This window comes from Novosphingobium terrae, from assembly GCF_017163935.1.
Lineage (GTDB): Bacteria > Pseudomonadota > Alphaproteobacteria > Sphingomonadales > Sphingomonadaceae > Novosphingobium > Novosphingobium terrae.
Map to the genome: position 1 here is coordinate 566,502 of NZ_JABVZR010000001.1, position 57,671 is coordinate 624,172.

Below are 57,671 nucleotides of genomic sequence, written 5' to 3' on the forward strand. Positions count from 1 at the left end.
GATCAGATCAGCGCCTTGAACTCTTCCAGCACCGATCGATAGACGCGCTTCTTGAAGGGCACGATCAGGTCGGGCAGAGCCTCCGGGTTCACCCATTTCCAGTCGCAGAATTCTGCCGGATCATGGGCTTCCAGATCGATGTCATTGTCCTGTCCGGTAAAGCGGATCAGGAACCAGTGCTGGCGCTGGCCGCGGTACTTGCCCTTCCACAGCTTGCCGATCAGCTCGTCGGGCAGGTCATAGAGCAGTTCGTCGCGGGTCTGGGCCAGGATCACGCCCTGCTCCTCGCGCACGCCGGTTTCCTCGGCCAGTTCGCGCCAGACGGCGGCGCGCAGATCCTCGCCATCGTCAACGCCGCCCTGCGGCATCTGCCAGAAATCGCCTTCATGGCCACCGCTGTTCTCGCGCTGGTCGATCCGCTGGCCGACGAACACCTGACCGGCGGCGTTGACCAGCATCACCCCGACGCAAGGGCGGTAGGGAAGGTGGGTAAAATCATTCATGCTTTCGCTGCCTTGGGGCCCCTTGTGTGGAGCCTTTGATAGTCCGGAAAACGCGGTTTTGTCTTGCTGAAAAATCGCGAAAGGCGGCCCTTAAAGGGTGGATTGGCGCTTGACTAGGTGGGCCTGAGGGTTTTTGATTCGCGGGCGGTTTGGCGGCTGACAGAAAACTGGATGGCTCCGCGTTTGGCACGGGCGTGCAAGAGCAGCCCGGCATGGGAAGAGGCGGATCGGCCAGAGTTAAGGCGCGGACCTCATGGGCGTGGATACTCCATGCCCTGCGATGAGGGATGGATCACGATGAATGTGATTACGCGCTCGATCGAAGATGTTTCCGAAGCTGTGCCCGAGGCGGTTGTCGTGCGTTTCGCGGGCGATTCGGGCGATGGGATGCAATTAACCGGCGGGCAGTTCACGCTTTCCACCGCGCTGTCGGGCAATGATCTGGCGACCTTCCCGGATTTCCCTGCCGAGATTCGCGCGCCTCAGGGGACGCTGTTCGGTGTCTCGGCCTTCCAGATCAACTTTGGCAGCAGCGAGATTTCCACGGCGGGCGACCAGCCCGATGTGCTGGTGGCGATGAACCCCGCCGCGCTGAAAACCAATGTGGCGCATCTCAAGCTGGGCGGGCTGATCATCGCCGATTCGGGTGAGTTCACCCGCCGCAATCTCGACAAGGCCCATTATGACGCCAACCCGCTGGAGGATGGCAGCCTTGCGACATGGACCCTGCTGGCCTTCGACATCAGCGCGCTGACTCTGGAGGCGGTCAAGCCCTTCGGTCTCGGCAACAAGGAGGCGCTGCGCTGCAAGAACATGTGGACGCTGGGGCTGGCGCTGTGGATGTTCGACCGGGACCGCGCGCCGCTGATCCAGTGGCTGAAGGACAAATTCGCCAAAGCCCCGGTGCTGGCCGAGGCGAACATCGCCGCGTTGAACGCCGGGCATGCCTATGGCGAAACCGCCGAAATCGGCGGTCAGGTCCGCAAGCTGCATATTGATCCGGTGCCCGCCGCGCCCGGCCTCTATCGCACCATCACCGGCGCCGAGGCGATCAGTCTGGGGTTGGTGACGGGGGCGCAGCTGGCCGATCTGCCGATGTTTTTCGGCGGCTATCCGATCACGCCGGCCTCGGCGATCCTGCACCATCTCACGAAGATGAAGGAGTTCGGCGTCACCACCTTTCAGGCCGAGGATGAGATTGCGGCCATCGCCTCGGCGCTGGGGGCGGCCTATGCCGGGTCTTTGGGGGTGACCTCTTCCTCGGGGCCGGGCATTGCCTTGAAGGGCGAGGCCATGGGGCTGGCGGTGATGACCGAACTGCCGCTGGTGATCGTCAATTCGCAGCGCGGCGGGCCTTCCACGGGTCTGCCCACCAAGACCGAGCAGAGCGACCTCTATCAGGCGATCTATGGCCGCAATGGCGATACGCCGATGCCGGTGATCGCGGCCCGCTCGCCCGCCGATGCCTTTGAGTGCGCCATCGAGGCCTGCCGCATCGCCACCCAATTCATGACCCCGGTGATGCTGCTGACCGACGGCTATATCGCCAATGCCGCCGAGCCATGGGCTGTGCCCGACCCGGACAGCTTCCAACCCTTCCCGGCCCATTTCCTCACCGAAACCAACGGCGAGGAGGGCAAGGTGCTGCCCTACAAGCGCGACGAAAACGGCGTGCGCCCATGGATCAAGCCCGGCACCCCCGGCCTGATGCATCGCATCGGCGGCATTGAGAAGGCGGTGGATACTGGTGACCTCGATTACGCCCCCGCCACGCATCAGCTCCAGACCGATGCCCGCAAGGAGAAGGTGGATGGCATCGCTCACCATATCCCCGCGCAGGAGGTCGATCAGGGTGCGGCGGGCGGCAGGCTGGTGGTGGTCGGCTGGGGCAGCACCTATGGGCCGATCCGGCAGGCGGTGCGGCGGGCGCGGGGCAGGGGGCTGGATGTGTCGCACATCCATGTCCGCCATCTCTGGCCGCTGCCCGCCAATCTGGGGGACTTGCTGCGCGGCTATGCCAAGGTGCTGGTGCCCGAGATGAACACCGGCCAGTTCAAGACCGTGCTGCGTGATCAATATCTGGTCGATGCGCGGCCGCTGAGCAAGGTGTCGGGCCAGCCCTTCACCATCGCCGAGATCGAAGCCGCCATCGAAGCGGCACTGGCCTGAGAGGGACAAGCGATGAACCAGATGACCACCACCCTCAAGGACTGGGAATCGGATCAGGAGGTGCGCTGGTGCCCCGGTTGCGGCGATTATGCGATCCTCAAGGCCATGCAGCGGGTGCTGCCCGAATTGGGCGTCGATCCGGCCAGCACCGTGTTTGTCAGCGGGATCGGGTGCTCCAGCCGGTTTCCCTATTATATGGCCTCTTATGGCTTCCATACGATCCATGGCCGCGCGCCCGCGGTGGCCACGGGGATCAAGCTGGCCAATCCCGCGCTGGACCTCTGGCTGGTGACGGGCGATGGCGATGGTATGTCGATCGGCGGCAATCACACGATGCATTTCCTGCGCCGCAACATCGATGCGCAGATCCTGTTGTTCAACAATGAGATCTATGGCCTGACCAAGGGGCAATATTCCCCCACCAGCCGCCCCGGCACGCAGAGCCCGACAACGCCTCTGGGATCGGTGGACCGGCCTGCGCTGCCTTGCGCCTTTGCGCTGGGGGCGGGGGCGCGGTTTGTGGCGCGGGGTTACGATACGTCGAAGGAATTGGGGGCGGTTCTGAAGGCGGCGCATGCCCATCGCGGCGCGGCTTTCGTGGAGATTTTCCAGAACTGCATCGTCTATAACAAGGACCGTTTCGCCGATTTCACCGAGAAGGCGGTGGCCCATGAAAAGCAGCTCTGGCTCAAGAACGGCGAGCCGATGCTGTTCAACAAGGGCACGCAGGGCATTGCTCTGGATGCGCAGCGGCTGACGCTGAAGATCGTCGACGTACCCGATGGCGACTGGCAGGCGGTGGGGGTGATCACCCATGATGTGACCAACCGCAGCCTTGCCCATATGCTGGTCGAGCTGCCGATGGACAGCTTCCCCGTGGCGCTGGGCGTGATCTATGACGACCCCCGCCCCACCTATGAGGATGAGATGCTGGCGCAGGATGCACGGGCACGATCAGGCAAAAGCACCGATCTGCGCAAGCTGCTGAGCAAGGGCCAGACATGGCGGGTGGAAGCCTGACATATCTTGCTGCCATGTGTATTGGTGATATAGTTCACCATATCAATGAGTCGGCAAGGACAGGCTTATGGCAGCAATCATTGGCGGTGATCACACCTTCGAAGGCGACAGCGATTTCAGCGGCATGATCAAGGGCGATGCCATCATCGCGGCGGGCGCCAAGCTGCGTCTGCAAGGCATGGTGAATGGCGATGTGACCGTGAGCGAAGGCGCGCGGCTGGATCTGCTGGGGATGGTCAAGGGTGACCTCATCATGCAGCAGGGCGCCCATGCCACAGTGGCCGGCGCGGTCGGCGGCGATATCGTCAATCATGGTGGCACGGTGGAGCTGAACTGATCGCTCACCTGCCCCAAAGGGCATCTGTCATCCTCCGTTCTTGCCCCTAGCTCGAAAGGATGAGCAAACCCGTTCTCCTCTGGCTGCGCCGCGATCTGCGGCTGGCCGACCAGCCAGCCCTGCGCGCCGCCGTGGACAGCGGATCGCCGGTGATTCCCGTCTATGTGCTGGATGACGAAACGCCGCGCCACCGCAAGATGGGCGGGGCCAGCCGCTGGTGGCTGCATTTCTCGCTGGAGAGCCTGTCGCGGGATTTGCTGCAGCATGGCAGCCGCCTGATCCTGCGGCGCGGGCGCAGCGACGCGGTGCTGGCCGCTCTGGCGGAAGAGAGCGGCGCGCAGACCGTCCACGCCCTGCATCACCACGAACCATGGTGGCTGAACGCGGAAAAGGCGGTGGCCAAGGCCGGGCTGGATCTGCAGCTGCACCACGGCAATTATCTTGCGCCTCCGGGCAGCGTGACCAGCGGGGCAGGGACGCCCTATCGCATCTACACGCCCTTCTGGCGGGCCTTGCAGCAGCATATGCCTCCCCCGCCGCCCGTGGCCAAGCCGCGCCATATTCCCGCGCCCGCCCATTGGCCCAGGAGTGACGATCTGGCCGACTGGCATCTGCTGCCCACCAAACCCGACTGGGCGGCCGGCTTCCGCGCCGAATGGACGCCCGGCGAAAAGGGCGCCCACACCCGCCTGCATGACTTCATCGAAGAGGCCCGCCATTATGGCGAGACGCGCAACCTGCCCTCGCGGGAAGGCACCAGCCGCCTCTCGCCCCATCTGGCCTTTGGCGAGATCAGCCCCGCCCAATGCTGGCACGCGCTGGAGGATGACGACAGCGAGGGCGCGCAGATCTTCCGCTCGGAACTGGGCTGGCGCGACTACGCCCAGAACCAGATCACAACCATGCCCGATTACGGCGCCCGCCCGGCCAACTCCGCTTTCGAGCATTTCCCCTGGCGCGACGATCTCGATGATCTGCACGCATGGGAAAAGGGCCGCACCGGCTACCCCATTGTAGACGCCGGCATGCGCCAGCTGTGGCACACCGGCTGGATGCACAACCGCGTGCGGATGATCGTCGCCAGCCTGCTGATCAAACATCTGGGCATCGACTGGCGCGCGGGTGAATGCTGGTTCTGGGACACGCTGGTCGACGCCGATTACGCGCAGAACAGCGTCAATTGGCAGTGGTCGGCGGGGTCAGGCGTGGACGCCAACCAGTTCACCCGCATCATGGCTCCGCTGACGCAATCGGAGAAGTTCAACGCCGGGGACTATATCCGCCAATGGGTGCCCGAGCTGGCGGGTGTTGACGGTGACGAAATCCACGATCCCTCGCCCCTGATCCGCCACAAGACCGGCTATCCCGAGATGATCGTCGCCCATGTCGAGGGGCGGGAGCGGGCTTTGGGGGCTTACCGGGTGATGAAGACAGCGGCAGGATAGAAAAGGGAGACATGCGAGGGGCGCTATGGTTGGCCGCCGCTCCGGCCCCTCGCGCGCCCGTTATTGGGTGCGCTCGTTCCGGACCAGAAACAGGATCGAGAGATTCTGCGTCGGGCGCCAGTTGGTGTGCGTCACCTCAAAGCGCGTGGGGCTGATCTTGCGCACGCCGTCACCGCAGAAGCTGACCAGATCGCCGGGCTGTTCCTTGTCCACCGTCAGCTTGAACTGGCCGATCGGCGCCTTCCAGTTGCCGCCGGTGACCAGAATGTAATCGAGCCAGTTTTCGGAATAGACCACACGCCCCGCTTTCGCCGTCCGCCGCAGCCCCGCCAGCAGTGACGGCTCGACGCAATAGCGCTTCTCGGTTTCCGGGTCTTTTTCCTCGCCCAGCATGGTCATCACCGTGCCCCCCACAGAGGGCTTGTAACGATGCTCCACCACCACCGGCACGCCGGCAGGAAAGCGCTGAACCCAGTGATAGGTGGTGTGCAGCGACCAGCTTGGATCACCATTCTCCTCGATCAGTTTCAGGCGCACCGCTTCGGCATGTCTGGCAGCCGAAAGACGGTCCAGCGCGCCCCCCGCAACCTCGCTCTCCGGCGTGAGCGGTATGCCATTGCTGCGCAGCCAGGCGGTGCGATCCACCGTGCCGGTCATCGCTTTCTGCTCCATCTCCATCGTCACCGGCTTGCCGTCGACCCTGGTGGTGAAGCCAAGGAAATTGTCAGAATCGCTGACCGGGATCGAAACATCGCTCTCGAAGAAATAAGGCCCGCCGATCGGGGGCAGGGGGAAGGCCACGCGGCTGGTCACATCCTTGCCGCTGGTGTTGAGGAAGGTGTAGCGCACCACCACCTCGGAACGGGAAATGCGCAGATCCTCGCTGCGCATCTCGATGGCATCGCTGCGGGTGAGGACCAGCCCCCCAGCAGCCAGTTGAGCCGAGGAATCATTGGCGGATGCAACGCCGGGCAAGCCTGCCAGCAAGGTTGCGGCGATCAGGAGCGCATGAGCTTTCATGGCGTCTGAGTAGCGTTGATTGGCCAGAGAAAAAAGGTCGGAAAAGGAAGATGCGAGGGGATTATCCCCTCGCGCTCCCATGACGTCTTCCGGCGATAGGGCAGTGGTGCCGAAGTGTAGTGTCCCGCCGCTCCACCTGCTTAAGGTAAAGCGCCGCAGGCATTTATGCATTTGATGCATAGGCTATGCCAGAAATTCAAAGCCTGCGACGCAGCAATCTTGGCTCTTCGGCCGAACCCTGGGCGCAACGCAGACATTTATGGGAGCGCGAGGGGGTAACCCCCTCGCATCTTCACGTCTTGCCTGAACCTGAAACGCAAAAAGGCGCGACCGGCATATGGGGCTGCGTAAAAGCCGGTCGCGCCAGATTGGCTGGCGTGCCTTTGCGCGCCGTGGCCGTCACGGGCGGAGGTCTCTTGAACCCTCATACCCTTCGGCAGCGGCCCACTGTGCGGGGGTGGGCCGTGCGAGGTCACATTGGCCCCGCGCGGCTTGACGGGCGCTTATCAGGACGGGTTAACGTCGAAACGATATGGGCTGGGGAAATCACTTAGCAGCGCAGCGGTGATCGCTTCGGCGACAACCTCGGGAGCCTTGACGGAGGCGGGGTTTTCGCCCGGATAGGCTTTCGCGCGCATGGCGGTGCGGGTTGCGCCAGGGTTAACGATCGCCACGCGAATTGCGGAAATATTCTTCATTTCCTGAGCATAGCAATCGAGCAGCACCTCCTGCGCGGCCTTGGTGGCGCCATAAGCGCCCCAATAGGCGCGGGGCTTGGTGGCGACCGAGGTGGTGAGGCCGATCACGCTGGCGCGTTTGGCTTTTTTCAGCATCGGCGTGAAGCAGGTGAGCAGCGCCTGAGTCGCCAGCACATTGGTGCCGATGGCGCGGTTGAAGGCTTTCAGGTCGATGTCCTGCACCGATGTCAGCTGCGGTAGCTGCGCAGCATTGATGACCAGAATATCCAGCGCTTCCCAGCGGCCCGAGATGGCGGTGGCGAGGCGGGCGATGGCATCGGGCTCGGTGAGTTCGAGCGGGGCGATGCTGGCCGAGCCGCCCGCAGCATGGATCGCTTCCTCGACGCTTTCCAGCGCCCTGGTGTCGCGCCCGGTCAGGATCACATGGGCGCCTTGCGCGGCCAGCGCCTGAGCGGTGGCCGCACCGATCCCCCGGCTGGCGCCCGTAACCAAAGCGAGTTGGCCCTCGAAGGGGCGGGCGTCAGACATGCGGGGTATCCTTCCAGAGTGTTTTTGCGCCGGGTGATATCACCCGGCGACCCGGAAAAGGCGACAACAAACTGATTCAGAGCGTTTTCAAACCGGGTGGTACACCCGGTGGCTTGGAAAACGCGGCAACACAAGACTAGGCGGGGATCTTGACGTCATCGCCCTTGCCGGCCTCGATCAAGTCGGTGAGGCGGGTGGGGTATTCGCCCGAGAAGCAGGCGTCGCAGAACTGCGGGCAGCCATTGTTGCGCTGCTGCTCACCCACGGCGCGATACAGGCCGTCGATGCTGACGAAGGCCAGGCTGTCGGCCTGGATGAAGTCGGTCATCGCCTGCAGATCCATGCGGGCGGCCAGCAGCTTGTTCCGCTCGGGGGTGTCGACGCCGTAGAAGCAGCTGTGCTCGGTCGGCGGGCTGGCGATGCGCATGTGCACTTCGCTGGCGCCGGCATCGCGCATCATCTGCACGATCTTGAGCGAGGTGGTGCCGCGCACGATCGAATCGTCGATCAGCACGATGCGCTTGCCTTCCACCAGCGCGCGGTTGGCGTTGTGCTTGCGCTTCACATCGGCGTGGCGGGCGCCGTCGCCGGGCTGGATGAAGGTGCGGCCCACATAGTGGCTGCGGATGATGCCCAGCTCGAAGGGGATGCCGCTTTCCTGCGCATAGCCGATGGCGGCAGGCACGCCCGAATCGGGCACGGGGATCACCAGATCGGCTTCGGCCAGCGATTCCTTGGCCAGTTCCTTGCCGATCGCCTTGCGCACTTCATAGACCGACTGGCCACCCATCACCGAGTCGGGACGGCTGAAATAGACATGCTCGAAGATGCAGGGGCGCGCGGCAGGTTTGCCGAAGGGACGGTGCGAGACCATCTTGCCATCGTGGCTGACCTGGATCATCTCGCCCGGCTCGACCTCGCGGACGAATTCGGCGCCGATCACGTCAAGCGCCACGGTTTCGCTGGCGAAGATGATGCCATCGCCAAGGCGGCCGATCACCAGCGGGCGAATGCCCAGCGGGTCGCGGCAGGCGATCATGCCTTCGGGCGTCATGCAGATCAGCGAATAGGCGCCCTCGACCAGACGCAGCGCATCGATGAAACGGTCGAGCAGGGTGGGATAGCGGCTGGTGGCGACGAGGTGGATGATCACCTCGGTGTCGCTGGTCGACTGGAAGATCGAGCCCTTCTGCACCAGATCGCGCTTGAGCGTCATGGCGTTGGAAATGTTGCCATTGTGCGCGATGGAGAAACCGCCGCCCGCCAGATCGGCGAACAGCGGCTGGATGTTGCGCAGGCCCGAGCCGCCGGTGGTGGCATAGCGCACATGGCCCGAAGCCATCTTGCCGGGCAGATGAGCGAACAGGTCCTGATTGTTGAAGACATGCGCCACATGGCCGATGCCGCGATGCGAGAAGAATTCCTCGCCATCGAAGCTGGTGATGCCGACCGCTTCCTGGCCGCGATGCTGCAGGGCATGAAGCCCCAGCGCGACGGAGGCGGAGGCGCTCTTCATCCCCACCACGCCGAAGATGCCGCATTCCTCATGCAGGCAATCGTCCTCAAGATCCCAGGGGGTCGAGTCGCGATCGAACGAGGCGGCGGTGTGCGTATGGTCGGTCATGCCGGGCGTGGGTGCCTTTTTGCGCCGGATTCCCGGCGGGAATAACAGGCCCTGTACCTCATGGGTGCATCCCGTCGGGCAGGGCCTCGGGTTCGAGCGCGCCTTTACGAGATTTATGACATTTGGCAAGGGGGGGCGCTGCTGCGCCGGGCCCGAATTGGGAAGTGTGTGGGATTTTCGCAAGGGGGTTGCTGTCACAAATCCGGCAATGCTGGATTTCTAAACCACCCTCTAGGCGGCCACCTGCAACCGCGCCCGCCCACGCGCCTTGGCGATGTAAAGCGCCTTGTCGGCAGAATCGAAGGCTTCCATGGCATTTTCGCCCAGCACGGCCAGACCCATGGAGGAGGTGACCGAAATCGCCATTTCGCCATGGCGCGTGACCGTATGGGCCAAAGTGGCGCCGATGCGCTTGCAGATGCGCTCGGCCAGGGCGATGTCGGCGCCGGGCAGCAGCAGGGCAAATTCCTCGCCGCCGATGCGGGCCAGCATATCGGTGGCACGCAGACCCTGCCGCGCGACGCGGGCAAAGCTGCGCAGCACCTCGTCACCCGCCGCATGGCCGAACCGATCATTGACCTGCTTGAAATGGTCGAGGTCGATCACGGCCAGCGCCGCGGGGCGGTTCTGGGCAATGCAGCCCTCCATCGCTTCCATCAGGGCGCGGCGGTTGGGCAGGCCGGTCAGCGGATCGGTGAAGGCGGCCTCGGCCAGCGCGCTTTCCACGCGCTTGCGCTCAGACATGTCGCGGATCACGGTGACCACGCATTCGGTCAGGCCGCGCCGGTCGGCCACGGCGCGCATATGGGCCTCGAACCAGCGCGGGGCGCCGGTCAGCGGCTGGCTCTGGAACTCCACCAGCACGGTCTCGCCCGGGGCGGAGATGGCGCTGGCATGGGCCTCGATCACGCGGCGGCGGTGCTGGGCGCAGACCAGCAGCAGTGCGCGATGGCCCATCACATCCTCAGGCTGGTGATGCGTCAGCGTCAGCAGCGAGGGCGAGACGAAGCGGATGCAGCCATCGAGCCCGGTGCTCATGATCACATCGGTGGAATGGTCGGCCAGCAGGCGGTAGCGCGCTTCGCTTTCGCGCAATTCGCCAAGGCTGCGGCGCAACTGGGTGACGAGCCCGCTGATGGGGGTGATGCAGGCCATGGTCAGCAGCAGATAGACCTGCACCGAGGTCAGCTGCACGGAAAACGGCACATGAAGCAGCGTCAGCGGGCCATGGCCTTCCATGGCCACCACCACCGCCGCGCTGGCCAGCAGCGCATACATGCAGCTCAGCGCGATCAGGTCGATCCACAGCATGGCGGCCACCAGCACCAGCACCGGCAGGAACAGCAAAGGCCGGTCCGACAGGCCGAAGGAGAGAATCGCCGTGCCCGTCATCAGCACCGGAAAGCCCAGCGACAGTGTCTTGCGCAGGCTCCATGCCGTGGAACGGGCGCGGCCGTTTTGCCAATATTGGCGCCAGAGGCGCTGCATGCGTGTCAGGCAGGGCAGGAACATCATCAGCCCCAGCGCATGGCCTAGCATCCAGTCGCGCGCCATGGGCCAGCTCTCATGCGAGAAATGCTTCAGCACGCCCCAGAGGATCATCCCGCCGACGATCGGCGGGATCAGGCTGACCAGAAAGACCAGCCGCATCAGCCAGCCGGTCTCGTCACTGCGCGGGGCGTTTTCATCGCCGCGCGCGCCAGAGCGCCCATGGGGCCGCAGCAGGCGGCGCATCAGCCCGGCGGCGATCAGCGCTTCCACCGTATCGGCGACCACCATCCAGAAGCAGGTCAGCCATTTCAGCCCGTGCCAGGCCAGCAGCGCGCCCAGCGAGCCGACCGAAAGCGCGATGGTCAGGCCCCAGACCCGCCGGCTGCGCGGCGCGATATAGGCCACCAGCAGCGCGGAGGAGGGCCAGATGTAACAGAAGCCGCTGCCCAATGGCGTCGCGCTCATGGCCAGCGCTGCAAGCAGCACATAGGCCATGGCAATGTTGATTGCCGAGATGTGGGAGGGTTTGGTCGCCATGCCTCAGGAAAATTACGGGAACACCCTTAACATGCGGTAAGGATGGCCGTCCCCAGGGCGAAAGCCGATGTAAAATTTCATCAGTGGTGGCGCTTTTTTGCATCAGCATTGATCGGCCGCGGTGGCATGCCGCATGGGTCGATGTCCTGCGGGAAAGATTGCCAGCAGCCAGTCACATCCTTAAAGGCATGGGCTCCGTTGCGATCCGGCCTGCGCGCCGTGTTCGCGCATGATGTTTGCAAACCGATCGGACCCTTTCGGCGTGATCCTCTCGACCTTTGAATGGACTGTCGCCCGGCGCTATCTGCGCCCCGGGCGCGGCGAGGCCTTTATCGCCATGGTGGCAGGCATCAGCCTGGTCGCCGTGGCACTGGGCGTGGCGGCGCTGATCATCGTGATGTGCGTGATGAACGGCTTTCGCGCCGAGCTTTTCGACAAGGTCTCCGGCCTCAACGGCCATGCGGTGATCCAGGGCTATGGCGGCCGCCTCGACAATTGGCAGGACATCGTGAAATCCGCCAAGGCCACGCCCGGCGTGATCCAGGCCAGCCCATTGATCGAGCAGCCCTTGCTGGGCAGCTTCAACGGGCGCGTTTCGGCCATGGTGATCCATGGGCAGACGGCAGAGGATATCGCCAAGCTGTCGGCCAAGGTCGTGGCGGGCAACATCAAGGATCTGCGGGCAGACAGCGGCAATGTCGCCATCGGCAAGACGCTGGCCGAGGATATGGGCGTTCAGGTGGGCGATTCGATCACCATCATCAACCCGGCGGGGCGCTCCACGCCTTTCGGTACGGTGCCGCGTCAGGTCAGCTACACGGTGGCGGCGATCTTCGAGATCGGCGTCTATGATTTCGACAAGGCTTTCGTCATCATGCCGATACATGATGCCCAGACCCTGCTGCTGATCGGCGATGCCATCAGCGGGGTTGAGATCAAGGTCGACAATCCCGATCGCGTGACCGAAATTCTGGCACCCCTGTCGGCCAAATGGGAAGGCCACGCGGCGATCAGCGACTGGAAGGCCATTAATGGCTCGCTGTTCCAGGCGCTGGCGGAAGAGCGGGTGGTCATGTTCGTCATCTGCTCGCTGATCGTGCTGGTGGCGGCCTTCAACATCCTCTCCTCGCTGATCATGCTGGTGCGAGCCAAGATGCGCGACATCGCCATCATGCGCACCATGGGCGCCAGCCGTCGCAGCGTGATGAAGATCTTCATGACCGTGGGCTGCACCATTGGCGGGCTGGGCACGGGGCTGGGCTGCATTCTGGCCACGCTGTTTCTGGTGTTCCGCCAGAATGTGGTGAACTTTATCCAGATGCTCACCGGCCAGAATCTGTGGGATCCGAAAATCCGTTTCCTCACGCAATTGCCCGCCAAGCCCGACACCTTCGAGATCGGCGCGATCATTATTCTGGCGCTGGGCCTGTCCTTTGCTTTCACCCTGTTCCCCGCGCTGAAGGCGGCGAGCACGGACCCTGTTCAGGTGCTGCGTTATGAGTGATGTGGTTCGTTTAACAGCGCTGACCCGCAGCTTCACGCAAGGCGGCGTGACGATCGAGGTGCTGCGCGGCGTCGATCTGACCATCGCGCCGGGCCAGATCGTGGCGCTGCTGGGGCCTTCGGGCTCGGGCAAGTCGACCATGCTTCAGGCCGTCGGCCTGCTGGAGGGCGGCTTTGGCGGCAAGATCGAGATCGCCGGCAAGGATGCCAGCGCGATGAACGCCGACGCGCGCACGGTGCTGCGCCGCGACCATCTGGGTTTCGTCTATCAGTTCCACCATCTGCTGCCCGATTTCTCGGCGCTGGAGAATGTGGTGCTGCCTCAACTGGTGTCCGGCAAGGGGCGGGGTGAGGCCGAGGCGCGCGCCAGCGACTTGCTGACCGCGCTGGGCCTGTCGCAGCGGCTCGACCATCGCCCCAGCCAGCTTTCGGGCGGTGAGCAGCAGCGCGTGGCCGTGGCCCGCGCTCTGGCCAATGCCCCGGCGCTGGTGCTGGCCGATGAGCCCACCGGCAATCTCGACGAAGCCACCAGCGACCGCGTGCTTGAGGAATTCCTCAAGCTGGTGCGCGGCAGCGGCGCCGCAGCCCTGATCGCCACGCACAACGAGCGCCTCGCTGCCCGCATGGACCGTGTGGTGCGGCTGGTCGAAGGCCATCTGGTCGAGCAGGCACCCAAGGAGGCCCATCTGTGAGCTGGCCCGCCATCCCCACGCTGAGCGGCAAGCATGTCACCCTGCGCCCGCTGGTCCGCGCCGACCGGGAAGCGCTGCTGGCGGCCTTCGCCCAAGGCTTCGAGCTGACGATGGCCACCATGGCCCCGGGCCCGGCGACCATCGATGGTTGGCTCGACCAGATCGATGCCGACACCGCCCATGGCCGCGCTCAGGTCTTCACCGTGCTGGATGCGGGCGGGCAGGTGGTCGGCACCACGCGCTATCTGCGCATGAATGAGAAGCATCGCCGCGTGGAAATCGGCGGCACGCTCTATGCGCCTGCCGTGCGCCGCACGGGCCTGAACACGCAGGCCAAGCGCCTGCTGCTGGGCCATGCGTTCGAGGGGCTTGAGGTCGGCTGCGTGCAGATCCGCACGGATGTCTTCAACCTCGCCAGCAGGCGCGCCATCGAGCGGATCGGCGCCCGTCTGGACGGCATTTTGCGCGGCCATATGGTTGTCGGCGATGGCGAGGGCGGCACCCGCCCGCGCGATACGGCGGTCTATTCGATTCTGGTCAGCGAATGGAAAGCTATAAAGCGCCATCTTGATGGGCTGATCGCCGCCTACGACTAAAGCAGCGCTCTTGCCAAGTGGGTGGCGAAACGCCACATCGCATATAAAGAACATACGAACAGAAGGATCATGCCATGTCCCAGCCCAGCACCTTTCGCGGCGAATCGCAGCTCCCCCACGGCATCGAGTGGGATCAGGATGCCACGCTGCACCACGCTGGCGACGCGGGCGTTCTGGCCGAGCTGAAGGTGCTGCGCCACGGCCACCTCGCCGACCTGATCCGCTACATCGCCCTGCTGCCCGCCGCTCAGCGCGACCAGTATGAGATCGAGCGCACCGGCCACCACCGCATCAAGTCGGAAGAGGCCATGGAACTCTACAACCACCCCGGCTTCCCCCACGCCGACGCCTGATGGCGCAGCAACGCCTCAGCGATTTCTCCGCGCGCCTGCCAGACGGGCGCGCGGTTTCGCTTTCAGACAAGGCAGGCAAGGTGGTGCTGGTCGTCAACACCGCCAGCCAGTGCGGCTTCACGCCCCAGTACGCCGGGCTGGAAAAGCTGTGGCAGGACTACGGCGCGCGCGGTTTCGAGGTGCTGGCCTTTCCCTGCAACCAGTTTGGTGGTCAGGAGCCGGGCAGCGCAGAGGATATCGCGCAGTTCTGTCAGATGAACTTCGGCCTGTCGTTCCCTGTCATGGACAAGGTTGAGGTGAACGGCCCGGGCGCGACGCCTCTGTGGCAGTGGCTGACGTCCACCGCGCGGGGGATCTTCGGGACGCGCAAGGTGAAGTGGAACTTCACGAAGTTTCTGGTGGACCGCGAGGGCAGGGTGGTGCGCCGCTTTGGGCCTCGGGTGAAGCCGGAAGCCTTGAAGTCGGCCATTGAAGAGCTGCTGTAAGGATTAAGGGAAGATGCGAGGGTGTTACACCCTCGCGCTCCCATTATTTGTCTGCGTTGCGCTTCGGGTTCGGCCTTGGGGCTTTGGACGCTGCGCCGCAGGCAGTTCTTCCCAGCAGAATCCTATCTCCGGGATTGATTGCCTGCGGCGCGTTGCGTTGAGCAGGTGGAGAGCAGGGGCGCTCCATTTCTGAGCCGCTGCGGTTGCGTCGGAAGACGTTCTGGGAGCGCGAGGGGGTAACCCCCTCGCACTTATCCTTCCCTTCTCCCCTATCAATCCCCATCTTATCCCCAATCTTACCCACCCACCGCATGCCCCCGGAATTGATCCCTCCGCCCACGCGGCCATAGGCTGAAACCATGGCGTCTTATTCTCCCTTCGTGCCCCTGCGCATCTATTCCAGCTTCACGATGCTGGACGGCGCGATCGACCCCAAGGCGATTGCCAAGCTGGCCAAGACGCGTGGGTTTCCGGCCATTGCGATCACCGACAAGAACGGGCTTTACGCGGCGCCTGCTTTTTCCAGCGCGTGCAAGGATGCGGGCATTCAGCCGATCGTCGGCACGGCGCTGGCGATTGCCCGGCCCGAGGGGAGCAATGTCTCCGGCGCTTTCGGTCCTGCCGCGCCCACGCTGGATTGGCTGGTGCTGCTGGCGCAGAACGAGACGGGGTGGCTGAACCTGTGCCATCTGGTCAGCCAGGCCCATCTGGAGCGTCCGCTGGAGTATGAGCCGCATGTGCCCCTGGCGGCCATGGAGGGGCATACAGAGGGCCTGATCTGCCTCACCGGCGCAGGCGATGGCGCGGTAACCCGGCTGATCGCGGAGGGCCAGCAGGGCGCGGCGGAACGCTATCTCGATGCGCTGCAGGCCTATTTCCCCGAGCGGCTCTACATCGAGATCGCCCGGCGCGGGAATGAGGCCGAGGATGGCGCTGAGGATGCGGTGGTCGATCTGGCTTATGCGCGCGATCTGCCGCTGATCGCCACCAACCCCGCGCATTTCGCCGAGCCGGGTGGTTTTGCCGCGCATGATTCCATGCTCTGCATCGCGAACTCTACCCATGTCGATGCGGTGGATCGCCCGCGTTCGAGCAAGGAGGCGTGGGTCAAGCCCGCGCCGGTGATGGAACACGCCTTCGCCGATCTGCCCGAGGCGGTGGCGAACTCGCTGGTCGTGGCGCAGCGCTGCGCTTATGTGCCGCCCAAGCGCAAACCTCTGCTGCCCAGCCTTGCGGGCGACAAGGAAGGCGAGGCGCGGATGATGGTCGATCTGTCGCGCGCCGGTCTGGCCAAGCGTCTGGCGCCTTACTGGCCCGGCGTGGATGAGCCCACCCTCGATGCCGCGCTCGCCAAGCAGGGTGAGGAGCGGGTAGCGGCCTATGAGGCTTTGCGTCCGCTGGGCGTCGAGGAAAGCTTCTTCGAATATGCTGACCGCCTCGATTTCGAGACGGGCATCATCAACCGCATGGGCTTTGCCGGCTACTTCCTGATCGTGGCCGACTTTATCCAGTGGGGCAAACAGAACGATATTCCTGTGGGCCCGGGGCGTGGTTCGGGCGCGGGCTCGTTGGTGGCATGGGCCCTGACCATCACCGACCTCGACCCGCTGAAGCTGGGCCTGCTGTTCGAGCGCTTCCTGAACCCGGAACGCGTCTCGATGCCGGACTTCGACATCGACTTCTGCGAAACCCGTCGCGGCGAGGTGATCCGCTACGTGCAGGCCAAATATGGCGCGGACCATGTGGCGCAGATCATCACCTTCGGTAAGCTGAAGGCCCGCGCCGTGCTGCGCGATACGGGCCGCATTTTGCAGATGTCCTACGGTCAGGTCGATCGCCTGACCAAGATGGTGCCCAACCATCCCACCGATCCGTGGTCGCTGGAGCGTGCGCTCAATGGCGTGCCCGAGCTGCACCGCGAATACACCAACGACCCCGAGGTGAAGCGCCTGATCGATCTGGCGATGCAGCTGGAGGGCATGCCGCGCAACTCCTCGACTCACGCGGCGGGCGTGGTGATCGGCGACAGGCCTTTGGCGCAGCTGGTGCCGCTGTACCGCGATCCGCGTTCCGACATGCCCGTGACCCAGTTCGACATGAAATATGTCGAGGACACGGGCCTGATCAAATTCGACTTTCTGGGCCTGAAGACGCTGTCGGTGCTGCGCAAGGCAGTCGATCTGCTGGGCAAGCGCGGGATCAGCATCGATCTGGGCGCGCTGGCCTGGGACGATGCAGACGTTTACACGCTGCTGCAGCGGGGTGACACGGTCGGCGTGTTCCAGCTCGAATCCGAAGGCATGCGGCGCACGCTGGCGGCGGTGAAGCCCACCAATTTTGGCGACATCATCGCGCTCGTGTCGCTGTACCGCCCGGGCCCGATGGACAACATTCCGCTCTTCGGCCGCCGCAAGAACGGTCTGGAAAGCATCGAATTTCCACATGACAAGCTGAGCGGCATCCTTGCCGAAACCTACGGCATTTTCGTCTATCAGGAACAGGTGATGCAGGCCGCGCAGATCCTCGCGGGCTACTCGCTGGGTGACGCAGACTTGCTGCGCCGCGCGATGGGCAAGAAGGTGCAGGCGGAAATGGACGCCCAGCGCCTGCGCTTCGTGGAAGGCTGCAAGGCCAATTCGGACATTCCGGCGGCCAAGGCCAACGAGCTGTTCGATTTGATCGACAAATTCGCGGGCTACGGCTTCAATAAGTCGCACGCTGCTGCCTATGCTCTGCTGGCCTATCAGACGGCGTGGTTCAAGGCGCATTACCCCCACGAATTTTATGCCGCCGCCATGTGCTTCGATATGCATCAATCTGAAAAGCTGGCGATTTTCGTGGACGATATGCGCCGCAACGGCTTCGCCATTGCCGGGCCCTGCATGAACCATTCGGAAGCCGAGTTTACGGTTGAAGAGACCAGCGACGGTTACGCTGTGCGCTACGCTCTGGCAGGCATCCGCAACGTGGGCGAAAAGGCCATGGAGCAGGTGGTCGCCGAGCGTGAGGCGAACGGCCTCTTCAAGGACCTCGAAGACCTGTTCACCCGCGTGCCCTATGGCTCGCTGAACCGCCGCGCGCTGGAAGGCCTCGCCAGCAGCGGCGCCTTCGACATGCTGGAGCCCAACCGTGCCAAGGTCATGGCCAATGCCGATATGCTGCTGGCCTGCGCTGACGAAGCCGAGCGCACCCGCACCAGCGGGCAAGGCGGGTTGTTCGGCAGCGATGGCGACACCGCCGCGCTGCGCCTCACCGAAACCCCCGCCTGGAGCCGCATGGACCAGATGGGCAAGGAGCGCGAGAACTTCGGCTTCTATTTCGCCGCCCATCCCGTGGCGCAGTGGCACGCCATCGCCTCGGCCAATGGCGCGCGCAGCTATGGCGCGCTGATGTCTCAGGGCGCGCCTCCGGGCGGCCGTGCCAATGCCGTGATGGCCTGCATGGTCGAAAGCGTGCAGAAGCGCAAAACCAAGCGCGGCAAGGACTTTATCATGGCGGAGTTCTCGGACTCCTCCGGCCAGTTTTCCGCCTCCTGCTTCGAGGAAACGCTGGTCGAGCCCTTCCTCAACTGGGCCAAGGAAAGCACCTGCATTCTGCTGACGGTGGAACTCGACAGCCCCAGCCCCGAAGAGCCGCCCCGCGTCACCATCCGCGGAGGCCAGCCCCTGAGTGAGGTGCGCAACGCCGCGCGCATGATGCTGAAGATCGAGGTCTCCCAGCCCGAGGCCTTCGTCCAACTGGCCACGATCTTGCCACGCGTGAGCGCCGGCGAAGGTTCCGGCGCAAGCGCCAAGGGTGAGGTGGTCGCCACGCTGAAGACCGGCGATCCGGTGCAGCCGCAGCTGCGGTTGGGTCAGGATTTCGCGCTGGATGGCGATCTGGTCGAGGTGATCGCGGCGATTGAGGGTGTGACGGTGCTGTCGTTTGCGCCTCAGCGGGGCAGGGCGCAGTTGCGGTTGGTGGCTTAAAGGGGATTGGAAAAAGAAAATGCGAGGGGGTTACCCCCTCGCGCTCCCATGACGTCTTCCGACGCCAGGGCAGTGGTTCCCGATCCAAGCGCCCCGTCTCTCCACCTGCGCGAGGCAAAGCGCCGCAGGCAATAGTACCGAGGCAACGTAGCGCTTCGCTCGGAATTTTCATGCCTGTGGCGCTGCAAGCCTAGCGCCTTGGTCGAACCCGATACGCAACGCAGACACGAAAGGGAGCGCGAGGGTTATGACCCTCGCATGTCTCTTTTAAACCTTCAAAACAACCGCATCTGCCCATCTCTTTCCGGCGCCACGAACTGTGAGCAATCCAGTTCGATCCGCCCACGTTCCATCCCCAAACGCGCCATCGCCTTGCGGAACCGAGCGCGCGTCAGATCGGGCCACACGCCTTGCGGTTTCATGCGGCTGTGGAAGTTCGGATCATTATCGCGCCCGCCCCGGATCTGGTTGATGATCGACATGACCTTGGCGGCCCGCTCCGGGAAATGCGTGTCCAGCCATTCGCGGAACAGCGGCGCGACTTCGTGAGGCAGGCGCAGCATGATCCAGTTGGCGCTGCGCACGCCACGCTCGGCCGCCTGTTCGAGGATGCGCTCGATCCAGTCCTCGGTGATGGCAGGGATCACGGGCGAGACGTTGATATGGGCGGGAACGCCTGCCTCCACCAGCGCACCCAAAGCCGCCAGTCGCTTCATTGGCGTGGCAGCGCGCGGCTCCAGCTTGCGGGAGAGGGCGGCGTCGAGGCTGGTCACCGAGATCGCCACGGCGGTCAGCTTGCGTGCGGCGAGTTCGCGCAGCAGATCCAGATCGTCCAGCACGCGATCCGATTTGGTGGTGATGGTGACGGGGTGGCGCACCTCAAGGCAGAGTTCGAGGATCTGGCGCGTCAGGCGATAGCGCTTCTCGATGGGCTGGTAGGGATCGGTGTTGGTGCCCATGGCGATGGGGGCGGGGCGGTAGCCGCGTGCCGCCAAAGTGCGGCGCAGCAGCTTGGCGGCCTGCGGTTTTGCAAAGAGCTTCGTCTCGAAATCCAGCCCCGGCGACAGGTCGAGATAGGCGTGAGTGGGCCGGGCGAAGCAATAGATGCACCCATGTTCACAACCCCTGTAAGCATTCACCGAGCGATCGAAGGGCACATCGGGCGACTGGTTGAACGACAGGATCGTGCGTGCCGCTTCCTCGGTCACCGTGGTGGCGAGGCGGGGCACCTCTTCGTCCAGCGCGGCGCGCTCGTCCAGCCAGTCGCGGTCCAGCTCGCGCTGGGGCAGGGCGAAGCGCGTGCTGGTCGCGCCTGAAACGGCGCCACGTCCGCGCGGTGCGGGAGGAGAAACGGCCATGGACTCGATGTGAACAAAATAAGAACAAATGTCAAGGCGCGCCACATTGACAGCGGCCATCAGCAAGCGGATAGAACCGGGATATCGCCGGATGCAGGACAGGAATTCCATGGAAAATCAGACCATCCTCGATGCCTATCTCTCCCGCATCGGCCTGACCGGAAAGCCCGCACCCGATGCTGCCGGTCTGGAGGCCTTGCAGCGCGCCCATCGGCTGTCCATCGGCTTCGAGAATCTCGATGTGATGCTGGGGCGCCCGATCCACATCGATCTCGTCACCATCGCCGACAAGCTGATCGCTCGACATCGGGGCGGCTATTGTTTTGAGCATAATGCCCTTTTCGGCGCGATGCTGACGGAGCTAGGCTTTACCAACCGGCCGCTGCTGGGCCGCGTCTGGCTCGGCAGCGCATGGCCCGGTGAGGCCACCACCATCCCGCCCCAGACCCACACGCTCCGCCTCGCCTCCATTGCAGGTGAGCCATGGATCGCAGATGCCGGTTTCGGCGGTTCCTATGTGCCGCCTCTGCCGCTGCTCGATGGTGCGCAGGCAGCCACGCCGGATGGGGCGCTCCATCGCCTGCGCCGCGTCGGTGCCGATGGTGCCGCAACCGGAGAATGGCTGCTGGAGCGCGCCGGCCCGGCCAGCGCCACCGATGGCAGGGCGCAGACCCACGACACCTTCCAGCCGCAATACAGCTTCACTCTGGCCGAGGTCGCGCCGATCGATCTGGAACTCTCCAACCACTGGACCTTCACGCGGGCGGGCACGCGCTTCACCAGCGCCTGCCTTGTGTCCATCGTGCTGCCCGATGGGTTCGCCTCGCTGAACGGGCGGCGCTTGAGCGTGCATCGGGCCGGGCAAGGGGAGGCGAGCGAGATTGCCTCTGCCGCTGCGTGGCGGGAGGTTCTGGGAGATCTGTTCAGGATCGATTTGGGAGCGGAAGAGGCGGAAAAGCTTTTTGAGCAAGTGAGTTAAGGAAGAGAAGATGCGAGGGGATTATCCCCTCGCGCTCTCATGACGTCTTCCGACGAAGCGGCAGTGGCACCCGATTGGTGCGCCCCGTCTCTCCACCTGCGCAAGGCAAAGCGCCGCAGGCAATTATCATTGGCAATGTCGCGCTGTGTTTGGATTTTATGCCTGCGGCGCAGCGACCTTCCGCAAGGCCGAACCCTTAGCGCCTGCGCAGACAAAACCCGGGAGCGCGAGGGTGTAACACCCTCGCATTCTCTCTTCTTCAAACCTTAAATCAGACTTCTTTCAACCTGGGCATCAGCTCGACAAAGTTGCAAGGCCGGTTCCGGCTGTCCAGCTGCTCGTCCAGAATGCGATCCCAGCCGTCTTTCACGGCACCGTTCGATCCGGGCAGGGCGAAGATGTAAGTCCCCTCCGCCACCACGGCCATCGCGCGCGACTGCACGGTGGAGGTGCCGATGGTGCTGTAGCTGATCCAGCGGAACAGCTCGCCAAAGCCGGGGATGTCCTTGCCCGCGAAGGTGGCGATCACATGGGCCAAAGCCTCGGGCGTCACGTCGCGCCCGGTCAGGCCCGTGCCGCCGGTGGAGATCACGCAATCGACGTCGGGATCGCGCACCAGATCCGCAAGCGTGCCCGCCAGCAGGATCGCATCCTCGCGCAGGATCGCGCGGGAGACCAGCTTGTGGCCCTTGGCTGTGATGCGCTCGGCCAGAATATCGCCGGAGGTGTCATTCTCCGCCGTGCGCGTGTCCGACATGGTCAGCAGGGCGATGTTGATCGGCTTGAAGGCCCGCGTCTCGTCGATGGCCACCGGATCAGTTCCTGTCCGCGACCTGCGTGGTGGTCGTGGTCGTGGGCCAATCCTTGGCGGCCATGCGGATGCCCTTGCTGCCCGAAAGTTCGGGGAAGGTCGGCCACATGCCCTGCGCCATCACCACGCGGCTTTCCGAGCCGACACCGGCCTGGCGCTCATACATCCAGTAATTGCGCAGCACGGTGGCGACATAGCCGCGCGTTTCCCAATAGGGCACCGATTCCATCCACAGCAGCGGATCGCCATTGTCGCGGATCTGGGTGTTCCAGCGGGCCACGGGCAGGGGCCCGGCGTTGTAGGCGGCGATCACCTTGGGCAGCAGGCCCTGCGTGGCCGCGTTCGATTTCAGCGCTTCGAGATGCTCCTGCCCGAAGGCGAGGTTGACCTCGGGGCGGGTCAGATCGGTGACACTGCCCGAAACGCCCAGCACGGCGGCATGGTCGCGCGCGGCGGCGGGCATGATCTGCATCAGCCCGCGCGCACCCGCGCCGCTGACGACATTGGTGCGGAACGCCGATTCCTGAAGCGTATGGGCAAAGAGCAGCGCCGGATCGACCTTCCAGCCGGTGGCCGGGGTCCACTTGGGCGTGGGATAGCGGCTGGCCGGGGTGGGGCTGCTGTTGCTGGGCGCGTTATAGGCCATCCACAGCTGGGTGCCGGGCAGGCCAAGATCGCGGGCGAGGCGCGACAGCTGCTGATATTGGCCCGGCGCGCCGATGCGGGCCTGATAGCGCAGCACATCGTCGGCCAGACCATCCTCGCCAACCTCGGCCAGACCCACGGCGACGCGCACATTGGGCGTGTCGCGCAGGTTCTGCCAGTCGTTGGCGGTGAAATCGGGCAGGGCATGCGTGCCGGGCATCTTCAGGCCCAGCTGCTCGGCGGCCAGCATGCCATAGAGCGTCTCATCGGCGCGCGCGGCGGAGCGCAGTGCGGCGGCGGCCTGCTCGGGCTGACGGCAGCGCACGAAAGCGCGCGATTCCCAGTAATAGGCCGCTGCGATCAGCTCCTGATTGCCACCGGATTTTGCGGCTTCGGCAAAGGCGGGGACGGCCTGTTGGCAGGCACCCTGACGCCATGCGGCAAGGCCGGCGGTCCACCATGCCTCACCCACCCAAGCGCCGCTGGTGGTGGCATTGGGGTCCTGCGCGGCGGCGATGGCCTGCGCATAGGCCTCATTGTCCTGATTGTTGATGTAATAGGCCCAGGCGATCTTGTCGCGCCATTCGGCCCGCGCCTCGCTGCTGAGGGTGGCGTCCACCCCGTCGAGCAGCTGCTTGGCGCCCGCCGTATCGTTGATCTTGATACGGTCGTTGATGCTGTTGGCCACGCTCAGCGGCATGGTGTTGTCCGACACCGAGCGGGGGCGCGTGCGGCGCGGCGCGCTGGGCCAGGCGACCAGCTGCTGCGCGGAGGGCAAGGCAGGCAGGGCCGCGCCACCACGCTTGGCGGCCAGCGATTCGATCTGCTCGGCCTCGGGCAGGGTGGTGCCGCTGGCCAGCCACTGGTTCAGCGCATCGAGTTCGATGCGCGGGCTGCCGGGGGCGAGGTAATATTCGGCGCGCAGCACAGTGTGCAGCGGACCATCGGGGCGAGTCGCCAGCATCTGGCGCAACGTCGCCCAATCCTGACGCTTCAGCGTGGCGAAGGCATCCTTGTACCAGCTGCGCTCATCCTCGGAGAGCAGCTTGGGCACGGCGGAGCGCGCAGAGCGTCCCATGAAATATTCGGCAGCGGCGGAGTTGGCCTGAGCGAGCCCCGGCAGGGCCAGACAGGCCAGTGCCAGCGCGGTGCCTGCGCTTTTGCGCAAGGCAGTGCGCAAGCCAGTGTGTGCCGTCATTGTGCCCCGCTTCATCCTTGAGATGCCTGTCCTTAACGTCACGATGGCGTGGGAGCGATCCATAGGACCCACACCGCCGTGTGAATGGTCTTCGTCACTGCATCGTTGATCGCGAAAAAGCGGTTCCCGCTTGCTCGCACGATGCTTCAGTTCTGCCAGTTCATCCACTGATGCCAGAACACCGCTTTGGCACGCGGTCGCTCAAGCATGGTGGCCAGGTCTGGCATTGCCATAATCGGGGCCATGCTGGGCGCCGCGGGAGCGGAGTCGAGCTTTCCGGGAGAATTCCCTGCTCCTTCTTGGTTAACAGAAGGTAAAGCGGCAGGGTTTTGCGGCAGATTGTGGCCCAGTAGCGGCAGAATGTTGCCACCAAAGGCAATAATCCGCCGAGGCGCCGCCAGCGCGACATGATGGCGCAGCACGTCCCCGAGTCCCTGCGCGTTCAGTGCGGGCCAGTCAGGATGCGGCATATGGCGCGGCAGGGCGGCGGCAAGACGGATGGTGTCTTCCGCAAGCCCCATGGCGGCGAGCATGGCACGCAACAGCGCGCCCTGAGGGCCGGAGAGCAATTGCCCGGCGGCGGCATCGCCGTCCTCGGGCTGGGGGACCAGCACCATCAGCGGTGCCTGAGCAGGGCCTCTGGCGGCGATGCGCCCTTCGACATGGCCGCCATCGAGCGAGGGTTCCTGCAGCCACCATGCGTCGAAAGCGGGTAAGTCCTGAGGGAAGGCGCTGGTGTTGCCGCCGATGCGGGCGTCCTGCTCGGTGGTGTCGGCGACAGGGGCCTTGGCGGCGGCGATGGCCTCGGCAAAGGCGGCGGGCAGCGGCGTCGCGGCGCGCTGGGGCGCGGCGGCCGGGTCGCGCTTTTCGGCGAGCCAGGTGACGGGTTCGTCGGTGAAGAGGGTATCCACCCCGGCCTCACCCCACCAGTCGAGCGCGCCAGCGATCTGGGAGGCGATCTGGGCGCCAATGGGCGCGGAGGGTGAAGGGGCGGTGTGCATCGTCATGATTCTGTCGCAGAGCCTTGACGGGCCGGGCGCGAAAACTCAACCCGGCAAAAGCCCCAAAGCGCCGGATGGCGTCGCGTTTGCGGGAGGCCGAGGGAACAAAGCGCCGCAGGCCGTCATGTTTGCCAACGCCGAACCGGAGCATAACGGTCGTGAACCACCGAGGCTTCTTCGGCAGACGTCATGGGAGCGCGAGGGTGCGTTTTTGTTGGTCGCATGTCTCAAGACATGCTCCGGGCCCCTCGCATCTTTCTTTCCTTCTTGCCCCTTTCCCCCCTTCAAGCCATGGCAGCGCCCATGACCACTCTCACCGAAACCGCCTATGCCAAGATCAACCTCGCCCTGCATGTGCGTGCGCGCCGCGAGGATGGCTATCACGAGCTTGAGACCTTTTTCGCCTTCGTCGATGCGGGCGACACGCTGACCGTCACCGAGGCCGAAGCCGATTCGCTCAGCATTTCGGGCGAGTTTGCGCCGTTGCTGGCGCATGAGGAAGGCAATCTGGTGCTCGATGCACTGGCGCTGCTGCCGCGCTCGCAAGGCTGGCATGTCGCGCTGGACAAGGCGCTGCCGGTGGCGGCTGGCCTTGGCGGCGGCTCGGCGGATGTGGGGGCGGTGTTCCGGCTGGCTCAGCGCTCGCATGGACTGCCGGAAGGTTGGCAGCAGGCGGCGGCGAAGCTGGGCGCCGATGTGCCCGCCTGCGTGGAAAGCGTGGCGATGATCGGGCGTGGCACGGGCACCGATCTGGCCGCGGCGCCGACGGATCTTCAGGGCTGCCCGGTGCTGCTGGTCAATCCGCGCGTGCCGCTGCCCACGGGGCCGGTGTTCAAGGCGTGGGATCGTGTCGATCGCGGAGCGATGCCCGAGGGCAGCGCGCGCGATGTAGCGCTGCAGGGGCGCAACGATCTGGAGGCGCCTGCCATCTCGATCTGCCCGCCGGTGGCCGATGTGCTGGCGGCGCTGGGGCGCACGGGGGCGTTCCTGTCGCGCATGTCGGGATCGGGGGCGACCTGCTTTGCGCTGTTCGATGATATCGCTACGCGCGATGCGGCCCGCGCAGCCATCGCGGCGGAGCAGCCCGGCTGGTGGCAGCTGGCGGGGCGCCTGCGGTGAGCATGGAGCAAGCGTCAAATCAGGCCTGGCGCCTGCTGGGGGTGCCGCGCGCGGGCGGGGTGCTGGTGATCTCGGACCATGCCAGCAACCGCGTGCCGGATGGCATTGATCTGGGCATCGATCCCTTCTGCATGACTCAGCATGTGGCCATCGATATCGGCGTGGCGGGCGTTGCCTCGCGCATGGTCGAGAGCGGCGGGGCGGATGCGGCGTGGCTGGCGCATGTCAGCCGTCTGGTTTGCGATGTGAACCGCGAGGAGGATGCTCCGGGCGCGGTGCCTGAAACCAGCGACGGTATCCTGATCCCTGGCAATGCGCTGGATGCGAAGGGGCGCGATAACCGTCTGGCGCTCTATCATCGGCCCTATCACACGGCGCTGGCCGAAACGCTGGCGGGCCATGAGCCCGGGCTGATCCTCTCGCTGCACAGCTTTACGCCCGCCCTGTCCGCGCGGCCTGAAGAGGCGCGGCCATGGCATATCGGCGTGCTTTACAATGAGGACGATCGCGCCCCGCGCCTTGCCCTGCCGTGGCTGGGACAGATCGATGGCCTGTGCGTGGGCGATCAGAAGCCCTATTCCGGGCGCCAGCTCAATTACACGATGAACCGCCATGCCGAGGCGCGCGGGCGGCTCTATCTGGGCGTGGAGGTGCGGCAGGATCTGATCGGCGATGCGACCGGGCAAGCCGAATGGGCGGAGCGGCTCTCGGCCCTTTGCGCCTATCTTCTGGAGCAAACCCGCTAAAACGAATCAGGCGGAGGGCGTGCTCATCCCGCTGGAGGCGGCGTTGAAGGTGGTGGTCAGCTGATTGCCGATGCCCTTGGCGCCCGCCACCAGCGATAGGGCGATCAGCGCCACGATCAGCCCATATTCGATGGCCGTGGCACCGCGCCGATCACGCCAGAGGCGCTGGAGGCAGCCTGACATCCGGATCAGCTGAGGCATTGAGGGCGTCATAGGGGTCATGTCCGGCAGGTTAGGGCGATCTTGCGAATCATACCTAGACGCCAAGTCCTGAAATCCGCTTAACCACCCTGTACGCAGGCCGGATGGGCTTGACGGCGCCCGGGCGAAGGCAGAGATTCCCCGCCTCTCACGGCCTGCCCAGGGCCGCCCGGCAATGGAGGCCCCATGTGCTGAACGCCATGCCTGTTTCCGGATCGGCACTCCAGCCCCTGCATTTCGGCGCCGACATCCTCACTGCCGAACAGATGCGGCAGGCCGAGCAGGTGCTGATCGATGCCGGCATCTCGGTCGAGCTGCTGATGGCGCGGGCCGGTCGCGGCGCGGCGGAGCTGATCTGGCGTATGGCCGGGCCCTTGAAGATCATCAGCGTGCTGGTCGGGCCCGGGCACAATGGCGGCGACGGTTGGGTGATCGCCCGCCATCTGCATGAGCGCGGCGCCCGCGTGCAGGTGGTGATGGCCCATGCCCCCGCCAGCGAGGCCTCGCGGCTGGCCCGCGCTGCTTTTGAGGGCCATGTGGTGGATTGCCCCGATCATGGCGATCTGCATGGCGATGTGCTGGTTGATTGCCTTTACGGCACCGGCCTGTCCCGGCCTTTGAACGATCTCGATCTCGATCTGCTGACCGGACTGGCGGCGGGGCATCGGCGAAGAGTGGCGCTGGATCTGCCCTCGGGCGTGGAGGCCGACCGGGGTGACGACTTCGGGCAGGATCTGCCGCAGTATGATCTGACCATCGCGCTGGGCGCATGGAAGCGCGCACATGGGCTGATGCCCGCAGCGGGGCGGATGGGCGTGCTCAAGCTGGTGGAGATCGGTTGCGATCCGGTGCCGGGTGTGGGGCATATGCTGGAGGGCATCTCCATCGCGCCGCCCGCGCCGGGGGCTCACAAATACACGCGCGGGCTGCTGGGGGTGGTGGCAGGCGCCATGCCCGGCGCCGCGCTGACGGCAGCCCGCGCGGCCGGTGGCGCGGGAGCAGGCTATGTGCGCCTGCTGACCGATGATGCGCTGCCCGCGCCCGCCGATCTGGTGGTGCAGCGGCTGGACGGGCTGGAGGACAAGCGCTTCTCCGCCCTGCTGGTCGGCCCGGGGCTGGGGCGTGACAAAGCGGCAGAGATTGTGCTGAAATCCGTGCTGGCTACCGGCAAACCGCTGGTGCTGGATGGCGATGCGCTGATGCTGCTGACCCCGGCACAGGCGAGAGGCCAACAGGCAATCCTCACCCCGCATGAGGGCGAGCTGGCCGCGCTGGAAAGCGCCTTCGCGCTCCATATCAACGGCAGCAAGGTCAAGCGGGCGAAGGCCTTGGCCGAGGCGAGCGGCATGGTGGTGGTGGCCAAGGGCCCGGACACGGTGGTGGCCACGCCCGAAGGCCGCTGGACCATGCTGCCGCGCGCCTCAAGCTGGCTGAGCGTGGCCGGATCGGGCGATGTGCTGGCCGGTCTGATCGCCAGCCGCCTTGCCACCGGAGTGTCCGCTTTTGAGGCAGCCTGCCAGGGCGCATGGCTGCATGGGCGCGCGGCGGGCTTGCTTGGCGGGCCTTTCACGGCCATGGCGCTCGCCGAAGCGGTGCCGGCGGCGGTGCGGGCCTGCCTGTAAGGAATTTCTGTGTCCGAAGACGTCTATGAAGAGCTGATCGAGCGGCTGGCAGCACGCGGCGATGGCGTGACCGCTGGCGGTCGCCATGTGGCGATGGCCGCGCCCGGCGATTATGTGCTGGACGATGGCAGCCTGCGCCACGGCCCTCACCATGCCGAGCCCGCCTGCCAGCATTACGGCGTCTGCGGCGGTTGCCAGCTGCAGCATGTCGATGACGTGGCTTTGGGCAATTTCGTGGTGGAGCGTGTGGTCAACGCCGCCAAGGGCCAGAAGCTGGAGCCCGAGCGCATCACCCCCGTTCACCTGTCGCCGTCTGCCGCGCGCCGCCGCGCCACGCTGCATGGCCAGCGGGTGGGCGGCATCGCTTTGGGCTTCCGCGAGGCCCATGCCCACACCATCGTCGATCAGAAGCAGTGCCCGGTGCTGGTGCCCGAGCTGGAGGCCATGGTGGGCCCGCTGCGCCGCATGCTCCAGCGCCGCGAGGGCAAGCTGGCGGTGGACATCGAGATGACGCTGGTCGAGCAGGGCGTCGATGTCGGCATCAAGGGTTTCAAGGTCGAGGGCCTCACCGAGACCGAGGCCGCGCTGGATTTCGCGCGTGAGCATGGGCTGGCGCGCCTGTCGCTGGATCAGGGCTATGGCCCCGAAGCCCTGTGGGAGCCGCAGCCTGCGACGGTGTCGCTCTCTGGCGTGTCCGTGCCGCTGCCGCCGGGCGCGTTTTTGCAAGCCACGCTGGATGGCGAGCAGGCGCTGGCCGGCGCGGTGACCCAATGGCTGCACGGCGCGGGCGTGGTGGCCGATCTGTTCTCGGGCCTTGGCACCTTCGCCTTCGCGCTGGCCAAGCAGGGCAGCAAGGTGCTGGCCGTCGAGGCCGACCGCGCCGCGCATCTGGCCTGTAAGGCAGGCGCTTCGGGCGCGCAGCTGCCGGTGCATACCCTGCACCGCGACCTCTTTCGCAACCCTCTGCTGGCCGAGGAGCTGAACCGCTTCCCCGCCGTGGTGCTCGATCCGCCGCGCGCCGGGGCCAAGGAACAGGTGGGGCGCATCGCCGGGTCCACCGTGCAGCGCGTGGCCTATATCAGCTGCAACCCCTCCAGCTGGGCGCGCGATGCGGCGACTCTGGTGGCGGGCGGGTATCGGCTGGTGGAGCTGCGCCCGGTGGGGCAGTTCCGCTGGTCCTCGCATGTGGAGTTGGCGAGTTTGTTTATTAAGGCGTGAAGAAGGGAAGATGCGAGGGGGTTACCCCCTCGCGCTCCCAGAACGTCTTCCGACGCATGGGCAGCGGTTCCCCATCGTAGCGCCTAAGCTCTCTACCAACACAAGCAAAGGCGCCGCAGGCAACAAAGCCTCGGCACCTTACGCTGTTTTGGAATGTTAAAGCCTGCGGCGCTGCAAACTGGGCTCAAGGCCGAACCCGAAGCGCAACGCAGACATTAAAGGGAGCGCGAGGGTTATGACCCTCGCATTCACATTCTTGAACCTTCTTCAAACCCCGCGCCGCACCACCACGATCTGGTAGTACCCCCAAGGCCCGCGCACCGGCTCCACCGACATGCCGCGCGCTGCGGCGATAGCCCCCGCGCGCGCCACCAGATCGAGCCGGGGCGACACATGGAACCGCGTCAGCCAGCCGTTCAGCGCCTGTCGGGCCAGACCGGGCAGGCCTTGCGCGTCGCCGAAGTCCACGATGTGCAGCGTGCCGCCCGGGGCCAGCGTGTCGCAGGCCATGGCCAAAGCGCCCTGCCAGTCGGGGATCATCGAGAGTGCGAAGGAGATCATCACGCGGTCGAAATGGTGCCGTCCGAACAGCGCCTGCGGGTTGAAGGCGCAGGCATCGGCCTGCTTCAGCACCGCTTCAGGCCCCAGCGCCTTGCGGGCAGAGACCAGCATCTGCTCGGAGATGTCCAGCCCGAACAGTTCCGCGCCTTTCCAGCGTTTGGCCGCCAGAGACAGGTTGCGCCCCGTGCCGCAGCCCACTTCCAGCAGGCTCTGGCCGGGGGCAATGTTCAGCTCGTTGATCAGCCGATCGCGCCCGAAAAGGAAATATTTGCGCGTGGCGTCATAGATATGGCGCTGGCCGCGATAGACGCGGTCCATCAGCGCGGCGTGATCCTGCGGCAGGCTGGCCATCAGCCCTTGAACCGGTAGAGGTGCAGCCCGCCATAGATCGAGGAGCGGTCACGCGCGATCAGATCGCGGGCTTCCTCTTCCGAATAGGCCCAGCGCGAGAGGATCTCGTCAGGCACACGGCCCGGCAGGATCGTGGGTTCACCGGCGGTGCGGAACAGCACGCGGGCGCCGCTGCGGGCGGTGCGGGTGATCTGGCTCCACAGGGCGGTGAGCTGGGCGTCGCTCATCCAGTCCTGCGCGTCGAGCAGCACATAGCGGTCGAGCGTGGCGTCGGGCTGGATCGCCAGATGGTCGGTGAAATTGGTGTGCGAGAGGGTGAGGCGGTCGATGCGGCCGCGCAGTGTCTCGTAATTGTCGGCCTGCAGCCATGGCGGCACGGGGGCATTGGGCGCGCGGCCATAGCCACGGTTGAAGGCCTGCCAGGCGAAGTAATTGTCCTGCACGGAAAAACCGCAGGCGAGGCGTTCGAGGCGGGCGCGCAGCACGGTGGCCATGCGCTGGTCGCCGGCCAGCGCTTCATACTGCGCGGGCGGGATGCCGAGGCCAAAGAGCGAGGCGGGCTGCTTCGTCAGCCAGCGGATAAAGCGCTTGTCGAAGACGGGGGCGACGCGCTCGTCGAAGAGGCGGCGCTGGTCCTCGATCGAGGTGGCTTCGAGGATGACCTTGAGATCGACGCGATAGAGCCGCGCGATCAGATGGGCCATGCTGATGAAATTGCCCAGCAGTCCGCGCTTGTAGATGCCGCGCGCAAAGCCGTTGATGCGGCGGCGACCGGCGAGGTCGCGGCCTTCCCAGTAGCGGCGGCTGGTTTCGTCCAGATTGGGGGCGATCAGGGCGCGGTAATCGGCCAGATTGTGGCGATTGTCGGCCTCGACGAAGAAGCGGCGCAGCGCGTCATGGTCGGGCAGGTGGCGCAGCGCGGCGATCTTCAGGCGGCCCAGCGCGATATGCGCGGTGTTGAGGTCCACCGCCGTCACCTGCGCCGGATTGGCGGTGAGGTAGGAGAGGGCGTTGCAGCTGCCCGACGCGATGGTGACGATCCGGCTGTCGGGCTGGATGTCGAGCGCTTCCATATCGACCACCGGGTCTTCCCAGATCTGGGCATAGACCAGACCGCGGAAGGCCAGGGCGAAGGCCTTGTCGAGCAGGCGCTCGGTGACCGAAGCGTGGTGGCGCACCACGGCGCCTTCGATGATGTGGGGGCGCGGGGCGGTGGAATGAGGCATGGCGCTCGCTTGTCCGATTTCAGTCCATCGGGGCTAGGCCATGCCTGTTTCCTGCGCGTGACGGGTTGATGACGGTTTGGTGTCAGTCGCTTGTTTGTCGATGACAGGTTCGCGTCACGCGATGATCAGCCTGCCAAAACGCGGGCAAAAGCAGCAGCATCGGTGTTGCCGCCCGAAAGCATGACAGCTGTGCGACCATCCACGGGCGCCTTGCCCGTCATCACGGCGGCCAGCGCGACGGCGCCGCCCGGCTCGACCACCAGCCGCAATTGGCGGAAGGCGAGGCGCTGGGCTTCGGCCACTTCCTCGGGCGTGACCCAGAGGCCGGGCTGGCAGCGCTCTTTCAGGACGGCGAAGTTGATCTCGCGCGTGGCGGGGGTTTGCAGCGCGTCGCAGAGGGTGGGCGGGGCGTCGGGGCCGACCTTCTGGATCGTGCCGGTGGCGAGGGAACGGCCCACATCGTCCCAGCCTTCGGGCTCGACGGGGACGATCTGCGCATCGGGGCAGGCGAGGGCCAGACCCGCCGCCAGTCCGCCGCCGCCGCAGGGGGTGACGATGCGGGTGGGGGCGCCGCCCGCGCCCACGGGGGCGGCCAGTTCCATCTGTTTGGTGAGGGCCAGTCCTGCGGTGCCCTGTCCTTCGATCACCCACGCATCGGCGAAGGCGTGGACCAGCGTGCCGCCGGTCTGCGCCAGCACCCTGGCGGCGGCTTCGTCGCGGTCCTCGCCGCCGGGGCGGTCATAGGTGACGATTTTTGCGCCCATGGCGGCGGTAGCCTCCAGCTTCACCTTCGGCGCGTCGATAGGCATGACGATGATGGCGGGGATGCCCAGCTTCTGCGCCGCCCAGGCCACGCCCTGCGCGTGATTGCCGCTGGAGACGCCGACGACGCCCTTAGCGGCTTCTTCCGGCGTCAGGTCGGAGAGGCGGTGCCAGGCGCCGCGAATCTTGAAGGCGCCCACCGGTTGCAGCACCTCGGCCTTGCACCAGATGGTCGTGCCATGGATCTCAAGGGGGAGGAGCGGCGTTTCAGGCAGGATTTTGGCGATTTTGGCCGCAGCCTGGTGGATGCCCGAAAGCGTGGGCGTGCGCATCTGTTGAGTTGTCATGATAGCATCTTATATGGCCCCCTTGGTTTTTGAAGCGCGTTTCGCGTGAGAGTGCCCGGATGCCCCCAAGGATGTCCTGGGCAGCCGTGAGCAAGGAGACAGGTTAGTGAGCAAGGTTCTGGTGATTGGCGCCGGCGGCGTCAGCAGCGTGGCGGTCCACAAAATGGCGATGAACGCCGGGATTTTCACCGACATCCATCTGGCCAGCCGCACCAAGAGCAAGTGCGATGCCATCGCCGAATCGGTGAAGCAGCGCACCGGCGTCGAGATCTCCACCTATGCCATCGATGCCGAGGATGTTCCGGCCCTGTCGGCCCTGATCGAGCAGATCGGTGCCAAGCTGGTCGTCAATCTGGCGCTGCCCTATCAGGACCTGACGATCATGGACGCCTGCCTTGCGACGGGCGTGTCCTATCTTGATACCGCCAACTATGAGCCCAAGGACGTGGCCAAGTTCGAGTATCACTGGCAGTGGGCCTATCAGGACCGCTTCAAGGAAAAGGGCATCATGGCCGTGCTGGGCAGCGGCTTCGACCCGGGCGTGACCAGCGTCTTCGCCATGTGGCTCAAGAAGCATAAGCTGAAAACCATCCGCCAGCTCGACATTCTGGACTGCAACGGCGGCGACCATGGGCAGGCCTTTGCCACCAACTTCAACCCGGAAATCAACATCCGCGAAGTGACCGCCCCGGCGCGCCACTGGGAAGGTGGCGAGTTCGTCGAAACGCCCGCCATGGGCAAGAAGGTGAACTTCGACTTCGAGGGCGTTGGCCCCAAGAACATGTATATGATGTATCACGAGGAGCTGGAGAGCCTGGCCAAGTTCATTCCCGAACTGGACCGTGCGCGCTTCTGGATGACCTTCGGCGATGAATACATCAAGCATCTGACCGTGCTGCAGAATGTGGGCATGACCCGCATCGATCCGGTGATCTACAATGGCGTGGAGATCATCCCGCTGCAGTTCCTCAAGGCCGTGCTGCCTGAGCCGAGCACGCTGGGCGCCACCACCAAGGGCAAGACCAACATCGGTGACATCGCCACCGGTGAGGCGCTTGACGGCAGCGGCGAGAAGACCTTCTACATCAAGAACATCTGCGACCACGAAGCCTGCTTCGAGGAAACTGGCAACCAGGCCGTCAGCTACACCACCGGCGTGCCCGCCATGATCGGCGCGGCGCTGATGCTGACCGGCGCGTGGAAGGGTGAGGGCGTGTTCAACATCGAGCAGCTCAACCCCGATCCCTTCATGGAAATGCTCAACACGCAGGGCCTGCCCTGGACGGTTGAGGAACTGGCCGGTCCGGTCGAGTTTTGATGAACTGGGCTTTGATCCTGCCTCCTCTGATGTTGGCAGGATCGAATGTCTTTATGAATCTGGCGTGGTACGGCCATCTGAAAGAGCCCAACAAGGCGCTTTGGGTGGCTGTGCTGGGCAGCTGGGCTCTGGCCTTTTGCGAGTATTGTCTGGCGGTGCCGGCCAACCGCATCGGCTCGAAGGCCTATTCGCTGGCGCAGTTGAAGACCATGCAGGAGGTGTTCTCCCTTGCAGGCTTCGTGCTGGTGGCATGGGCGCTGTTCGGGCAGAAGCCGGGGCTGGCGCAGCTGGCTGGTTTCGTGCTGATCGTCGCGGGTGCGGCGCTGATTTTCAAAGGGAATTGAACTCATGGAAACCCGTGCGGGTGATCCGGGCGCCTTTGCCCATTTCGATCTGAACCGTGTCGAGAGCCCGGCCTTCGTGGTCGATGCGGCCAGGCTGCGCGCCAATCTGGCGGTGCTGGCCGATGTGCGTGACCGCGCGGGGATCAAGCTGCTGTCGGCGATGAAGGCGTTCAGCATGTGGCGCGTGGCGCCGCTGATTGGCGAGTATCTCGACGGCGTCTGCACCAGCGGCCTGTGGGAAGCGCGTCTGGCCGACGAGCATTATGAGGGTGAGATCGCCACCTATTGCGCGGCCTATAAGGCCGAAGACCTGCCCGAGATTTGCGCGATTTCCGACCATGTGATCTTCAACTCGCCGATGCAGATCGCGCGCTTCCGCCCGGTGCTGGCGGAGCAGGCCAGCGAGTTCGATCTGGGCCTGCGCATCAACCCGCTCCACCGCGAGGGCGAGGTCGAGAAATACGATCCCTGCGCCATCGGCTCGCGTCTGGGCTTCCCGGTCGATCAGCTGGTGGCTGAACATCTGGAAGGTGTCACCGGCCTGCATTTCCACACGCTCTGCGAGCAGGATTTCGAGCCGCTGCAGCGCACCTGGGATGCGCTCTATCCGCGCATCGCGCCCTATCTGGCGGCCAATGGCGGGCCGATCCACTGGCTGAACTTCGGCGGCGGCCACCATATCACCCGCGCCGATTACCAGCGCGACGATCTGGTTGCCTTCCTGCAAGGCGTGAAGGCGCAGACCGGCTGCCAGCTCTATCTGGAGCCGGGCGAGGCCGTGGCGCTGGACGCTGGCATCCTGATCGGCACGGTGCTTGATTCGCACAGCAATGGCGTGCCGGTGGCCATCGTCGATATCTCCGCCACCTGCCATATGCCCGATGTGATCGAGGCACCCTATCGCCCCGCCATGCTGGGTGAGCTGCATGAAGGCACGGCCACGCGTCTGGGTGGCCCCTCCTGCCTCGCGGGCGATGTGATCGGCGATTACCGTCTGCCGGTGCCGGTTGAGCCGGGTGCGCGTTTCGCTTTCCTCGATCAGGCGCATTATTCGATGGTGAAGACCACCACCTTCAACGGTGTGCCTTTGCCCTCGATCTGGCTCTGGGATTCGGCGGATGATTCGCTGGAATGCGTGAAGCGATTCGGCTGGGAAACCTTCCGCGACAGATTGTCGTAACATCTGTCATAAAACCCTGTGATTTCGGGGCTGAACTGTCATAATCCCGTCACAAAAGACGCATAAGTGCAATGATGGACCACAGCGCCCCCTTTTGACCCTTCTCAGGGGTCATCAGGGGGTGTTTTTTCACTTGCAGTTCATGTGCGGCGACCTATATGCACCCCCTCGCCGCCCCATGGGGACTTCCAAACCGCAAGGCGGCTTTCACCTGTTGTAGCTCTGGCCGTATGGCCTATTGGGGGTCCCTTGCGTTGTCCATTTATCCTGACGCACCGTCTGTAGTTGCCGCCCTCGCGCCTACTGAACCGGTTATCCTGAATCGCCCGCAGGCTGCTGCGCGCGCTGCCCGTTTCTTCGCCGAGAAGTTTCCGGGCAAGTCGCTCTATGCGGTTAAGGCCAACCCCAGCCCGGACCTGCTCCGCGTGCTGTGGAGCGCCGGCATCTCGCATTATGACACCGCCTCGATCGTCGAGGTCCGTCTGGTGCGCGAAACGCTGGGGCCCGATGCCGTGCTCTGCTTCATGCACCCGGTCAAGCCCGTGGCGGCCATTGCCGAGGCCTATCACGTCCATGGCGTGCGCACCTTCAGCCTCGACACGGTCGAGGAGCTGGAGAAGATCGTCGAGGCGACCCGTTCGGCTGACGGCAAGGCTGCGGAAGATCTGTCGCTCTGCGTGCGCCTGCGCGTCTCCTCGGAATATTCCGAGCTGAGCCTGGCCTCGAAGTTCGGCGTCGATCTGGCCGATGCCGCGCCGCTGCTGCAGGCCACCCGTCAGGTTGCGGACTGCCTTGGCATCTGCTTCCACGTCGGTTCGCAGGCGATGACGCCCTTCGCCTATGTGCAGGCGCTGGAGCGGGCCCGTGCCGCGATTGTCGATGCGTCGGTCACCGTGGACATCATCGATGTCGGCGGCGGCTTCCCCTCGATCTATCCGGGCATGGTGCCGCCTCCGCTGGAGGACTACTTCGCCTCGATCCATCGCGCCTTCGAATCGCTGCCGGTGTCCTATTCGTCGGAACTGTGGTGCGAGCCGGGCCGTGCCCTCTCGGCCGAGTTCAACTCGATGATCGTGCAGGTCGAGAAGCGTCGCGGCAATGAGCTGTTCATCAATGAGGGTGCCTATGGCGCGCTCTACGATGCCGCCCATGTCGACTGGCGTTTCCCGGTCAAGCGCATCAGCGTGACCGGCCAGGACATTGATGACGAAGCGGCCATGGAAGACTTCGCCTTCTACGGCCCGACCTGCGATGATGCCGATTATATGGAAGGGCCCTTCGCGCTTCCCGCTGGCATCCAGCCGGGCGACTACATCGAAGTGGGCATGCTGGGCGCCTATGGCGCGGCCATGCGCACCCGCTTCAACGGCTTCGGTGCGGGCGAGACGGTGATTGCCACCGACGAGCCCATGGCGAGCCAGTACGCCGGCAAGCGCCGCGATCCGCGCCAGTCGGACAATGTGGTGTCGCTCCGCTAAGCGGCCTGCAAACGAAACAGAAGAGGGCGGCGGGAGCGATCCTGCCGCCCTTTTTCGTGGCGTTTGATGGCATTTTGCCTTGCGACCGGGGCCATTTGCCCACTTCTTGCGTTTTGCCTGCTAAAAAGGCGCTACAGCCTCTTCCCCGATCCGTCTTACATCCCTACATCGCCCCTATCATGGCCCGCCCGAAACCCACCGCCTTCGAAAAGACGAAGACCGTCGCCGAGAACCGCCGCGCGCGCTTCGAGTATTTCATCGATGACGTCTATGAGGCGGGTATCGCGCTGACGGGCACCGAAGTGAAATCGCTTCGCTTCGGTGAGGGTTCGATTGCCGAGGCCTATGCCGAGGTGAAGGATTCGCAGGTCTGGCTGGTGAACGCCAATGTGCCCGAATACAACTTCGGCAACCGCTTCAACCACAGCCCCAAGCGCCCGCGCAAACTGCTGCTGCATGAGCGCGAGATCGCCAAGCTGACCGGCGCGGTGGAGCGCAAGGGCATGACCCTGGTGCCGCTCTCGATCTATTTCAACGGCAAGGGCCGCGCGAAGGTCGAGCTGGCGCTGGCCAAGGGCAAGAACAATGCCGACAAGCGCGCCACGGTGAAAGAGCGCGACTGGAAGCGCGATCAGGCCCGCATCATGCGGGAGCACAACTAGACGTGGTCGCGCAGACCTTCTCACGCTGGGCCGGCAAACACTTCCCCACCCGCGAAAAGCTGGAACAGAACCGCTGGATTCGGCCCTTCGCCCATCTGGTGCTGAAGCCCGACCTGTGGCGCTTCAACCGCCGCAGCGTGCCGCGCGGCATTGCGCTGGGCCTGTTCACCGGCATCGCCATTCCCTTTGCCCATTCGCCCGTCGCCGCGCTGACGGCGGTGGTGGTGCGCGCCAATGTGCCCGTGGCCATCGCCACCACCTGGACCAGCAACCCGCTGACCTGGGCGCTGATTTTCCCGACTGCCATCGCCATCAGCAACACGCTGGGCTTCCATGTCGATATGACGGCCTTCCGCGCGCTGCTGCATTCCGACGCATCCCTGGGGCAGTGGGCGGGCTGGCTCTTGTCGAAAGCGGCGCCTGCCCTCATGCTGGGCCTGCTGGTGGAGGCCACGATTGTGGCCAGCATCGGCTATGGCGCGGCGGCTCTGGGCTGGCGCACCTGGATCGGGCAGAAGCGCAAGCGTCGCCATCACCGCAAGGGCTGAGGTGAGGGCCGTTCTAAAAGGCAGGGAGAAGGGCTTGAATCGAGAGCGTGCGATGACGGCCCCACTGACCCGCGCCGGACTGGTGCTGGGCGGCGCTTTTGTCCTCACACTGCTGTGCCTGTGGCTGGCGACCCGCAGTCCCGAGGTCTGCTTGAGTTTCGCAGGCGGCGTGGTGGCGCTGGGTGCTCTGGGCTGGCTGCTGATCCACACCCGCGCCGAGGAAGGCGCCCCGGACCCTGCCGAACCCGACTGGTCCGTCACCACCGCCGCCATCGATGGCGATGAGGCGGCTGTGGGCATCGTCGATCGCGCCGGGCGTCTGGTGGCGGCCAATGCCGTCTATGAACGCAGCTTCGGCACCGGCGCCTTGCCCGCCAGCCTGCCGCTGACCTACGCCGAGGGCGAAGACCTCACCCGCGCGGCATGGCGCGACGGCAAGGCCGGTCCGCTGCTGGCCAGCCATGCCGATGGCCAGCGCTGGCTGGTCGAGGTTTCTTGCGCCGGTCGTGGCGAATCCTGGCAAATCTGGCGCTTCGTGGCGCAGGAAGTGGCCGAAACCGGCGCTGAACTGGCCGCCGCTCTGCGCGGCAAGCCGGGCCGAGCGCTGGGGCAGGCCGGTTTCGCCGCCGCCATGGTCGAGGCCGATGGCAGTATTCGTGTCGCTAACGAAGGCTTTGCTCTACGCGCTCTGGGCGATGCCTCGGCGGCGGTGACGGGCAGCGCCTTTGTCGATTATCTGGCGCAGGACGAGCACGACCATATCTTCTGGCAGCGCGATGCCCGCCGCGTCGCCCCGCTGACGCTGTTCTACCTGCCGATTTCTGATCCCGATCACCCCGAAGACCCCGATCCCGCGCGCGGCACCTCGCTGATGCTGCTGGTCGATCATGGCGTGGGGCTGGGCGGCAGCGGCGGTGACGCCACGGGCGCCGCGCCGCATCTCGAAGCGCTGCTGGCAGGACTGCCACTGGGCCTCGCCATGGCCGACCGCGATGGTCGCGTGCTTTTCGCCAACCCCGCCTTTATGCGCGCAGCAGGCCGAGAGGGCGAGGATGCCCCGATCTACCCCACCGATCTGGTGGTGCAGGAAGACAAGGCGGCGCTGTCGGATGCCCTGCGCCGCTTCGGCCATGGCCCGGCGACCAGCGGCGATGTCGCGGTGCGTCTGTCTGCCCAACCTGATGAGCCGGTGTCTTTGAGTCTGGCCGGGGTGAGGGGGCTGGGCGAGGCCGCCGTGCTGCTGGGCCTGACCGACACCAGCGAGGAAATCCGTCTCAAGCGTCAGGTGGCTCAGGCCACCAAGATGCAGGCTGTGGGCCAGCTGGCGGGCGGCGTGGCGCATGATTTCAACAATGTGCTGACCGCGATCATCGGCACCTGCGATCTGATGCTGCTGCGTCATACGCCCGGCGATTCGGACTATGACGATATCCAGCAGATCCGCGCCAATTCGAACCGCGCGGCGTCGCTGACGCGCCAGCTGCTGGCCTTCAGCCGCCAGCAGACCTTGCGGCCCGAAGTGCTGCAGCTGCCGGACATTGTCAGCGAAATCAGCCAGATGCTGCGTCGCCTGATCGGCGAGAAAATCCAGTTGGTGGTCACCCATGACCGCGACCTGGGCGCCGTCCGTGCCGACCCCACCCAGCTTGAGCAGGTGATCGTCAATCTGGCGGTGAACGCCCGTGATGCCATCCACGACCATGCCCGCAAGGTGCATGGCGATGGCTCGGGCCGACTGGCGCTCTCCACCCGCCGCGTCACCGCGGCGCAGGTGCGGGCGATGCGCAGTGAAATCCTGCCGCTGGCCGATTACACGGCTCTGGTGGTGGAAGACACTGGCGGCGGTATCCCGCAAGAGATCATCGGCAAGATCTGGGAACCCTTCTTCACCACCAAGGAGCAGGGCAAGGGCACGGGCCTTGGTCTTTCAACGGTTTACGGCATCGTCAAGCAGTCGGGCGGCTTTATCTTCGCCGACAGCGAGGCGGGCGTGGGCACGCGCTTCAGCATCTATCTGCCGGTCCATCACGAAATACCGGGCCAAAGCGCTCTGCCCAAGCCGAAGGATGCCCCCGTGGCCACGGCATGGGCCGGTGGCGGCGACATCCTGCTGGTCGAGGATGAGGATTCGGTCCGCGTGGTGGCCGAGCGCGCGCTGACTCGCGCGGGCTACAGCGTCACCAGCGCCAGCGATGGCGAGGAAGGGCTGGAGCAGGTCGAAAAACGTCTCGAATCGGGACAGGCTTTGTTCGATCTGGTGCTTTCCGATGTGGTGATGCCGATCATGGATGGCCCGGCCATGGCGCGCGCGGTGCGCAAGATTGCGCCCTCCGTTCCGGTGCTGTTCATGTCGGGCTATGCCGAGGAACAGCTGCGGCGCGAGATCGATATCGACAATATGTATTTCATTCCAAAGCCCTTTTCGGTCAGCCAGATTGGCGAGAAGGTGGCCTCGATCCTGTCGGTGGTGGCCAGCGCGAAGGGATGATGGAAATTATTTGTTCTCCTCTTGTTCGATAAGAACAAATGCGATACATGAAGGCTCGTGTTGACGTACACGGTCAAATTCCTATCGCATGGAGGCGAACATGGCGGCTCAGCTGAAACTGATTCAGGAAGGCAAAGACAAAGACATGGATCGTCAAAAGGCGCTGGAAGCAGCGCTCGCGCAGATTGACCGTGCGTTCGGCAAGGGTTCGGCGATGAAGCTGGGCTCGAAGACGGCGATGCAGGTGGAGGCGATCTCCACCGGCTCGCTCGGGCTGGACATTGCGCTCGGCATCGGCGGCCTGCCGCGCGGGCGTATCATCGAGATTTACGGCCCGGAAAGCTCGGGCAAGACCACGCTGGCGCTGCATGCCATTGCCGAAGCGCAGAAGACCGGCGGCACGGCAGCCTTTGTGGACGCCGAACACGCGCTGGACCCGGTCTATGCCAAGAAGCTGGGCGTCAACATCGATGAGCTGATCGTCTCGCAGCCCGATACGGGTGAGCAGGCGCTGGAGATTGTCGATACGCTGGTGCGTTCGAACGCGATCGACGTGCTGGTGGTCGACTCGGTGGCGGCGCTGGTGCCCCGCGCCGAAATCGAGGGCGAGATGGGCGACAGCCATGTCGGCCTGCAGGCCCGTCTGATGAGCCAGGCGCTGCGCAAGCTGACCGGTTCGATCAGCCGCTCGCGCTGCATGGTGATCTTCATCAACCAGGTCCGCATGAAGATCGGCGTGATGTACGGCAACCCGGAGACGACCACGGGCGGTAACGCCTTGAAGTTCTATGCTTCGGTGCGTCTGGATATCCGCCGCACGGGTCAGATCAAGGATCGCGACGATATCGTCGGCAACGCCACCCGCGTGAAGGTGGTGAAGAACAAGGTGGCCCCGCCCTTCAAGCAGGTCGAGTTCGACATCATGTATGGCGAGGGCATCTCCAAGATCGGCGAGATCCTCGATCTGGGCGTGAAGGCGGGCGTGGTCGAGAAGTCGGGCGCCTGGTTCAGCTACGACTCGGTGCGGATCGGGCAGGGGCGTGAAAACTCCAAGACCTATCTGCGCGAACACCCGGAAATGGCCGACAAGCTGGAGGCCGCGATCCGCGGCCAGAAGGAAGGTTTGTCCGACGGCATGATGGCGGGGCCTGACGCCGAGGACGACGCCTGAGAGATCAAGAGGGGGGGGCATCTGGCGATGTCCCCCTTTCTCTTTTCGTGACTGTAGGGTGAATTTGCCGGTCTTGGGGACCGGATTTGGGAAAAGATGCGGCTTTGGCGCTTGTTTGGCGGCGCGTCGTGTCTTATCGCGCTGGCCATGATCTCGACCAACGACATTCGCCGCTCGTTTCTCGAATACTTCGGTTCGCAGGGCCACGATGTGGTACCCTCCGCGCCGCTGGTGCCGTATAACGACCCGACCCTGATGTTCACCAATGCGGGCATGGTCCCGTTCAAGAACGTCTTCACGGGGCTGGAAACCCGCGCCATTCCGCGCGCCACCAGCAGCCAGAAGTGCGTGCGCGCTGGCGGCAAGCACAATGACCTCGACAATGTCGGCTATACGGCGCGGCATCATACGTTCTTTGAAATGCTGGGGAATTTCTCCTTCGGCGACTATTTCAAAGAACAGGCGATCACCCATGCCTGGACCCTGCTGACCAAGGAATGGGGCCTGCCCAAGGACAAGCTGCTGGTCACGGTGTACCACACTGATGATGAGGCGTTTGATCTCTGGAAGAAGATCGCGGGCCTGTCGGATGATCGCATCATCCGCATCCCCACCAATGACAATTTCTGGTCGATGGGCGATACCGGTCCCTGCGGTCCTTGCTCGGAGATCTTTTTCGATCATGGCGACCATATCTGGGGCGGCCCTCCCGGATCGCCCGAAGAGGATGGCGACCGCTTTATCGAGATCTGGAATCTCGTTTTCATGCAGTTCGAGAGCCAGGCTGATGGCTCGCGCATCACGCTGCCGCGCCCCAGCATCGACACCGGCATGGGGCTGGAGCGCATCGCTGCCGTCATGCAGGGCGAGCATGACAATTACGACATCGACACCTTCAAGGCGCTGATCGCCGCCAGCGAATCGCTGACCGGCGTCAAGGCGCAGGGCGAGCAGCGCGCGAGCCATCGTGTGATCGCCGACCATCTGCGTTCGACCAGCTTCCTGCTGGCCGATGGTGTGCTGCCGTCCAACGAGGGCCGTGGCTATGTGCTGCGCCGCATCATGCGCCGCGCCATGCGTCACGCCCATCTGCTGGGCGCCAAGCAGCCGTTGATGCATCGTCTGGTCCCCGCGCTGGTCGCCGAAATGGGCGCTGCCTATCCCGAACTGGGCCGCGCTCAGCCGCTGATCCAGGATGTGCTGGAGCGCGAAGAAACCAAGTTCCGCCAGACGCTCGACAAGGGCCTCAAGCTGCTCGACGAAGCAACCTTGGGTCTGGCCGAGGGTGGCACGCTGCCCGGCGAAACCGCTTTCCGCCTCTATGACACCTATGGCTTCCCTTACGATCTGACCGAGGACGCGCTGCGTTCGCGCGGCATCGCGGTGGACAAGGACGGTTTCGATTCCGCCATGGCCCAGCAGAAGGCCGCGGCGCGTGCCGCCTGGAAGGGCAGTGGCGAGGCGGCTGCGGGCGAAGTGTGGTTCGATCTGGCCGAACGCATCGGCGCCACCGAATTCACCGGCTACACCAGCACCACGGGTGAGGCGCAGATCGTCGCCATCCTGAAGGACGGCAAGGAAGTCGACAGCGCGACGGCGGGTGACAATGTCACCATCCTGACCAACCAGACGCCTTTCTATGGCGAATCGGGCGGTCAGATGGGCGATGCCGGCACCATAACCGGCGCGGATGGGCTGAAGATCGCCATTGCTGATACGTCCAAGCCGTTGGGCCGCTTGCATGCTCATAGCGGCACGGTGGAAAGCGGCAGTGTGAAGGTGGGCGATGCGGTGGCTCTGGCCATTGATGTTGCGCGTCGCGATGCCATTCGCGCCAATCACTCGGCGACCCATCTGCTGCATGCTGCGCTGCGCGGCCGTCTGGGTGAGCATGTCACGCAGAAGGGCTCGCTGGTCGCGCCCGATCGCCTGCGTTTTGACTTCTCGCAGCCCACGGCGCTGACCGCCGAGGACATCACCGCGATCGAGGCCGAGGTGAATGCGGAAATCCGTGGCAATGAGGCGGTCACCACCCGTCTTATGAGCCCGGAAGATGCCATCGAGGCGGGTGCCATGGCGCTGTTCGGCGAAAAGTATGGCGAGGAAGTGCGCGTGCTTTCGATGGGCGCGCTGGCCGATGGCCGGAACTATTCGGTTGAACTTTGCGGCGGCACTCATGTGCGCGCGCTGGGCGATATCGGCGTGCTGCGCATCGTCAGCGAAAGCGCGGTGTCCTCGGGCGTGCGCCGTATCGAGGCGCTGACCGGTGAGGGCGCGCGCCAGTGGCTGGTGCATCGCGAGGACCAGCTCAAGGGCGCGGCAGCCGCGCTGCGCACCACGCCCGATGATGTTGAGGCGCGCGTTGTGGCCCTGCTCGATGAACGCCGCAAGCTGGAGCGTGAACTGGCCGAAGCCAAGAAGGCGCTGGCGCTGGGCGGCGGTTCGGGCGCGGCTCAGGCTGCTGACGAGGATGTGGGCGGGGTGAAGTTCTCCGGGCAGGTGCTCGAAGGGCTTGATCCCAAGGAACTGCGCGGACTGCTGGATCAGGCCAAGCAGCGTCTGGGCAGCGGTGTCGCTGTGATCGTTGCGGTCAATGAGGGCAAGGCCAGCATTGCCGCCGCCGTGACTGAAGACCTGACCGGGAAGGTCAGCGCCGTTGATCTGGTGCGCGCGGGCGTCGAAGCGCTGGGCGGCAAGGGTGGCGGTGGCCGCCCGGATATGGCTCAGGGCGGCGGCCCGGATGGTGACAAGGGCGCAGCAGCCATTGCGGCGGCCAAGGCTGTTATCGCGGGCTGAGAAGCATGATCGCAACGGCGCTTATTGCGCCGTGGGCAGATGGGGCCGCCATGGCGAAAGCTGTGGCGGCCTCTGTCATGCTGGTGGTGGATGCCGATAGGGGAGCTGGCATGGAAGCGGGTGATCAAACCTCGCTTCCAAGCTGCTCATTAGCATCGGGCCTGAATGGCTGGTGCGCGAGCATAGAAGTCTCCCTGCCGGTGCTGGCGTTGCTGCAGGCTCGGGAAATGGTCGCTCCGGGATCATCTGGTGAAGGTGGTTTCTCACGGCTTCAAAAGGTCGACGCGAGATTCGCAGGGGAGCAGCGTGCGCCTGCATCGCGCCGTTGCATGATGCTATCGCCTTGGTTTCAGTGGCTCCCCGTGCCCGCTTAGACTTTAAGGCCTAATCTACGGCCTTCAGTGAGCGCGTTGGCACCATGATCGCCGAACATTTTCAGCAGCATGCGTTATATCGAGGAGGCTGGTGATCTTCTCGGCTCTAAGCTAGCGTTTTCCCGCCATTATGGCCGAGGCAGAGAGAAGTCGTGAGGCTGGGGCCCCTGAAGCTGCAAAGGCCCCCCAAAACAAGGAGCAAGCGAGATGATCCTGCTGGCATGGATGGCTCTGGCCGCGATGAGTGATGCGCAGATCGCCACGGCGCGCAAATCCGCGCCCGCCGATGTGCGCGCCGTGGTGGACCGCTGGGAGATGTGCAACCACTGGGGCGGCGAGGAGCCTTATGACAAGGCTCGCGCCCGCCAGATCGAGCAGGCCTCCGCCAAGCTGCGCTGTGATCGGCTGGATCATGATGAGGCGGTTTTGCGCCGCCGCTATGCTCACAAGCCTGCGATCCTGCGCCTGCTGACCGCCGCTCACGATATCTATTGAAGGCTTACTCCGCCGCGCTTCTTTCGCGAAGGGTGGCGCTTTTCAGGCTGGGTTTTTCGGTGAGGCCACCCTCGGCCATGATCTGCTCGCGGAATTCGTCGCGCTTTTCGTGGATCGAGGCGATCACGAAGCCCATCGGCACGCCCAGATCCACCAGCACGGCCTCGGAAAGCTGCAGAGAGGATTCCAGCGTTTCCGGCACCGCCATGCTGGCGCCCGCCTTGTAGAGCGCGGCGGCATGGGTGGCATCGCGCGCGCGCGCGATGATCGCCAGATCGGGATGAGCCGCGCGCAGCTTGCGCACCAAGCGCTGGGCGATCACTGGTTCGTCCATGGTCAGGATCACCGCATGGGCCTGATCCAGCCCCAGCCGCTCCAGCGTATGGCCGCTGGCCGCGTCGCCGAAGGTGGCGTGATAACCCGCGCTCAGCGCGCCGGTGATCAGATCGGGGTTGGAATCGACGGCGATGTAGCCTTTGCCATGGTGGCGCAGCATATCGGCCACCAGCCGCCCCACGCGCCCGAAACCGATGATGATGGCGCGCGGTTCGTCGCTGTCCGGCGTATCGGGCAGGGGGGCGGCGTTGCCCGCATCGACCTTGCGGGCTAGCCGCCGCCCGAGCCATGCCAGACCCGGGGTGATCGTCAGCCCCAGCGCGGTGACGATCTGCCAGAATTGCACGGTGCTCGGCTGGATCAGTGCGGCACCGCTGGCTGCGGTGAGCACGATCAGCGTGGATTCCGAAGGGCTGGACATCAGAATGCCGGCTTCCGCCGCCGTGCCCGCCCGCGTGCCCATCACGCGCAGCATGATGCCGGTGACCAGTGCCTTCACCACCACCACGCCGGCGGTGGCCGCCACGATCATCACCCAATGGCGCGCGACCATGGCCAGATCGATGCTCATGCCGATGGTGATCAGGAACACGCCCAGAGCCAGTCCCTTGAAGGGCGCAGTCATGCCTTCGACCTCGCCGTGATAGGGCGTTTCGCCGATCAGCAGTCCGGCGATCAGCGCGCCGACGATGGGTGACAGGCCTACGCCAGCGGTGGCCAGAGCGGCGGTGATCACCACGATCAGGCTGGTGGCCAGAAACAGCTCCGGGCTTTTTGTGCGGGCGGCCTGAGCGAAGAGCGGCGGCAGCAGATAGCGCCCGCCGACCAGCAGCACGGTAACCAGCGCCACGCCCAGCCCCAGCGTGTGCAGCAAGGCCTGCCAGCCGCCGCCATTGTGCGGGGCCAGCGCGCCCAGCAGGAAGATCGTGGGCACCAGCGCCAGATCCTCGAACAGCAGCATGGCCAGCGCCGCGCGCCCTACGGGGGTGGTCGTGCCCGCGATCGGCAGCACCAGAGCGGTGGAACTCATGGCCAGAGCGAGGCCGAGGCCCAGCGCGCCCGCGCTGCTCTCGCCGATCAAGGCCAGCGTGAAGCCGATCAGCGCCGCCGCGCCGGTCAGCTCCAGAGCGCCGAGGCCGAAGACCTGCCGCCGCATCGCCCACAATCGGTCGAAGCTGAGTTCCAGCCCGACGTTGAACAGCAGCAGCACAATGCCGAATTCCGCAAAGGGCTTGAGCGAATCAGGATCGGTGATGGTGACGAAGGCCAGCCACGGATGGTCGAACACCTGCCGCCCAAGGCCATAGGGCCCGACCAGCAGGCCCACCAGAATGAAGCCGATCACCGGCGTGACGCGGAAGCGGGCGAACAGCGGAATGACGACCCCCGCCGCTCCCAGAATCACCAGCGCATCGCCAAGCGGGGAGGAGGGGGAGAAGACATTCGCATCGGTCATGCCGGGCAGCCTATGGCATGGGGCAAGGGATGTCACGGATGGAGCGGGCGGGGAATGTTACAAACCGTGTCCGGAGTGGTTTGACTGAAAGAGGAAGGGGTAATGCGAGGGTGTTACACCCTCGCGCTCCCATAAATGTCTACGTTGCGCTCCGGGTTCGGCGTTAGAAGCATTTCGCTGCACCGCAGGCATGAGCGCTATCGGAATTCAAGCCTGCGGCGCCACAGGCTGCACAGGTGGAGAGGTCAGGTGCAACGACCGGGTGTCACCACCCTATCGTCGGAAGACGTAATGGGAGCGCGAGGGGGGAACCCCCTCGCATTGTCTTTTTCCTGAAATCCAAAAGAAAAGGGGCCCGGTTTCCCGAGCCCCTCTCCAACCATCCGATGGCGCGAAGGCTTACGCCCAGGCAGCCATTTCGGTTTCGAGGTTCTTCACAATGGCCTCGAAGAAGGCTTCGGTCGTCAGCCAGCCCTGATCGGGGCCGATCAGCAGCGCCAGATCCTTGGTCATCTTGCCGCTTTCCACGGTTTCGATGCAGACCTTCTCCAGCGTCTCGGCGAACTTCACCACGTCGGGCGTGTTGTCGAACTTGCCGCGATAGATCAGGCCGCGCGTCCAGGCGAAGATCGAGGCGATCGGGTTCGTGCTGGTGGCCTTGCCCTGCTGGTGCTGGCGGTAGTGGCGGGTCACGGTGCCATGGGCGGCCTCGGCCTCCACGGTCTTGCCGTCGGGGCTCATCAGCACCGAGGTCATCAGACCCAGCGAGCCGAAGCCCTGCGCCACGATGTCCGACTGCACGTCGCCGTCGTAGTTCTTGCAGGCCCAGACGAACTTGCCCGACCACTTGAGCGCCGAGGCGACCATGTCGTCGATCAGGCGGTGTTCGTACCAGATCTTGGCGGCTTCGAACTTCTCCTTGAAGCCTTCGGTCTCGAAGACCTCGGCGAAGAGGTCCTTGAAGCGGCCGTCATACTTCTTGAGGATGGTGTTCTTGGTCGAGAGATACACCGGCCAGCCCAGCGACAGGCCATAGTTGAACGAGGCGCGCGCGAAGTCGCGGATCGATTCCTCAAGGTTGTACATGGCCATGGCCACGCCGGGGGCCTTGAACTGGTACACTTCGCGGTCGATGACCTGGCCGTCCTCGCCCTCGAACACCAGGCGCAGCTTGCCGGCGCCGGGGACCACGAAATCGGTCGCGCGATACTGGTCACCGAAAGCGTGACGGCCGACCACGATGGGGTCGGTCCAGCCGGGCACCAGACGGGGCACGTTGCTGATCACGATGGGCTCGCGGAAGATGGTGCCGCCCAGGATGTTGCGGATCGTGCCGTTGGGCGACTTCCACATTTCCTTGAGGCTGAATTCCTCGACGCGGGCTTCGTCCGGCGTGATGGTGGCGCACTTCACGCCCACGCCATACTGCTGGATCGCATTGGCCGAATCGATGGTGATCTGGTCGTTGGTGGCGTCGCGGTTCTCGACCGAGAGATCGTAATACTTCAGATCGATGTCGAGGTAGGGCAGGATCAGACGTTCGCGGATCCACTGCCAGATGATCTTCGTCATTTCATCGCCGTCGATCTCGACGACGGGGTTGGCTACCTTGATCTTGGCCATGTTCTCTCACTTTCCCTTATGAATTGGGTAACGCCGGATTGGGCAACGCTGGTGGGACACGCGGCGTGCTCTGAACGGGCATGCGATGAAGACGTGCATCGGCCTTTAGCAGACACGGGGACCTGCGCAAGGCATGGAAACAGCGGGAAGCGGCTAGGCTTTGGTCGATAGATGCTGATGAGAATAGATAGCAATTATCGGGTGCGGACGCAGAGGCTTGCGAGGCGCTGACGCCGGTTTTGGGCATGGCGATGTGGGGGATCATCTCTCGCGCACATCCCGTGCAGGGAGGCCGGACGTTCGCGGCAGATGGATACGAAAAAGCCCGCGCAATCCATTGGATTGGCGGGCTTTTCGAATGGTGGGCGTAGGAAGGATTGAACTTCCGACCCCTGCGATGTCAACACAGTGCTCTACCACTGAGCTATACGCCCACGCTCATTCGTCTCTGTCCGGTCTGGCGCTTTGCAGAACCGCGCCGGGCAGGGGCTGGCCTTTAGACGCGGCTTTTTTTTCGCGCAAGCCCCGAATGCGAAAAATTTCAGAAAAATCTCAAATACCGGCTTCAGATGCTCGCCTGGGTGGGCTGGCCGAAGACGCGCTGCACCTCCATCACCAGATCGCGCAGATGGAAGGGCTTGGACAGCACACGGGCCTGCGGTGCTTCGCGACTGGCCTTCAGGGTTACGGCGGCAAAGCCGGTGATGAACATCACCTTGGTGTGCGGGCTGATCTCGGCGCAGCGCTGGGCCAGTTCGATGCCGTCCATCTCGGGCATGACGATGTCGGAGAGCAGCAGGTCGAATCTTTCGCTCTGCAACCAGGGCAGGGCGGCGGTGCCGCGATCCACCGCCACCACCTCATAGCCCGCATTCTCCAGAGCGCGGGCCAGATAGGTACGCATGGCGGGTTCATCTTCGGCAAGCAGGATACGGATCATGGGTCTTGGGCGCCTTTTATGCGTTTCGGCTCACATCATACTGCGCCGGGGGTAAAGATTGTTACCACAAAACCGGGCATGGGCCGCAACGATGACGGCATTCGTCGCATTTTGCATGAGAGAAATATGACAAGGGAATGGCCCTATTTTTGACAGGCCTGCCTTGTGCATGCCACACAAATGTCATGCACGAAGCCTCCCCCGCCTCCGGCGATTCGAGCAGTTTTTATCAGTCTGACGTGCCCGGCTGCGCGGGTGCGCCTTTTGTGCTGACTTTGGCAGACCCGGCCTGCGTGCCGGTGCTGATCTGCGCGCCCCATGGCGGGCGGGCCTATACGCCCGAGCTGATGGCGGCCCTGCGCGAAGGCCAGAAGGCTGCGCTGCGTCTGGAAGACCGGTATATCGACCGGATCGCCGCCCGCGTGGCGCAGGCGACCGGCGCGGGTCTGCTGGTGGCGCGCGCGCCGCGCGCGGTGCTGGACCTCAACCGCGCGCCGGATGACATCGACTGGGGCATGATTCCCGACACTGGACGGGCCGAGGCGCGCGAAGCGGTGATCGCGGCCGGCGGCACGGTGCGGGCGCAATCGCACCCCAGCCAGCGCGTGCGGGCGGGGCTGGGCCTGGTGCCGCGCCGCGTGCCCGGCATGGGCGAGCTGTGGAGCAGGCCCTTGCCCGGTGCGGAGCTGGCGCGGCGAATCGCCGGGCTGCATGCCCCCTATCATGCCTGCATCGCCGAGCAGCTGGCAGCGCTGCGCGCGCGCTGGGGCGCGGCTCTGCTGATCGATCTGCATTCCATGCCCCCGCTGCCCTGCAACGAGGGCGAGACTCCCGTCAGCTGCGTGCTGGGCGACCGTTTCGGCGCCAGCTGCAGCACGGGTCTGGTGGCCAAGGCCTTTGGCGCGCTGGATGAATCAGGCTGGCTGGTCGCGCATAACCGGCCCTACGCCGGGGGCTATGTGCTGGATCGCCATGCCGCCCCGCGTGACGGCATCCACGCCATCCAGCTGGAGATCGACCGTGCGGCCTATCTCGATTCGCGGCTGGTGGATCTGGGGCCGGGGGCTGACGGGGTGGTCGAAAGGCTGATTCGACTGGTGCGGAATCTAGCCTGCGATGTGGCGGCGATGGGCAACATCACGCTCGACAGGCGCCCTCCCGATTGGGCCGAAGCCGCGGAATAACGCGCTTTTGCTATCGGTAATCGCGATTGCACATAAAAAACCACCTCGCGCCAGAGGGCACGAGGTGGCCAAGGTTCAGGGAGGAGGTGCACGGCGTGCACCAGTTCCACCATGCCATGAGGGAAGCACAGCGGAACGATTGCATCATAGGCTTATGGGCCATGGCATGCAAGGGGGCCCCGCCGGTAAATTCGGCAGGATGCAAGATGGCGGGTCCGGTTGGCGCTGTGCCGGGCTGGTTCGCAGCAGGCTGGCGAGGGGCCTTACTGGCACGATTGTCAGTATCGAAAGGGGTGAGCGGTCCGGTACGGTGAGCCGGATACCAGCGATAAAGCCGGACATGAATAGGTATTTTTGTAGGGGGTGGGCGCAGGGCAGGCCGGAGGAGGGGCGAAAATAGAAAAGCGAGGGGGTTACCCCCTCGCGCTCCCATGACGTCTTCCGACGCGGCGGCAGTGGTGCCGCATCATGGTGCTTGGCCTCTCCATCAGAGCAATGAAAAGGCGCCGCAGGCAGAATGCCCCGGCGCCTTACGTTAGCTTGGAATGTTAAAGCCTGCGGCGCCGCGACGTTGCCCTGAGGCCGAACCCGAAGCGCAAGGCAGACAGTAACGGGAGCGCGAGGGGGTAACCCCCTCGCACATCACCTTCCTGCCTTAAACCTTAAGCCGGCAGCGTCACCGCAGGCTGAGGCAGCACGCCCATCGCCACCTGACGGCCGAAGATCTCGCGCATCAGGTCCAGGCTGAACAGGTGAGCGAAGACCAGCGGCAGCAGGCCCGACTGGTTCCAGCCGCGCAGCACGTCGCCACGGACTTCCTGAAGCTTGGCCTGATCGACCATCTTGAAGCCGCGATAGACGAAGGGCTGCTCGCTGCCTTCCTGCTGGATGGCCACTTCGCCCTCGATCAGCAGACCGTGCTTTTCCAGCTCCTTGACGAAGGCGCCGGTGCGCAGGCCGGCCTGCTCGAACTGCTCGCAGAAGCCGAGCATGCCCGTGGTGGTCTCGCTGGGCTGGTCGCCGTCGAACAGGGCGGCGCCTTCCTCGAACTCACCGATCAGACCGCTGGTGGGGTCGAAGCACAGGCTCAGTTCTTCGGCCTGCGGGTTCAGGCGGGCCAGCATGAAGGGATAGCGGCGCGCATAGGCGGGGATGTAGACGTTCTCGGCGACCTTGCCCTCGGCGTCGACGAAAACGTTCACGCCTTCGTTCAGGCCCATCAGCGCCAGCGGCACCGAATCATCGCCCGAGGAGAAGACGATCGGGAAGAAGCGACCGGCCTGCGGGAATTCTTCCACCGTCAGCGGGATGGCGTGCTGGCCCACCAGCCAGTCGGCCTTGTCGACGCTGCGGCTCTTCCAGGTCGCGTGGTCGCGGCTGTTGAGCGGAACCAGGTCCTTGTAGAAGATCGGCAGACCGGGATTTTGCGGCGCGCTGGCCATGTCAGGTATCTCCGTAAGCAAAGCGGGCGCCTTGGCCCCCCATTTGAACGCCGGGTCTTAGAAGGTGCCGCAAGGGCTGGCAAGCGGGCGATCCCTCAGGCGTTTGGCGGTACGAGTTTACCCGGATTGAGCAATCCCTGCGGATCGAGCGCCATTTTCACGGCGCGCAGCAGGGTTAATGCGGCGGGATCGGCGGTATGGGCCAGCTCGACGATCTTGTTCTGGCCGATGCCATGCTCGGCGCTGATCGAGCCGCCCCAGCGCGTGACCTCATCATAGACCCAGGCGCTGATCTTTTTGCCCTCGGTCAGATCCCAGCCCGGCGCGGTGCCCGGGGCGGCCAGCACATGGTAATGGATGTTGCCGTCGCCCAGATGGCCGAAGGCCACGACATGAGTGCCGGGGAATTGGGCTTCGATCTGCGGAGAGACCTGCGCGATGAAGTCCGGCATGCGCTCCACGGCGACGGAGATGTCATGCTGCACGGCGGGGCCCTTGGCGCGCTCGGCAAAGGGCACTTCCTCGCGAATCAGCCAGAAGGCATCGGCCTGTGCTTCGCTGGCGGCGATGGCGGCATCCTGCACAAGGCCGGTTTCGAAGGCTTCGGCCAGAGCGTTTTCGACGCGCTCGGCCAGCGAATCGGCGCCTTCGGCATCGGCCACCACCTCGATCAGGGCGTGCCAGGCGTGATCGCCCTCCAGCGGCTTGCGGGCCTTGGCGGTGTGATCCAGCACGGCCTCAAGGCTGGCTTGGGGCACCACCTCGAAACCTTCCAGAGCGGCACCCAGACGGCGCTGGCAATGAATCAGCAGGGCACGGGCAGCATGGATGCTTTCCACGCCCGCCCAGACCACGCGGCGCTCGGCAATGCCGGGGGAAAGGGCCAAAGTGGCCGAGGTCACCATGCCCAGCGTGCCTTCGGAGCCAATGAAAAGCTGCTTCAGATCGAAGCCGCGATTGTCCTTCTTCAGGGGCGTGAGCGCCGACCAGATCGTGCCATCGGCCAACACCACCTCCAGCCCCAGCACCTGATCGCGCATATTGCCGTGCCGCAGCACCTGCGTGCCGCCCGCATTGGTGGACACCAGACCACCCACCGTGGCCGACCCCTTGCCGCCCAAAGTGAGGGGGAAGCGCAGGCCCTGCGCCTCGGCGGCCTCATGCAGTGTCTGGAGAATCACGCCCGCGCCGCAGGTCACCTTCAGCGCATCCTTGTCGATCGGGCCGATGGTGTTCATCCGCCGCAGCGAAACCAGCAGGCTGTGCCCGCTGGCGTCCGGCGTGGCGCCGCCGACCATGCCGCTGTTCCCGCCCTGAGGCACGATCGGCACGCCGGCGGCTGCTGCCAGCTTGACCACCGCCGACAATTCCTGCGCATTGGCGGGTGAAGCCAGCGCCAGCGCGCGGCCCGTATAGCGCCCGCGCCAGTCGGTCAGCCAGGGGGCCATGGTGTCGGGGTCGCTGGTCAGTCCGCTCTCGCCCAGCAGGGCGGCAAGCTGCGCTAAAAATCCTTCCGGAGCGGAGATTTCGCTGTTAGCCTCGGCCAGGGCACGCGAATGAGGATCATGGGTATCGGTCATCCGGCCCCTATGCCACAGCCAAAGGACGAGGTTAAGTGCGACGGAGCGGTATGGCGCAAGAGGCGGGTTAAGCGATGGTTCAAACATTGCAGGCCATATCGCGTGATAATGTAACAGGGAATTATGAGGTCTGCTGATCGTCGCCCGCTTCGGGCCGCGCTCGTCCATTGAACCATGAAATGCGGTTATGCTCTTCTTGCCCTCGCGGGGCTGGTGCTGGCGGGAGCGGCACAGGCTGACGTGCTGCCTCCTATGGGCGGCAGGAGCTTTGGCCCTATGGAAAGCCACAATCCCGAGCAGGTGCGTATCGAGCAGCATTTTTCCATCCGCATCGCGCCCGGCGGCCCGGTGATGCCGCCAGACATGATGGACGATCTGATGGATGAGCGGCCCGAGCGCTTTGAAGAAAAGCCGATGGGCAAGTGCTTTGCGACCGGCGCCGTGCTGGGTGTGCAGAGCGCGGAGGGCAACCGCCTGCTGCTGTTCATGCGCGATCAGCACATCATCTCGGCGGTGCTGGAAAAGGCCTGCCGCGCCCGTGATTTCTACTCCGGCTTCTATGTCGAGCGCAGCCCCGACGGGCAGATCTGTGCCGAGCGGGACAAGCTGCAGGCGCGCAGCGGTGCCAATTGCCGTATTCTCAGATTGCGCTCGCTGATCGCTTTGCCATGGCGGCGTTATCCCTGATCGGGCCGGGCGGGGCGCTATTTCGCCCGAATGGCTGGCGGATCAGGCGATTTTCTTGACTTTTATGGTTCATTGCGATTAGGCCTCGGCACCCGCGCCGGGCGCATCATGCTCATGCATGGTGTTTCATGCTGATGCATGGCTCTGGCGAAGCAGGGACGGCCCAACGGGGGGCGGCTATCCCACGCATGATTTTCCCAATCCTTCTCTATCGGATTATGACCAACCCATGAGTTTTGCCGATCTCGGCCTGTCGGATGAATTGCTGCGCTCGGTCGCGGCTTCCGGTTATGACACGCCCACGCCGATCCAGGCCCAGGCCATCCCCACCGTGCTGATGATGCGCGATCTGATCGCCATCGCCCAGACGGGCACCGGCAAGACGGCGGGTTTCGTGCTGCCGATGATCGACATTCTGGCCCATGGCCGCCGCCGCGCCCTGATGCCGCGCAGCCTGATCCTTGAGCCGACGCGCGAGCTGGCCGCTCAGGTTGCAGAGAATTTCGAGAAATACGGCAAGAATCACGATCTGAAGATGGCGCTGCTGATCGGCGGCGTGCAGATGGGCGATCAGGTGAAGGCCCTCTCGGACGGTGTGGACGTGCTGATCGCCACGCCGGGTCGCCTGATGGACCTGTTCCAGCGCGGCAAGATCCTGCTGACCGGTTGCAGCATGCTGGTGATCGACGAAGCCGATCGCATGCTCGACATGGGCTTTATTCCCGACATTGAAGAGATCTGCTCGAAGCTGCCCGCGCAGCGCCAGACCCTGCTGTTCAGCGCGACCATGCCGCCGCCGATCAAGAAGCTGGCCGACAAGTTCCTGAGCAATCCCAAATATATCGAGGTGGCCCGCCCGGCCTCGACCAACACCAACATCGCCCAGCACAAGGTGAAGTGCGTGTCGCGTCAGAAGCGCGAAGTGCTGCGTCATCTGCTGCGCACGGACAATGTCTCCACCGCGATCATCTTCGCCAACCGCAAGACCACGGTGCGCGAACTGGCCAAGAGCCTGAAGCGTCATGGCTTTTCGGCGGGCGAAATCCATGGCGACATGGACCAGAGCAGCCGCATTGCCGAGCTGGAGCGCTTCAAGGCCGGCACGATCAACATTCTGGTCGCCAGCGATGTGGCGGCGCGCGGCATCGACGTGAAGGGCGTTTCGCACGTCTTCAACTTCGACACGCCGTGGCATCCGGACGATTATGTCCACCGCATCGGCCGTACCGGTCGCGGCGGGGCGACGGGCCGGGCCTTCACGCTCTATTCCAGCGAGGATGCCGAGGCGATTGCCAATGTCGAAAAGCTGACCGGCGGCGCGATCCCCGAGATCAAGGTCGATCTGGGCGGCAGTTCAAGCAGTGGGGGGGATGAGGACAAGCCGGTGCGCGAGAAGCGCGCGAGCAAGCCCGCTGTTGAGGCGCCTGCTGCCGAGAAGAAGACCCGCGAGCGCAAGCCGCGTGGCGGCAAGGCGGAAGCGCCCCGTGAAGAGCTGCGGGCTGAGGAGCCGGTGCGTGAGGCGCCGCGTCGCGCGGAGCGTCAGGAGCGTTACCGTGACGAACCGCGTCGCGAGGCTCCGCGCCGTGAGGATGCCCGCCGGGATGATCGCGGGCGTGGCCGTCAGGATGACCGCCGCTCGCGCTGGCAGAATGATGAGCCGCCGAGCAAGCCCGGTGAGTGGAACGGCCCGATTCCGGAGTTCCTTGGCGTTTCGGCGCTGGATTGATCTTGGACGCGAGGGTGGTGTGAAACTACCCTCGCGCCGGGAGACAAAAGGGCAAACGCAACTTGGCGTTCCAGCCCCAAGGATAGGGCGCCACCGCCCCATCGCCGGAAGACGTTATGGGAGCGCGAGGGTGTAACACCCTCGCATCTTCTTTTCCCTTTTAACCGACCTTCCGCACAAAACTGTCCAACACGCGCTTACGCCCGACGGTATCGAAATCGATCTCCAGTCGGTTGCCTTCTTGCGCGGCGACCACACCATCCCCGAACTTGTCATGCGTCACGCGATCACCCGAGCGGATATCGAGCCGGGGTTTGGCCGCGAAGCTGGCCGCGCTGCGGGTGCTTTCGGGAATCCGGCGGGGGGTGGTGTCGAAGGTCTGGGTTGCAGCGCGTTGCCAACCCGGGCCGCGGCTCTGCGCGCGGTCGGGCTTGTCGCGGGCGAGGTGGGCGAAGGGATCGTCGCGCTCGCTCCATTGCGCGCGCCACATGCTGGCGCCGCCGGTCAGGCTCGATTCCTCGTTGATATGGTCCTTGGGCAGCTCGGCCACGAAGCGGCTGGGGATCGAAGACGTCCACTGGCCATAGATGCGGCGGTTGGCGGCATGCATGATGGTGCAGAGCCGCCGCGCGCGGGTGATGGCGACATAGGCGAGGCGGCGCTCTTCTTCCAACGAAGCCAAACCGCCTTCGTCCAGCGAGCGCTGCGAAGGGAAGACGCCTTCTTCCC

The 57,671-nt window shown here is 64.8% G+C and carries 47 protein-coding genes and 1 tRNA gene (1 of these 48 only partly in view); 28 read left to right on the top strand and 20 right to left on the bottom strand.

The genetic code is table 11. The features are described from left to right. Positions 1-2 precede the first annotated feature (2 nt). The gene (locus HGK27_RS02670) at positions 3-503 is read right to left on the bottom strand and encodes an RNA pyrophosphohydrolase (protein ID WP_206238528.1); all 501 of its coding nucleotides are present in this window, start codon (positions 501-503) and stop codon (positions 3-5) included. A gap of 297 nt (positions 504-800) precedes the next feature. On the opposite strand from HGK27_RS02670, the gene HGK27_RS02675 reads away from it, so the two are divergent. The 4 genes from HGK27_RS02675 to HGK27_RS02690 all read left to right on the top strand — a co-directional run bounded on the left by HGK27_RS02675 (position 801) and on the right by HGK27_RS02690 (position 5,474). Further along, positions 801-2,672: a 2-oxoacid:acceptor oxidoreductase subunit alpha gene (locus tag HGK27_RS02675; protein ID WP_206238530.1), complete on the top strand. Its 1,872-nt coding sequence runs from the start codon at positions 801-803 to the stop codon at positions 2,670-2,672. Between the two features lie 12 nt (positions 2,673-2,684). Then, on the top strand, positions 2,685-3,692 hold the full coding sequence (locus HGK27_RS02680) for a 2-oxoacid:ferredoxin oxidoreductase subunit beta (protein ID WP_206238532.1): 1,008 nt from the start codon (positions 2,685-2,687) through the stop codon (positions 3,690-3,692). A 67-nt stretch (positions 3,693-3,759) separates the two neighbouring features. Next, a complete protein-coding gene (locus HGK27_RS02685; protein WP_206238534.1) occupies positions 3,760-4,029 on the top strand; it encodes a hypothetical protein in 270 nt (89 codons plus the stop codon). Positions 4,030-4,088: 59 nt separating this feature from the next. Beyond that, positions 4,089-5,474, top strand: coding sequence for a cryptochrome/photolyase family protein (locus HGK27_RS02690; RefSeq protein ID WP_206238536.1), 1,386 nt, complete (start codon positions 4,089-4,091; stop codon positions 5,472-5,474). A gap of 60 nt (positions 5,475-5,534) precedes the next feature. On the opposite strand, the gene HGK27_RS02695 is transcribed toward HGK27_RS02690, so the two are convergent. The 4 genes from HGK27_RS02695 to HGK27_RS02710 form a co-directional block, all read right to left on the bottom strand. Then, the gene (locus tag HGK27_RS02695; RefSeq protein WP_206238538.1) at positions 5,535-6,494 is read right to left on the bottom strand and encodes a DUF4424 domain-containing protein; all 960 of its coding nucleotides are present in this window, start codon (positions 6,492-6,494) and stop codon (positions 5,535-5,537) included. Between the two features lie 506 nt (positions 6,495-7,000). Further along, on the bottom strand, positions 7,001-7,720 hold the full coding sequence (locus HGK27_RS02700; protein ID WP_206238540.1) for an SDR family NAD(P)-dependent oxidoreductase: 720 nt from the start codon (positions 7,718-7,720) through the stop codon (positions 7,001-7,003). A 136-nt stretch (positions 7,721-7,856) separates the two neighbouring features. Beyond that, entirely contained in the window at positions 7,857-9,344 is a 1,488-nt protein-coding gene (gene purF / locus HGK27_RS02705; RefSeq protein WP_206238543.1) for an amidophosphoribosyltransferase, read from the bottom strand. A gap of 231 nt (positions 9,345-9,575) precedes the next feature. Then, positions 9,576-11,372, bottom strand: coding sequence for a sensor domain-containing diguanylate cyclase (locus HGK27_RS02710; protein WP_206238545.1), 1,797 nt, complete (start codon positions 11,370-11,372; stop codon positions 9,576-9,578). Positions 11,373-11,634: 262 nt separating this feature from the next. Between HGK27_RS02710 and HGK27_RS02715 the strand changes: the two genes are divergently transcribed. The 6 genes from HGK27_RS02715 to dnaE all read left to right on the top strand — a co-directional run bounded on the left by HGK27_RS02715 (position 11,635) and on the right by dnaE (position 18,969). Next, the gene (locus tag HGK27_RS02715; protein ID WP_206242742.1) at positions 11,635-12,876 is read left to right on the top strand and encodes a lipoprotein-releasing ABC transporter permease subunit; all 1,242 of its coding nucleotides are present in this window, start codon (positions 11,635-11,637) and stop codon (positions 12,874-12,876) included. Further along, positions 12,869-13,567 (top strand): ABC transporter ATP-binding protein, encoded by a 699-nt coding sequence (locus HGK27_RS02720; protein ID WP_206238547.1) that lies wholly within the window; start codon positions 12,869-12,871, stop codon positions 13,565-13,567. The genes HGK27_RS02715 and HGK27_RS02720 overlap by 8 nt, the downstream gene beginning before the upstream one ends. Continuing rightward, the gene (locus HGK27_RS02725) at positions 13,564-14,163 is read left to right on the top strand and encodes a GNAT family N-acetyltransferase (RefSeq protein WP_241126808.1); all 600 of its coding nucleotides are present in this window, start codon (positions 13,564-13,566) and stop codon (positions 14,161-14,163) included. The genes HGK27_RS02720 and HGK27_RS02725 overlap by 4 nt, the downstream gene beginning before the upstream one ends. Positions 14,164-14,237: 74 nt before the next feature. Further along, a complete protein-coding gene (locus HGK27_RS02730) occupies positions 14,238-14,516 on the top strand; it encodes a hypothetical protein (protein WP_206238549.1) in 279 nt (92 codons plus the stop codon). Continuing rightward, positions 14,516-15,001, top strand: coding sequence for a glutathione peroxidase (locus HGK27_RS02735; protein WP_206238550.1), 486 nt, complete (start codon positions 14,516-14,518; stop codon positions 14,999-15,001). Before HGK27_RS02730 ends, HGK27_RS02735 begins: the two co-directional genes overlap by 1 nt. A gap of 359 nt (positions 15,002-15,360) precedes the next feature. Further along, positions 15,361-18,969, top strand: coding sequence for a DNA polymerase III subunit alpha (dnaE, locus tag HGK27_RS02740; protein WP_206238552.1), 3,609 nt, complete (start codon positions 15,361-15,363; stop codon positions 18,967-18,969). A gap of 275 nt (positions 18,970-19,244) precedes the next feature. Here the strand turns inward: dnaE and HGK27_RS02745 are convergent, their stop codons facing one another. Next, positions 19,245-20,327 carry a PA0069 family radical SAM protein gene (locus HGK27_RS02745; protein WP_206238554.1) on the bottom strand — a complete coding sequence of 361 codons (1,083 nt, stop codon included), beginning with the start codon at positions 20,325-20,327 and terminating at the stop codon, positions 19,245-19,247. Between the two features lie 109 nt (positions 20,328-20,436). Here HGK27_RS02745 and HGK27_RS02750 point away from each other — a divergent pair, with 109 nt between their 5' ends. After that, on the top strand, positions 20,437-21,306 hold the full coding sequence (locus HGK27_RS02750) for an arylamine N-acetyltransferase family protein (protein WP_206238556.1): 870 nt from the start codon (positions 20,437-20,439) through the stop codon (positions 21,304-21,306). A gap of 271 nt (positions 21,307-21,577) precedes the next feature. Here HGK27_RS02750 and HGK27_RS02755 read toward each other — a convergent pair whose 3' ends face one another. The 3 genes from HGK27_RS02755 to HGK27_RS02765 form a co-directional block, all read right to left on the bottom strand. Further along, on the bottom strand, positions 21,578-22,117 hold the full coding sequence (locus HGK27_RS02755) for a molybdenum cofactor synthesis domain-containing protein (RefSeq protein WP_206238558.1): 540 nt from the start codon (positions 22,115-22,117) through the stop codon (positions 21,578-21,580). 4 nt (positions 22,118-22,121) lie between these two features. Beyond that, a complete protein-coding gene (locus HGK27_RS02760) occupies positions 22,122-23,960 on the bottom strand; it encodes a lytic transglycosylase domain-containing protein (RefSeq protein ID WP_206238560.1) in 1,839 nt (612 codons plus the stop codon). A 146-nt stretch (positions 23,961-24,106) separates the two neighbouring features. After that, entirely contained in the window at positions 24,107-24,961 is an 855-nt protein-coding gene (locus HGK27_RS02765; RefSeq protein WP_206238562.1) for a uracil-DNA glycosylase family protein, read from the bottom strand. A 303-nt stretch (positions 24,962-25,264) separates the two neighbouring features. On the opposite strand from HGK27_RS02765, the gene HGK27_RS02770 reads away from it, so the two are divergent. Together HGK27_RS02770 and HGK27_RS02775 are read left to right on the top strand one after the other, a co-directional pair. Continuing rightward, positions 25,265-26,080, top strand: coding sequence for a 4-(cytidine 5'-diphospho)-2-C-methyl-D-erythritol kinase (locus HGK27_RS02770; protein WP_206238564.1), 816 nt, complete (start codon positions 25,265-25,267; stop codon positions 26,078-26,080). A gap of 2 nt (positions 26,081-26,082) precedes the next feature. Beyond that, positions 26,083-26,826: an N-formylglutamate amidohydrolase gene (locus HGK27_RS02775; RefSeq protein WP_206238566.1), complete on the top strand. Its 744-nt coding sequence runs from the start codon at positions 26,083-26,085 to the stop codon at positions 26,824-26,826. A 6-nt stretch (positions 26,827-26,832) separates the two neighbouring features. On the opposite strand, the gene HGK27_RS02780 is transcribed toward HGK27_RS02775, so the two are convergent. Further along, positions 26,833-27,027 (bottom strand): Flp family type IVb pilin, encoded by a 195-nt coding sequence (locus tag HGK27_RS02780; protein ID WP_241126809.1) that lies wholly within the window; start codon positions 27,025-27,027, stop codon positions 26,833-26,835. A 188-nt stretch (positions 27,028-27,215) separates the two neighbouring features. On the opposite strand from HGK27_RS02780, the gene HGK27_RS02785 reads away from it, so the two are divergent. Together HGK27_RS02785 and HGK27_RS02790 are read left to right on the top strand one after the other, a co-directional pair. After that, positions 27,216-28,649, top strand: a complete 1,434-nt coding sequence (locus tag HGK27_RS02785) for an NAD(P)H-hydrate dehydratase (protein WP_322099011.1) — start codon at positions 27,216-27,218, stop codon at positions 28,647-28,649. Between the two features lie 9 nt (positions 28,650-28,658). Then, complete coding sequence (locus HGK27_RS02790) at positions 28,659-29,867, top strand: class I SAM-dependent RNA methyltransferase (protein ID WP_241126810.1); 1,209 nt, start codon at positions 28,659-28,661, stop codon at positions 29,865-29,867. A gap of 267 nt (positions 29,868-30,134) precedes the next feature. Here HGK27_RS02790 and HGK27_RS02795 read toward each other — a convergent pair whose 3' ends face one another. The 3 genes from HGK27_RS02795 to HGK27_RS02805 all read right to left on the bottom strand — a co-directional run bounded on the left by HGK27_RS02795 (position 30,135) and on the right by HGK27_RS02805 (position 33,114). Beyond that, entirely contained in the window at positions 30,135-30,779 is a 645-nt protein-coding gene (locus HGK27_RS02795; RefSeq protein ID WP_241126811.1) for a class I SAM-dependent methyltransferase, read from the bottom strand. After that, a complete protein-coding gene (locus HGK27_RS02800) occupies positions 30,779-32,005 on the bottom strand; it encodes a DUF3419 family protein (RefSeq protein ID WP_206238568.1) in 1,227 nt (408 codons plus the stop codon). The genes HGK27_RS02795 and HGK27_RS02800 overlap by 1 nt, the downstream gene beginning before the upstream one ends. A gap of 125 nt (positions 32,006-32,130) precedes the next feature. Beyond that, a complete protein-coding gene (locus HGK27_RS02805; RefSeq protein ID WP_206238570.1) occupies positions 32,131-33,114 on the bottom strand; it encodes a threonine ammonia-lyase in 984 nt (327 codons plus the stop codon). A 106-nt stretch (positions 33,115-33,220) separates the two neighbouring features. On the opposite strand from HGK27_RS02805, the gene HGK27_RS02810 reads away from it, so the two are divergent. The 10 genes from HGK27_RS02810 to HGK27_RS02855 all read left to right on the top strand — a co-directional run bounded on the left by HGK27_RS02810 (position 33,221) and on the right by HGK27_RS02855 (position 45,968). Continuing rightward, on the top strand, positions 33,221-34,432 hold the full coding sequence (locus HGK27_RS02810) for a saccharopine dehydrogenase family protein (RefSeq protein ID WP_206238572.1): 1,212 nt from the start codon (positions 33,221-33,223) through the stop codon (positions 34,430-34,432). Beyond that, complete coding sequence (locus tag HGK27_RS02815; protein WP_206238574.1) at positions 34,432-34,776, top strand: DMT family protein; 345 nt, start codon at positions 34,432-34,434, stop codon at positions 34,774-34,776. Before HGK27_RS02810 ends, HGK27_RS02815 begins: the two co-directional genes overlap by 1 nt. A gap of 4 nt (positions 34,777-34,780) precedes the next feature. After that, complete coding sequence (locus tag HGK27_RS02820) at positions 34,781-35,956, top strand: carboxynorspermidine decarboxylase (RefSeq protein WP_206238576.1); 1,176 nt, start codon at positions 34,781-34,783, stop codon at positions 35,954-35,956. A gap of 254 nt (positions 35,957-36,210) precedes the next feature. Next, positions 36,211-37,434, top strand: coding sequence for a type III PLP-dependent enzyme domain-containing protein (locus HGK27_RS02825; protein ID WP_206238577.1), 1,224 nt, complete (start codon positions 36,211-36,213; stop codon positions 37,432-37,434). A 179-nt stretch (positions 37,435-37,613) separates the two neighbouring features. Continuing rightward, on the top strand, positions 37,614-38,096 hold the full coding sequence (gene smpB, locus HGK27_RS02830) for an SsrA-binding protein SmpB (protein ID WP_068088048.1): 483 nt from the start codon (positions 37,614-37,616) through the stop codon (positions 38,094-38,096). 2 nt (positions 38,097-38,098) lie between these two features. Beyond that, the gene (locus HGK27_RS02835) at positions 38,099-38,644 is read left to right on the top strand and encodes a DUF2062 domain-containing protein (RefSeq protein WP_206238579.1); all 546 of its coding nucleotides are present in this window, start codon (positions 38,099-38,101) and stop codon (positions 38,642-38,644) included. A gap of 52 nt (positions 38,645-38,696) precedes the next feature. Next, positions 38,697-41,132: a hybrid sensor histidine kinase/response regulator gene (locus HGK27_RS02840; RefSeq protein ID WP_206238581.1), complete on the top strand. Its 2,436-nt coding sequence runs from the start codon at positions 38,697-38,699 to the stop codon at positions 41,130-41,132. Between the two features lie 100 nt (positions 41,133-41,232). Then, positions 41,233-42,303, top strand: a complete 1,071-nt coding sequence (gene recA / locus HGK27_RS02845; RefSeq protein WP_206238582.1) for a recombinase RecA — start codon at positions 41,233-41,235, stop codon at positions 42,301-42,303. A 147-nt stretch (positions 42,304-42,450) separates the two neighbouring features. Beyond that, complete coding sequence (gene alaS, locus HGK27_RS02850; RefSeq protein ID WP_206238584.1) at positions 42,451-45,099, top strand: alanine--tRNA ligase; 2,649 nt, start codon at positions 42,451-42,453, stop codon at positions 45,097-45,099. A 581-nt stretch (positions 45,100-45,680) separates the two neighbouring features. After that, complete coding sequence (locus tag HGK27_RS02855) at positions 45,681-45,968, top strand: hypothetical protein (RefSeq protein WP_206238586.1); 288 nt, start codon at positions 45,681-45,683, stop codon at positions 45,966-45,968. 4 nt (positions 45,969-45,972) lie between these two features. Here HGK27_RS02855 and HGK27_RS02860 read toward each other — a convergent pair whose 3' ends face one another. The 4 genes from HGK27_RS02860 to cpdR form a co-directional block, all read right to left on the bottom strand. Further along, a complete protein-coding gene (locus tag HGK27_RS02860; RefSeq protein WP_206238588.1) occupies positions 45,973-47,760 on the bottom strand; it encodes a cation:proton antiporter domain-containing protein in 1,788 nt (595 codons plus the stop codon). A 399-nt stretch (positions 47,761-48,159) separates the two neighbouring features. Then, positions 48,160-49,383, bottom strand: a complete 1,224-nt coding sequence (locus HGK27_RS02865; RefSeq protein ID WP_206238590.1) for an NADP-dependent isocitrate dehydrogenase — start codon at positions 49,381-49,383, stop codon at positions 48,160-48,162. A 359-nt stretch (positions 49,384-49,742) separates the two neighbouring features. Beyond that, a tRNA-Val gene (locus HGK27_RS02870) sits at positions 49,743-49,817 on the bottom strand. Between the two features lie 131 nt (positions 49,818-49,948). After that, a complete protein-coding gene (gene cpdR, locus HGK27_RS02875) occupies positions 49,949-50,323 on the bottom strand; it encodes a cell cycle two-component system response regulator CpdR (protein ID WP_206238591.1) in 375 nt (124 codons plus the stop codon). Positions 50,324-50,508: 185 nt separating this feature from the next. Between cpdR and HGK27_RS02880 the strand changes: the two genes are divergently transcribed. After that, entirely contained in the window at positions 50,509-51,507 is a 999-nt protein-coding gene (locus tag HGK27_RS02880; protein WP_206238593.1) for an N-formylglutamate amidohydrolase, read from the top strand. Positions 51,508-52,169: 662 nt separating this feature from the next. Here the strand turns inward: HGK27_RS02880 and HGK27_RS02885 are convergent. Together HGK27_RS02885 and HGK27_RS02890 are read right to left on the bottom strand one after the other, a co-directional pair. Beyond that, complete coding sequence (locus tag HGK27_RS02885) at positions 52,170-52,949, bottom strand: SapC family protein (RefSeq protein WP_206238594.1); 780 nt, start codon at positions 52,947-52,949, stop codon at positions 52,170-52,172. A gap of 95 nt (positions 52,950-53,044) precedes the next feature. Next, positions 53,045-54,529 carry an FAD-binding oxidoreductase gene (locus tag HGK27_RS02890; protein ID WP_206238596.1) on the bottom strand — a complete coding sequence of 495 codons (1,485 nt, stop codon included), beginning with the start codon at positions 54,527-54,529 and terminating at the stop codon, positions 53,045-53,047. Positions 54,530-54,703: 174 nt separating this feature from the next. On the opposite strand from HGK27_RS02890, the gene HGK27_RS02895 reads away from it, so the two are divergent. Both HGK27_RS02895 and HGK27_RS02900 read left to right on the top strand, forming a co-directional pair. Beyond that, positions 54,704-55,216, top strand: coding sequence for a hypothetical protein (locus HGK27_RS02895; RefSeq protein WP_206238597.1), 513 nt, complete (start codon positions 54,704-54,706; stop codon positions 55,214-55,216). Between the two features lie 229 nt (positions 55,217-55,445). Next, positions 55,446-56,942: a DEAD/DEAH box helicase gene (locus tag HGK27_RS02900; RefSeq protein WP_206238599.1), complete on the top strand. Its 1,497-nt coding sequence runs from the start codon at positions 55,446-55,448 to the stop codon at positions 56,940-56,942. A 160-nt stretch (positions 56,943-57,102) separates the two neighbouring features. Here the strand turns inward: HGK27_RS02900 and HGK27_RS02905 are convergent, their stop codons facing one another. Continuing rightward, positions 57,103-57,671: the end of an ATP-dependent helicase gene (locus HGK27_RS02905; protein ID WP_206242754.1), read on the bottom strand. The gene runs 1,717 nt beyond the window's last position; 569 of the gene's 2,286 nt are visible here — the last part of the coding sequence; its start codon lies off the right edge, out of view — the gene reads right to left on this strand; it ends in the stop codon at positions 57,103-57,105.

Coding starts and splice junctions, on each gene's coding strand:
- HGK27_RS02880 (WP_206238593.1), top strand. CDS start 50,509: ATGCACGAAGCCTCCCCCGCCTCCGGCGATTCGAGCAGTTTTTATCAG.
- HGK27_RS02670 (WP_206238528.1), bottom strand. CDS start 503: ATGAATGATTTTACCCACCTTCCCTACCGCCCTTGCGTCGGGGTGATG.
- HGK27_RS02795 (WP_241126811.1), bottom strand. CDS start 30,779: ATGGCCAGCCTGCCGCAGGATCACGCCGCGCTGATGGACCGCGTCTAT.
- HGK27_RS02710 (WP_206238545.1), bottom strand. CDS start 11,372: ATGGCGACCAAACCCTCCCACATCTCGGCAATCAACATTGCCATGGCC.
- HGK27_RS02775 (WP_206238566.1), top strand. CDS start 26,083: ATGGAGCAAGCGTCAAATCAGGCCTGGCGCCTGCTGGGGGTGCCGCGC.
- HGK27_RS02745 (WP_206238554.1), bottom strand. CDS start 20,327: ATGGCCGTTTCTCCTCCCGCACCGCGCGGACGTGGCGCCGTTTCAGGC.
- smpB (WP_068088048.1), top strand. CDS start 37,614: ATGGCCCGCCCGAAACCCACCGCCTTCGAAAAGACGAAGACCGTCGCC.
- HGK27_RS02900 (WP_206238599.1), top strand. CDS start 55,446: ATGAGTTTTGCCGATCTCGGCCTGTCGGATGAATTGCTGCGCTCGGTC.
- HGK27_RS02800 (WP_206238568.1), bottom strand. CDS start 32,005: ATGCCTCATTCCACCGCCCCGCGCCCCCACATCATCGAAGGCGCCGTG.
- HGK27_RS02890 (WP_206238596.1), bottom strand. CDS start 54,529: ATGACCGATACCCATGATCCTCATTCGCGTGCCCTGGCCGAGGCTAAC.
- dnaE (WP_206238552.1), top strand. CDS start 15,361: ATGGCGTCTTATTCTCCCTTCGTGCCCCTGCGCATCTATTCCAGCTTC.
- HGK27_RS02695 (WP_206238538.1), bottom strand. CDS start 6,494: ATGAAAGCTCATGCGCTCCTGATCGCCGCAACCTTGCTGGCAGGCTTG.
- HGK27_RS02675 (WP_206238530.1), top strand. CDS start 801: ATGAATGTGATTACGCGCTCGATCGAAGATGTTTCCGAAGCTGTGCCC.
- HGK27_RS02895 (WP_206238597.1), top strand. CDS start 54,704: ATGAAATGCGGTTATGCTCTTCTTGCCCTCGCGGGGCTGGTGCTGGCG.
- HGK27_RS02860 (WP_206238588.1), bottom strand. CDS start 47,760: ATGACCGATGCGAATGTCTTCTCCCCCTCCTCCCCGCTTGGCGATGCG.
- HGK27_RS02730 (WP_206238549.1), top strand. CDS start 14,238: ATGTCCCAGCCCAGCACCTTTCGCGGCGAATCGCAGCTCCCCCACGGC.
- HGK27_RS02780 (WP_241126809.1), bottom strand. CDS start 27,027: ATGCCTCAGCTGATCCGGATGTCAGGCTGCCTCCAGCGCCTCTGGCGT.
- HGK27_RS02720 (WP_206238547.1), top strand. CDS start 12,869: ATGAGTGATGTGGTTCGTTTAACAGCGCTGACCCGCAGCTTCACGCAA.
- HGK27_RS02840 (WP_206238581.1), top strand. CDS start 38,697: ATGACGGCCCCACTGACCCGCGCCGGACTGGTGCTGGGCGGCGCTTTT.
- HGK27_RS02685 (WP_206238534.1), top strand. CDS start 3,760: ATGGCAGCAATCATTGGCGGTGATCACACCTTCGAAGGCGACAGCGAT.
- HGK27_RS02680 (WP_206238532.1), top strand. CDS start 2,685: ATGAACCAGATGACCACCACCCTCAAGGACTGGGAATCGGATCAGGAG.
- cpdR (WP_206238591.1), bottom strand. CDS start 50,323: ATGATCCGTATCCTGCTTGCCGAAGATGAACCCGCCATGCGTACCTAT.
- HGK27_RS02700 (WP_206238540.1), bottom strand. CDS start 7,720: ATGTCTGACGCCCGCCCCTTCGAGGGCCAACTCGCTTTGGTTACGGGC.
- HGK27_RS02750 (WP_206238556.1), top strand. CDS start 20,437: ATGGAAAATCAGACCATCCTCGATGCCTATCTCTCCCGCATCGGCCTG.
- HGK27_RS02855 (WP_206238586.1), top strand. CDS start 45,681: ATGATCCTGCTGGCATGGATGGCTCTGGCCGCGATGAGTGATGCGCAG.
- HGK27_RS02805 (WP_206238570.1), bottom strand. CDS start 33,114: ATGACAACTCAACAGATGCGCACGCCCACGCTTTCGGGCATCCACCAG.
- HGK27_RS02885 (WP_206238594.1), bottom strand. CDS start 52,949: ATGGCCAGCGCGCCGCAAAATCCCGGTCTGCCGATCTTCTACAAGGAC.
- alaS (WP_206238584.1), top strand. CDS start 42,451: ATGATCTCGACCAACGACATTCGCCGCTCGTTTCTCGAATACTTCGGT.
- HGK27_RS02820 (WP_206238576.1), top strand. CDS start 34,781: ATGGAAACCCGTGCGGGTGATCCGGGCGCCTTTGCCCATTTCGATCTG.
- recA (WP_206238582.1), top strand. CDS start 41,233: ATGGCGGCTCAGCTGAAACTGATTCAGGAAGGCAAAGACAAAGACATG.
- HGK27_RS02690 (WP_206238536.1), top strand. CDS start 4,089: ATGAGCAAACCCGTTCTCCTCTGGCTGCGCCGCGATCTGCGGCTGGCC.
- HGK27_RS02760 (WP_206238560.1), bottom strand. CDS start 23,960: ATGACGGCACACACTGGCTTGCGCACTGCCTTGCGCAAAAGCGCAGGC.
- HGK27_RS02770 (WP_206238564.1), top strand. CDS start 25,265: ATGACCACTCTCACCGAAACCGCCTATGCCAAGATCAACCTCGCCCTG.
- purF (WP_206238543.1), bottom strand. CDS start 9,344: ATGACCGACCATACGCACACCGCCGCCTCGTTCGATCGCGACTCGACC.
- HGK27_RS02735 (WP_206238550.1), top strand. CDS start 14,516: ATGGCGCAGCAACGCCTCAGCGATTTCTCCGCGCGCCTGCCAGACGGG.
- HGK27_RS02815 (WP_206238574.1), top strand. CDS start 34,432: ATGAACTGGGCTTTGATCCTGCCTCCTCTGATGTTGGCAGGATCGAAT.
- HGK27_RS02865 (WP_206238590.1), bottom strand. CDS start 49,383: ATGGCCAAGATCAAGGTAGCCAACCCCGTCGTCGAGATCGACGGCGAT.
- HGK27_RS02765 (WP_206238562.1), bottom strand. CDS start 24,961: ATGCACACCGCCCCTTCACCCTCCGCGCCCATTGGCGCCCAGATCGCC.